39 protein-coding genes, 1 tRNA gene, 2 pseudogenes and 1 riboswitch are annotated in these 57,671 nt (G+C 70.3%); of the genes and pseudogenes, 11 read left to right on the top strand and 31 right to left on the bottom strand.

Features of this window, described 5'->3' with window-relative positions:
- Nucleotides 1-66: 66 nt before the first annotated feature.
- Together ACLQ3F_RS29665 and ACLQ3F_RS29660 are read left to right on the top strand one after the other, a co-directional pair.
- Nucleotides 67-552 carry a hypothetical protein gene (locus ACLQ3F_RS29665; protein WP_425852845.1) on the top strand — a complete coding sequence of 162 codons (486 nt, stop codon included), beginning with the start codon at nucleotides 67-69 and terminating at the stop codon, nucleotides 550-552.
- Nucleotides 549-3,407, top strand: a complete 2,859-nt coding sequence (locus tag ACLQ3F_RS29660; RefSeq protein ID WP_425852843.1) for a TIR domain-containing protein — start codon at nucleotides 549-551, stop codon at nucleotides 3,405-3,407. The genes ACLQ3F_RS29665 and ACLQ3F_RS29660 overlap by 4 nt, the downstream gene beginning before the upstream one ends.
- A gap of 13 nt (nucleotides 3,408-3,420) precedes the next feature.
- Here the strand turns inward: ACLQ3F_RS29660 and ACLQ3F_RS29655 are convergent, their stop codons facing one another.
- The 6 genes from ACLQ3F_RS29655 to ACLQ3F_RS29630 form a co-directional block, all read right to left on the bottom strand.
- Complete coding sequence (locus ACLQ3F_RS29655; RefSeq protein ID WP_357262844.1) at nucleotides 3,421-3,900, bottom strand: hypothetical protein; 480 nt, start codon at nucleotides 3,898-3,900, stop codon at nucleotides 3,421-3,423.
- Nucleotides 3,901-4,900: 1,000 nt separating this feature from the next.
- Nucleotides 4,901-6,535: a GTPase gene (locus ACLQ3F_RS29650; RefSeq protein ID WP_425852841.1), complete on the bottom strand. Its 1,635-nt coding sequence runs from the start codon at nucleotides 6,533-6,535 to the stop codon at nucleotides 4,901-4,903.
- Nucleotides 6,528-10,259 carry a GTPase gene (locus ACLQ3F_RS29645; protein ID WP_425852839.1) on the bottom strand — a complete coding sequence of 1,244 codons (3,732 nt, stop codon included), beginning with the start codon at nucleotides 10,257-10,259 and terminating at the stop codon, nucleotides 6,528-6,530. Before ACLQ3F_RS29645 ends, ACLQ3F_RS29650 begins: the two co-directional genes overlap by 8 nt.
- A gap of 150 nt (nucleotides 10,260-10,409) precedes the next feature.
- Nucleotides 10,410-12,440 carry an AAA family ATPase gene (locus ACLQ3F_RS29640; RefSeq protein ID WP_425852837.1) on the bottom strand — a complete coding sequence of 677 codons (2,031 nt, stop codon included), beginning with the start codon at nucleotides 12,438-12,440 and terminating at the stop codon, nucleotides 10,410-10,412.
- Nucleotides 12,437-15,820, bottom strand: coding sequence for a DEAD/DEAH box helicase (locus ACLQ3F_RS29635; protein ID WP_425852835.1), 3,384 nt, complete (start codon nucleotides 15,818-15,820; stop codon nucleotides 12,437-12,439). Before ACLQ3F_RS29635 ends, ACLQ3F_RS29640 begins: the two co-directional genes overlap by 4 nt.
- Before the next feature lie 781 nt (nucleotides 15,821-16,601).
- Nucleotides 16,602-16,784: a hypothetical protein gene (locus ACLQ3F_RS29630; RefSeq protein WP_425852833.1), complete on the bottom strand. Its 183-nt coding sequence runs from the start codon at nucleotides 16,782-16,784 to the stop codon at nucleotides 16,602-16,604.
- A 65-nt stretch (nucleotides 16,785-16,849) separates the two neighbouring features.
- Nucleotides 16,850-16,970: riboswitch (SAM riboswitch) on the top strand.
- 28 nt (nucleotides 16,971-16,998) lie between these two features.
- Between ACLQ3F_RS29630 and ACLQ3F_RS29625 the strand changes: the two genes are divergently transcribed.
- The 5 genes and pseudogenes from ACLQ3F_RS29625 (at nucleotide 16,999) to ACLQ3F_RS29605 (ending at nucleotide 22,821) form a co-directional block, all read left to right on the top strand.
- Nucleotides 16,999-17,601 carry a hypothetical protein gene (locus ACLQ3F_RS29625; RefSeq protein WP_425852831.1) on the top strand — a complete coding sequence of 201 codons (603 nt, stop codon included), beginning with the start codon at nucleotides 16,999-17,001 and terminating at the stop codon, nucleotides 17,599-17,601.
- Between the two features lie 161 nt (nucleotides 17,602-17,762).
- Nucleotides 17,763-18,215 carry a hypothetical protein gene (locus ACLQ3F_RS29620; protein ID WP_425852829.1) on the top strand — a complete coding sequence of 151 codons (453 nt, stop codon included), beginning with the start codon at nucleotides 17,763-17,765 and terminating at the stop codon, nucleotides 18,213-18,215.
- 578 nt (nucleotides 18,216-18,793) lie between these two features.
- Nucleotides 18,794-19,496 (top strand): annotated as a pseudogene (locus ACLQ3F_RS29615) (DUF6308 family protein).
- Between the two features lie 71 nt (nucleotides 19,497-19,567).
- A pseudogene (locus tag ACLQ3F_RS29610) lies at nucleotides 19,568-19,983 on the top strand (IS481 family transposase); the annotation flags it as partial.
- Nucleotides 19,984-20,301: 318 nt separating this feature from the next.
- Complete coding sequence (locus ACLQ3F_RS29605; RefSeq protein ID WP_425852827.1) at nucleotides 20,302-22,821, top strand: S8 family serine peptidase; 2,520 nt, start codon at nucleotides 20,302-20,304, stop codon at nucleotides 22,819-22,821.
- 415 nt (nucleotides 22,822-23,236) lie between these two features.
- Here the strand turns inward: ACLQ3F_RS29605 and ACLQ3F_RS29600 are convergent.
- From ACLQ3F_RS29600 to ald, 9 genes are all read right to left on the bottom strand, one after another.
- Nucleotides 23,237-23,310: transfer RNA gene (locus ACLQ3F_RS29600), tRNA-Pro, on the bottom strand.
- Nucleotides 23,311-23,522: 212 nt separating this feature from the next.
- A complete protein-coding gene (gene der, locus ACLQ3F_RS29595) occupies nucleotides 23,523-24,929 on the bottom strand; it encodes a ribosome biogenesis GTPase Der (protein WP_347664889.1) in 1,407 nt (468 codons plus the stop codon).
- Nucleotides 24,926-25,606, bottom strand: coding sequence for a (d)CMP kinase (cmk, locus tag ACLQ3F_RS29590; protein ID WP_425852825.1), 681 nt, complete (start codon nucleotides 25,604-25,606; stop codon nucleotides 24,926-24,928). The genes der and cmk overlap by 4 nt, the downstream gene beginning before the upstream one ends.
- Before the next feature lie 195 nt (nucleotides 25,607-25,801).
- Nucleotides 25,802-26,572, bottom strand: a complete 771-nt coding sequence (locus ACLQ3F_RS29585; RefSeq protein WP_238659881.1) for a pseudouridine synthase — start codon at nucleotides 26,570-26,572, stop codon at nucleotides 25,802-25,804.
- On the bottom strand, nucleotides 26,559-27,623 hold the full coding sequence (scpB, locus tag ACLQ3F_RS29580) for an SMC-Scp complex subunit ScpB (RefSeq protein ID WP_425852824.1): 1,065 nt from the start codon (nucleotides 27,621-27,623) through the stop codon (nucleotides 26,559-26,561). The genes ACLQ3F_RS29585 and scpB overlap by 14 nt, the downstream gene beginning before the upstream one ends.
- Nucleotides 27,616-28,704: a segregation and condensation protein A gene (locus ACLQ3F_RS29575; protein WP_425852822.1), complete on the bottom strand. Its 1,089-nt coding sequence runs from the start codon at nucleotides 28,702-28,704 to the stop codon at nucleotides 27,616-27,618. Before ACLQ3F_RS29575 ends, scpB begins: the two co-directional genes overlap by 8 nt.
- 41 nt (nucleotides 28,705-28,745) lie before the next feature.
- The gene (locus ACLQ3F_RS29570) at nucleotides 28,746-29,669 is read right to left on the bottom strand and encodes a ParA family protein (protein WP_030487987.1); all 924 of its coding nucleotides are present in this window, start codon (nucleotides 29,667-29,669) and stop codon (nucleotides 28,746-28,748) included.
- 180 nt (nucleotides 29,670-29,849) lie between these two features.
- Nucleotides 29,850-30,815: a site-specific tyrosine recombinase XerD gene (locus ACLQ3F_RS29565; protein ID WP_425852821.1), complete on the bottom strand. Its 966-nt coding sequence runs from the start codon at nucleotides 30,813-30,815 to the stop codon at nucleotides 29,850-29,852.
- Nucleotides 30,816-30,853: 38 nt separating this feature from the next.
- The gene (gene ald / locus ACLQ3F_RS29560) at nucleotides 30,854-31,969 is read right to left on the bottom strand and encodes an alanine dehydrogenase (protein ID WP_279519840.1); all 1,116 of its coding nucleotides are present in this window, start codon (nucleotides 31,967-31,969) and stop codon (nucleotides 30,854-30,856) included.
- A 229-nt stretch (nucleotides 31,970-32,198) separates the two neighbouring features.
- Here ald and ACLQ3F_RS29555 point away from each other — a divergent pair, with 229 nt between their 5' ends.
- Nucleotides 32,199-32,537, top strand: a complete 339-nt coding sequence (locus tag ACLQ3F_RS29555; RefSeq protein WP_396796716.1) for a TM2 domain-containing protein — start codon at nucleotides 32,199-32,201, stop codon at nucleotides 32,535-32,537.
- A gap of 84 nt (nucleotides 32,538-32,621) precedes the next feature.
- On the opposite strand, the gene ACLQ3F_RS29550 is transcribed toward ACLQ3F_RS29555, so the two are convergent.
- The 9 genes from ACLQ3F_RS29550 to recN form a co-directional block, all read right to left on the bottom strand.
- The gene (locus ACLQ3F_RS29550; protein WP_425852818.1) at nucleotides 32,622-33,227 is read right to left on the bottom strand and encodes an NUDIX domain-containing protein; all 606 of its coding nucleotides are present in this window, start codon (nucleotides 33,225-33,227) and stop codon (nucleotides 32,622-32,624) included.
- Nucleotides 33,224-34,975, bottom strand: a complete 1,752-nt coding sequence (locus ACLQ3F_RS29545; RefSeq protein WP_355008449.1) for a CTP synthase — start codon at nucleotides 34,973-34,975, stop codon at nucleotides 33,224-33,226. The genes ACLQ3F_RS29550 and ACLQ3F_RS29545 overlap by 4 nt, the downstream gene beginning before the upstream one ends.
- Before the next feature lie 163 nt (nucleotides 34,976-35,138).
- Nucleotides 35,139-37,553 carry a hypothetical protein gene (locus tag ACLQ3F_RS29540; protein WP_425852938.1) on the bottom strand — a complete coding sequence of 805 codons (2,415 nt, stop codon included), beginning with the start codon at nucleotides 37,551-37,553 and terminating at the stop codon, nucleotides 35,139-35,141.
- Complete coding sequence (locus tag ACLQ3F_RS29535; RefSeq protein ID WP_425852817.1) at nucleotides 37,553-38,722, bottom strand: glycosyltransferase family 4 protein; 1,170 nt, start codon at nucleotides 38,720-38,722, stop codon at nucleotides 37,553-37,555. Before ACLQ3F_RS29535 ends, ACLQ3F_RS29540 begins: the two co-directional genes overlap by 1 nt.
- Complete coding sequence (gene murJ, locus ACLQ3F_RS29530; RefSeq protein WP_425852815.1) at nucleotides 38,719-40,404, bottom strand: murein biosynthesis integral membrane protein MurJ; 1,686 nt, start codon at nucleotides 40,402-40,404, stop codon at nucleotides 38,719-38,721. Before murJ ends, ACLQ3F_RS29535 begins: the two co-directional genes overlap by 4 nt.
- A gap of 1 nt (nucleotide 40,405) precedes the next feature.
- Nucleotides 40,406-41,272, bottom strand: a complete 867-nt coding sequence (locus ACLQ3F_RS29525) for a hypothetical protein (protein WP_357262883.1) — start codon at nucleotides 41,270-41,272, stop codon at nucleotides 40,406-40,408.
- Between the two features lie 67 nt (nucleotides 41,273-41,339).
- The gene (locus ACLQ3F_RS29520; protein WP_357208588.1) at nucleotides 41,340-42,281 is read right to left on the bottom strand and encodes a copper transporter; all 942 of its coding nucleotides are present in this window, start codon (nucleotides 42,279-42,281) and stop codon (nucleotides 41,340-41,342) included.
- A 27-nt stretch (nucleotides 42,282-42,308) separates the two neighbouring features.
- The gene (gene steA, locus ACLQ3F_RS29515; protein ID WP_357262886.1) at nucleotides 42,309-43,487 is read right to left on the bottom strand and encodes a putative cytokinetic ring protein SteA; all 1,179 of its coding nucleotides are present in this window, start codon (nucleotides 43,485-43,487) and stop codon (nucleotides 42,309-42,311) included.
- Nucleotides 43,488-43,606: 119 nt separating this feature from the next.
- A complete protein-coding gene (gene recN / locus ACLQ3F_RS29510; RefSeq protein WP_425852936.1) occupies nucleotides 43,607-45,364 on the bottom strand; it encodes a DNA repair protein RecN in 1,758 nt (585 codons plus the stop codon).
- An 89-nt stretch (nucleotides 45,365-45,453) separates the two neighbouring features.
- Between recN and ACLQ3F_RS29505 the strand changes: the two genes are divergently transcribed.
- Nucleotides 45,454-46,473 carry a helix-turn-helix domain-containing protein gene (locus tag ACLQ3F_RS29505; RefSeq protein WP_425852813.1) on the top strand — a complete coding sequence of 340 codons (1,020 nt, stop codon included), beginning with the start codon at nucleotides 45,454-45,456 and terminating at the stop codon, nucleotides 46,471-46,473.
- A 79-nt stretch (nucleotides 46,474-46,552) separates the two neighbouring features.
- On the opposite strand, the gene ACLQ3F_RS29500 is transcribed toward ACLQ3F_RS29505, so the two are convergent.
- From ACLQ3F_RS29500 to ACLQ3F_RS29480, 5 genes are all read right to left on the bottom strand, one after another.
- Entirely contained in the window at nucleotides 46,553-50,272 is a 3,720-nt protein-coding gene (locus ACLQ3F_RS29500; RefSeq protein ID WP_425852811.1) for a S8 family serine peptidase, read from the bottom strand.
- A 158-nt stretch (nucleotides 50,273-50,430) separates the two neighbouring features.
- The gene (locus ACLQ3F_RS29495; RefSeq protein ID WP_357206865.1) at nucleotides 50,431-51,315 is read right to left on the bottom strand and encodes an NAD kinase; all 885 of its coding nucleotides are present in this window, start codon (nucleotides 51,313-51,315) and stop codon (nucleotides 50,431-50,433) included.
- Between the two features lie 109 nt (nucleotides 51,316-51,424).
- Nucleotides 51,425-52,285 carry a TlyA family RNA methyltransferase gene (locus ACLQ3F_RS29490; RefSeq protein WP_238687127.1) on the bottom strand — a complete coding sequence of 287 codons (861 nt, stop codon included), beginning with the start codon at nucleotides 52,283-52,285 and terminating at the stop codon, nucleotides 51,425-51,427.
- A 38-nt stretch (nucleotides 52,286-52,323) separates the two neighbouring features.
- Nucleotides 52,324-52,599 (bottom strand): hypothetical protein, encoded by a 276-nt coding sequence (locus ACLQ3F_RS29485; RefSeq protein ID WP_425852808.1) that lies wholly within the window; start codon nucleotides 52,597-52,599, stop codon nucleotides 52,324-52,326.
- Nucleotides 52,596-53,174, bottom strand: a complete 579-nt coding sequence (locus tag ACLQ3F_RS29480) for a phasin family protein (RefSeq protein ID WP_425852807.1) — start codon at nucleotides 53,172-53,174, stop codon at nucleotides 52,596-52,598. The genes ACLQ3F_RS29485 and ACLQ3F_RS29480 overlap by 4 nt, the downstream gene beginning before the upstream one ends.
- 111 nt (nucleotides 53,175-53,285) lie before the next feature.
- Here ACLQ3F_RS29480 and ACLQ3F_RS29475 point away from each other — a divergent pair, with 111 nt between their 5' ends.
- A complete protein-coding gene (locus tag ACLQ3F_RS29475) occupies nucleotides 53,286-53,624 on the top strand; it encodes an SCP2 sterol-binding domain-containing protein (protein WP_355008437.1) in 339 nt (112 codons plus the stop codon).
- Between the two features lie 12 nt (nucleotides 53,625-53,636).
- Here ACLQ3F_RS29475 and ACLQ3F_RS29470 read toward each other — a convergent pair whose 3' ends face one another.
- A complete protein-coding gene (locus ACLQ3F_RS29470) occupies nucleotides 53,637-54,668 on the bottom strand; it encodes an HAD-IIA family hydrolase (protein WP_425852806.1) in 1,032 nt (343 codons plus the stop codon).
- Complete coding sequence (locus ACLQ3F_RS29465) at nucleotides 54,665-55,651, bottom strand: tetratricopeptide repeat protein (RefSeq protein ID WP_425852804.1); 987 nt, start codon at nucleotides 55,649-55,651, stop codon at nucleotides 54,665-54,667. The genes ACLQ3F_RS29470 and ACLQ3F_RS29465 overlap by 4 nt, the downstream gene beginning before the upstream one ends.
- Here ACLQ3F_RS29465 and ACLQ3F_RS29460 point away from each other — a divergent pair.
- Nucleotides 55,640-57,184, top strand: coding sequence for a hypothetical protein (locus tag ACLQ3F_RS29460; protein ID WP_425852801.1), 1,545 nt, complete (start codon nucleotides 55,640-55,642; stop codon nucleotides 57,182-57,184). The genes ACLQ3F_RS29465 and ACLQ3F_RS29460 overlap by 12 nt on opposite strands.
- The last annotated feature ends 487 nt before the right edge of the window (nucleotides 57,185-57,671 follow it).

Raw genomic sequence — 57,671 nt, 5'->3', positions numbered from 1 at the left:
TCCACACCATCGGGAAGAGTCGCTCCCTAGCGGCGCCGTCGGCTATCCCTCGTTCCGGAGGTGGGCATGGGTGTCACATGGGCGCAACTGCTCCAACTCTTGCTCCCAGTCCTTGCTGGCGCGGTCATTGGCGTCTTCCCGACGCTACTGTTGGAGCGCATCAGGAACGCAGCCGCGCTGCGTACCCGCTGGGACCAGGAGCTGCAGAAGGTATGTGCCGAATTCGCCGCCTGCACCCGCCGCATCATTGATCTGGCCGAGGAGCCGACCGGCGACGAAGGTGCCCTCGAAGCCGAGCATCGCATGCTTCAGGTACACATGGCGGAGGTCCGTATCCTCGGCGGGCTCGATGTGCAGGCGGCAGCCCGCGGCGTCGTGGCATCCACGCACGGCCTGCGCATGACGGCGTCCACGAAGCCCGAGGACGCAGCTCGGCATCGCAGCCGGACCCTCGACGGCCTGTTCGCCTTCTACCGCGCCGTACGCCACCAGCTCAAAATTCCCGACGCGGACAAGCTCGCCCCAATGAACCCGGGGACGGCCATGCAATGAAAGCGTTCATCAGCTACTCGCATGAACCGGACGATCGGCGGTTCGCCTCCTGGCTCTACGACAAGCTCAAGGAGCCCGACTCAGTCCTCGATCCGCTCATCGACCGTAAGAACCTCGCGCTCGGACCGCCGTGGCGGGAAAGCCTGCCGGTACTCATCCGCGGCTGCGACATCCTGCTCTTCGTTCGGTCGCGATTCAGTCTCAGCTCGCCGTACTGCCGCTTCGAGGTCGAGGTAGCCGATCACAACGCCTTGTTGATCGCGGTCCTCGACATAGAGGCCGACACGCCGCCGTACGAGTACACCGATCGGTACAGCAGTATCGACTTCAGTCAGGGCCGCGAACTCGGCCTGGCCACGCTCCGCGAACGCGTCCGTCAGTGGCAGAGCCCCGAGGGGCAGGATCAGCTGAAGAGCTACCGCCTGCACCGGGCACAGGACCGAAAGCTGCGCGGACGGGGAGGGACGCCCGCGACGCCGGCGTGGCTCGCCGGCGAGACACGCGGCGATCCCTGGCCGATCCGGATGCATGGCCACGAACGGCCCCGCCAAGACCTGCGCGGCTTCCTCGCCCGCGAGGACGTCGGCATCATCGTCGTTTCGGGGCCCGAGGGCATCGGCAAGTCCGCGATCGTCCGCAGCGAATTGGCGGAGCTCGAAAGCGTGGATGGGCCAACGATCCATTACCGTGTGGCTAGGCCCGGCAAGATGCTCGGCGCGGCGATCTTGGAGTCCGTCATCACGGATCCGACCCGGGCCCGCGAGCAGGACGGCTCCGCCGGCGATTACCTGCCTACCGACATCGATGAGCTCCTCGGCCTGGCCAGCGACACGGACGCCGTTCTCGCGATCGATTCCTTCGAGAACCTCGTCGACCGACACGGCGCCGGTCTGCTCGACCTCGACCTCGACGAAGTTCTCGAGCGGATCTCCCGGCTGCGCAGCCATCGCCTCAAGGTCGTGGTGGTTACCCGCGACCTGCCGCGGCCGCGGCACCGCAGTAATTGGCTGCTCACCGCCCGGCACGTCCGCGTCGACAACGGCCTCGACCCGGAGAGCTTCGGCCGGCTGTTGCAGGACCTCGACCGCCGGTCAGATCTGGTGCCCCCCACCACGCCGGACACTCTCATCGCCGACGCGTGCCGGCTGTTGCACGGGCGCCCCCGGCTCGCTGAATTCGTCTACGCCCGTGCCTCCCGCGGCTTCGACACCATCCACGAAGTGGTGGCCGAACTCGAGATAATCGATCCAACTGGTACAGCGGAGTACGTCTTCGACGAGTTCATTGCCGCTCTTGACGGCCACGCCAGGATCGTCTTGGAGGCGCTGGCCGCGCTCGGGACACCGGTTGACGAGGCGACGATCCAGCACATGATCGTTGAAGCTGCGACGATCACGCTCGAGCCACGCCGACTGAGCAACATCCTGCGCTGGCTGGTCTCGCGCAACGCCGTCAGCACCGTGGCGGGCCTCTTCTACCTCCAGGACCCGGACCGGCAGCGCATCTTGCGATGGATGCCGCTTGAAGACGACGACACTCGAGACGTGCCGCGCCGGGGCCGCTTGACCCTGCTGACCACGGCTGCGGATGTGCTCTGGCGGCAGCGTCCAGCGCGCCCCCGCAGCGCCGACGAGTTCGACCACCCCATCGCCGCGATCAACGCGCTGATCACGGCCGAGGAGTACGAGGACGCTGCCAAGCGCATCGACGAAATCGACCGGCATCTCGTCCGTTGGAATCGCAGCTCTCTGCTGCTTCAGCAGCGCCTGCGGCTCCGCGGCCGACTCCCCCGGGATTTCCTGGAGTTCGTCAACGACACGGCCCTTGGCGAGATCTACCTCGAGAACGGCCTGTACCGCGAGGCCCTGATGATCCTGCTGCGGGCCAAGACTCTGGCGGCCTCGATTCCGTCTAAGGAGCTGACCTGGGCAACGCACGTCAACCTGGGCACGGCACTCATGCGAGTGGGGCGCACCAAAGACGCCCTCGCCAGGTACCGGCAGGCGCTGGCTGCCGCCGAAACGCGGCCTGACCCGGCAGAGCAGGTTCTCCCCCTGGAAGGAATCGCCAACTGTCACCGCCGGTGGGGCGAGCTCGACTCCGCGTTCGATCACCTACACCGAGCCCTAGCGCACGCCGGCGCCGACACGCGGTTCCGGCTGAACCTGCGCCTGGCGCGTTGGTATGCAATGGACGGCGACCCGCGGGCCCAGGACCATCTAGCAGCCGCGGCAGAGGAGAAGACCGATGACCGGGCTCGCGCGGCGTACCTCGATCAGCTCGGGGAGCAACTGCTCGCCGAAGGGGACATCGAGGCTGCGGTGGCTCACGCGACGGAAGCGGAAGGCATTGCCCGGCGAGTTGGTAACGGGATCGCGCTCCAGCGCGCACGAACCACGCTCGCATTCGCCTCACTGCAAGCCGGCGCGCCAAAGGAAGCCCGACGCTGGGCGGTGCTGGCGGCCCGGGAACGTCCGGGCGGGCGCAACCTACTGATCGTGGCCCTGCGCGCGCTGACCGCCCTGCACGAAAGTGATCGCTTCTCGGCACGTGAGGACTTCAGCCTGCTACGGGACGAAGCCGCAGATCGTATCCGGCAAGATCCGCGCGACTTCGCCGCCGAGGGTTTCCTGGGCCTCGCACTCTGCGGCAGGCACGTCTGCGCCGACGAACCGCTCGAGCACGCAGTTCGCTCACTGAGCCGGTACGCGCACCCTGCGTGCGAGAACGACGAGGCAGCACCGCGGCGAATCCCAGCCCAACTCACCGGCCGCTTACGGACCCTGCTCACCTGCCTCGCAGAATGTGCGCGACCGGGAACGCTCGACCGAGCACTGCAGGCGCTCGAACCCTAGCAACGCACCCGGACTATTCACGGCCGTCGGCGGCTAACCAGCCGAGCATCTGGGCACGAATCAACGCCTCGGTACGCGTCTTGACCTCGATTTGAGCGTAGAGGCGCTGGAGCATGCGGTACATCGCGCGTTCCGAATAGCCCTCCAGCTCAGCGAGCCGGGTAACTGTGCCGCCGGCCGCGAGCGTGCGTAGCCACGAGAGCTGTCGTGGGGTCGGTCGGCGGGGAGGAGCGCTCGACGTCGCAGTGGTCCGCAACTCGCGGACCACGTTGATCGGAAGCTGAGCCAGCCCGGCGGCCGCAGCTTCGATGATCCTCTGCAACCCGTCTGGCGGCGCATCCCGTCCGAGCACGGAATGGGCGCCGGCCCGCACCGCCTGCGAGCCCAAGACGCCGTCCTGCTCCGGAAGCAGCGCCACGATGAAAGCGTCGCCGCCGATCCCAGCGATGTCCGAGAGCAGCAGCCAGTCCGGTCCAGCGGCCAACGTGATCACGACGATGCACCCTGCGCGAGTCCGTACCCAACCGACGAGGTCTGAGGGCGCCTCTACCTGGTGGCCCTCCGCAGTCAGGGTGGCCGCCACTCCCGCCATGAACAGCGGCAGGGGATCCGCGACGGCTATCCAGACCACGTCGCGTCAGAACCCCTTCACGTGCTTGTCACTCGCTTGTCGAACCAGGGTCTCACAGCACCCTGTCCGCTTTATGCGACGCGGCGGCGATCCACTGAAACAGCCGTGGGAACGAGATGATCCGGCCGCTTGCCGGTCAGGTCTCCGCTCGCATTCACGTCGTGGACCTGCCAACGGAGCCACGCCTAGCGTCGAATGAGACGACCACAGGGGGCGGCCATGGTCTTTGACGATGAACGCGGAGACGACCCGTATCGGCGGCTCTGGTTCGATGACGAAGCACGACTCGACCCACGAAGGGCCGGCTCGGATCCTCCGCTGGAGCCCGCCGAGGACGTTCGAAAACGGATCCTAGAGGTATACCGGGAGGACCCGAACAGGCCGCCTCAAGACATAAGTCGGGCGGTCATGCGCCGATACGGCCTGAAAGTCACGACCCAGCAGGTAGAGGCTCTCCTGGGTAGTCACCTCCCGTGATGTGGACCGCTCGTCGCAGACCCATGCCGAGCTTCAGCGCTAGCCCACAGCGGCCTTCCCCATCGAGCCGACGAAGTCCCGCCTGGTGACCGTCCTCTGCTTCACCGTGAGCGATGGACACCGCGCCTAGGACGACCTCGCTGCGCCGGACCAGCGCATGAGAATGCTTTTTTCGAGTCCTTGCCTTCGGTCCAGCCGCGCCGCTCCACCTCAATCGCGAGGCGGGCGTGCAGGGCTAATAACGGGCGTGTGGGGTGGTAGTGATGACGCCGGGGGATCAGCGCCGCAGCCTGCGCAGCGACCACAGGCTCGACGGCAAGCGGCTGACGGCCGGTGTCCTCAGGTGTATCCGGCTTGAGCGTCCAAGCCGGCCCCAGAGTGACGGTCACGAGCGCTCTCCCACACTCGCCCGCCGGTCGGAGGGATCCACCGCGTTGGAGGCTTTCCGGCAGGTCGCTCGAGACAGACCCTCGCCTTCCACGATAACTTCGTGCAGTTGCCTGACCAGTTGGCGCAGGCTCGCGTCGAGGTCGACCTGATCTTTTGTCTGGGCGGTGATCTCGTCGCGTACGTCGTCGACGAACGGCTGCCAGGTTTCGCGGGCGAGCCGCGTACATTCGGCGACGACCTGTTGACGCATCTCGGCCGCCGCCTTGCCCTGGTTCAGGCGCGTGCGACTCGCGAGGCGCTGGTCGACCAATGTCGTCAGGTAGACGGTGAGAGGGAGCGCGGCTTCGACGGTGCCGACGTACGGCTTCACCTTCTCGGCGATCTTCACCGCCTTGGTCTTTCTGCCGGTGGTCTCTCCGAGGTCCTCGGTCATGGTCTTCAGCACGCCGAGCAGCATGCTGCCGATGGTGTTGGTGTGTCGCGAGATCTGGCCGGACCCGTCGGCGGCGGTGGCGGTGTTCTCCTCGCCGGACTTGAGCGTCCCGACCAGCGATGCGAAGCCGGCCCAGGTGGGTAGGGCGCGGTCTCGATCCCTGCCCTTGCGGATCGACTGCCGCAGCCGATCGAGGTGGCTCTCGTGTTTGGTGAACCACTCGCTGACCGTGCGCTGCAGCTCGTCGGCGGCGGAGCCGGAATCCCACGACCGCCGCAGCACCTCGTCGACGAGACCTTCGAGGCCGGCCTGGGCGGCCCGGTCGAGGTTGCCCAGTTGCCTCTCCCATTGGTCGCGGCGATCGACGCCGTGGGCCGCCACCCTGGCTTGTTCCGCGTAGTCCGCCAGTTGGCCGCGCAGTTCGGACAAGGTCTCGTCCAGCACCACCGACCAGTAGCGTTGCCCGGCCGCGTGCCGCCATCCGGGCAGAGCTGACGGGGACACCGCCCCGAGAGCGTTCGCGAGGTCCTGCATGCCGTCCCAGTCCCGGAACTCGTCCCAGGTGACGCGGTCGAGATCGGTGACCGGTCCGGCGGTCTGGAACGGGTCCTGCGAGACGACGAAGACCGGCACCTGGTCGTCCAGGCCGAACAGGTTCCGCAGCTCGCGGACCTTGCGGGCACCGAGGTCCCGGTATGCCGCGAGGTTGTACTCGGGGTTCCCGCCGGCCTCGTCGAACCGGGAGATGACGAACCACATCGTCCCGGCCGGCCAGCCTTGCGTGAGCAGCTCTCGCAGCACGTCGCGTTCGGCGGTCACCAGCTGCGGGGTCAGCACCGCGATGCCGACGTCGGTGAGCTCGACCGCGGCCATCGCGCGGGAGTTGTTCTGTTCGCGGGCACCCAATGCCCCGACTTCGAATCCGGGCGTGTCGCGGACGATACACGTACCGAGGTCGACGTCGTTGACCTCGAAGGTCTCGTGGAGTGCGCTGATCGTCAGCCAGTCGGGAACGTCACGGCCCGAGTCGACGAGCAGGCGGCGGAGCAGGGAGCTCTTGCCGGTGTCGTAGGACCCGAAGAGGGTCACGACCGGTCGGTCCTGTTTCTGGAAGGCGTCCCAGTCGTCGGCGTGCCGCCCGGGCGATCCACCGGGAAGCCGCCCCAGCCAGTCGCGCACCGCATCGATGTCAACCACCACTTTGATCCGTTCCTCCCATTTTTTCTGCGGACACGATCAGGGCGTCGGCCGCCTCGACCCGGACCTTCGCCGAGTCGATTTCGTCGGCGATCGACGATTCCCGGGCGAGGCGTACGTCGAGCAGCTCTTCGAGGTCCACGGTCCGCTGCTCGAGGTAGGCGACGTGACGGCCCCATTGCTCGTCGCACATGATCAGGTCGACGATTCCCGCAGCCGTCTCGTCGATCTTCTGGAACGCCGATTCCTGCTGCTCCCGGTGCTGGCCAGCCTTCTGGGCGTCGGTGGCCATCCCCGCGATGTCGACGACGGAGGCGATGGCCCCGAGGACGAGCCCGACGCGGGCGACCTTGGCGCCGCCCTTGACCGCGCCCCACGGCTTGAACTTGTAGTTGAACTGCTTCAGGACCGTGTAGTACGCGTCCCGGTTGCCCAGGGCTTGCACGAGCGGCGCCACCGCTCCCGCGAGGGTGCCCGCACCCGCTGCCACCTCCTCGTACCAGGCGGTTCCCTGGGCCTGGAACTCTGCCGCGAGCTCGGGTGCCACCTGGATCTCGGCAGCGCGCATCTCGCGTCCGATCGTGGGGAGATGCTCGCCATGCCACTCGGCCAGCCGGCGTGCCGCGTCGTCGCGGTAGCGTTCGAGATCAGCTTCGAACTGTGGGGTCTTCCACCAGGACTCGACGATGTCTTTCAGCGTCTGAGCATCCTCGCGGTCGAGGTCCGCCACTGCGGATTTCGCCGGCACCGCGTGCCGGTCGACCATGCGGCGGGCGTCCTCGCGCAGTGAACCCTCGACGACCACGGCGTCGCGTATCGCAGCCCGCAGGCCGGCGATCAGGGGTTCCAGGCTGCTCAGCGCCTTCTCGCCGTCGATTAGCACCTGGTGCAGCGCGGCCCGGTGACGCTTGAGGGCGGTGACCGCCGCGTCGAGGGCGGCCATGGACGCCGCGTCGGCCAGCTGTTCGTCGGAGAGACCGAACAGGGCGTTCGTCAGTGCGGCCACGCCGTCCCACAGGCGATGCTCGTCGAAGTCTGCCGGCTCCGCCGTCGCGACCCCACCGACCAGGCCGAACGGGTCCCCGGACAGGCAGTGGATCCGGTCGAGCGTCACGTCTGCGCCGAAATCGGCGAGGGCCGAGCGCAGTGCCTCACGTCTGCGGGTCTGCAGATTGAGGAACTGATCGGGTGCCGTCAGCGGATCTGCGCCCAGTTCGTCGCACCGATTGATGAGGAACACGATCCGACCGCCCTTGGCGGCGGTCAGCTCCGTGCCGCGCAACAGTTCCTCGAGCATCGAGGTGTTCCCGACCAAAAGGTTGACGTTGACGACGACGAGCACGAGAGCGGCCTCGGTGACCGCCTCGAGCGCGGTGGCGTCGTGCTCGTCGTGTCCGCTCTGAAGGCCGGGTGTGTCCATGAGGTCGAACCCGGGGAACCGGTAGCGGCTCGCGGCCGTGGTCGCCGGCAGCGCCCGGGTGTCGAACGCGGTGTCTGGCCGCCGACCACCGTCCACCATGATCCGGTGGACCAGCGACGACTTCCCCGAGTTGTAGTCACCCAGCACGGCGAAGACCGGCCGCGCGCCACCGACGCGCCAGAAGGCTCCCACGACGTCAGCCAGGGCCGGGTCACGCCGGGCCGCGTCCTCGAGGTCGTGACGCCAGGAGTGGATCTGGGCCGGTGTCGATGACCGCCACGCCGCCGTCACGGCGCGCGCCAGCCGTGTGCGGTCCGCCTCCTGGAGCCTTGCGTGCGTCTCGCGCACCGCCTCGCTGATCCGCACCGGCTGATGGTCGACACCGGACTCCAGCCAGTCCTCGCCCAGCAACAGCCGGGTCACCTCGGCCGGACTCTCCCCAATCCGGCGCTGTGCCCGTCGCAGGACGTCGGTCACTGCGGGTGCCGGCCGGACCGCGTCGGTGTAGGTCCGCAGGCTGTCGAGCAGCCGAGTGATCCGGGCGCGCGCGAGCCGAAACTCGATCGCGGCTCTCAGCGCCTCGCCGGCCGCCGGCCCCAGTGACGTCCACATGGCTCTGCGGCTGTCCTGGACCAGTGCGTCTTCGGAGGCGACGAACGTCCGATCCACCGCTCGATGGCCTTCAGCGATGGCGTCGGCCATCGCCTTGCGGGTCTGCTCCTCCCCCTGCTGGCTCGCCTTCTTGCCGAAGTACTGCCCGGCGTGGTTGACGATGCCGATGCCGGCGAGGGTGGTGGCGAGCACCCATCCTGCGGGGTTCCAGATGAGCGGCAGCGCAAGAGCGCCGAGTCCCAGCGCAATGCTCGTGCCCTGGGCGGCGTTACCCAGCAGGGTGCCGCCCTCGTCGCCGGCGATCGTCACGGCGTGCACGGCGGCCGGCCCGCTCACGGCGGACGCGTGATCCACCGCGATCTTCAGCTCACGCCGCAGGAACGCCTGACGGTCCGCCCACACGGCCTGCGCCGCGGCGGTCATGGCTTCTTCGTCGTACGTGGCCGCCCGGAACTCAGGCTCGCCGAACGCCTTGCGCTCGGCGAAGGCCCGCTGGATGGCATCGTCCACGTTGGCCTTCGCCTGCCGGTGGCAGCCGGCCAGGTACGACGTGGCGAGGTGCCGGACGTAACGGTCCAGCGACCCCTTCGGCGGTGAGGTGTAGGGGCCACCCCGCGCCTGCTCGGACAGATCGACCAGATCCCCGCTGAGCGCTGTGTCGTGCAGCCACTCGGCACGCTCGGCGTCCTCCGGATAGCCCAGCACGGCGAACATCGATTCGACCCGGCGCTCCAGGGCCTGCGCCTCCCGCCCGAACTCGGACGCCAGGTTTTCGAGCTCACCGACCCCGCGGCGGCAGCGTGACCGGATCTCCTCGCGCAGCGCGGTCAGCCGCAGATCGGCACCGCCCTCCGCGATCGAGGCGGTGATGAGGCGCTCCAGCGTGGGAAAGTTCGACCAGCGATCGAGGTAGTCCGTAGCGAATCTGTCGCGTTCGTTCTGGAAGTCCCCGGGGTGCGGTCCGCGAAACGGGATCGCGGCGCGCGCGTACAGGGCCCGCTGGCCCTGGATCGCGACGACCGGGACGCCGAACAACCCGATCTGGGCGAGCTGGGTCCGGATGTTGTCGGCATGCTGGCGAACCGTCTCGGACAGATGCCGGCGGCCGGACTCCCGAACCAGGGCCGGGTGGCGCCAGCGCCGGTTTCGGCAGTTGAGGACGGCCACCACCGGCTTTCCCCGGTCGAGGACCCAGGCTGCGATCTTCTCGAACTCCATCGCCTGCTGGGACTGGCTGTCGAAACACAGGAGCACGATGTCGGCGATCTCCACCGCCGCACGGGCCCTGGCTTCGAGGACGTCACGACTCTCGGAGGCGCCCCAACCGTTGATCCCGGGGGTGTCGAAAAGCCGGCAGTCCCGCCACCTGACATGGCGCACCTCGGTGGTGAAATCGTTGTCACCGGGCGAGACGTAGGCCCCGTCGAGCCGGCCGAACACCGACAGCAGCGTGCTCTTCCCGGCACCGGTCCGTCCGAAGAACGCGATATTGAACGTGCCGAGCGACTCCCGCTCACGGTCCAGGTGACGCCGCAGCTCCGCCGGAAATCCCTGGATGAAGTCTTCCAGCCGAGCGATCGAGCCCGGGCCCTGCCCCTGGCTGAAGGCGGCGACCAGGTCGTCCGTGATGTCGTCCAGGTGCATCACTTCCGCGCGTCCCTGCTCGACGGCCGACCGAACCGCCTCTTCCAATGAGCGCACCTCAATCGTCAACTCATCATCACTTTCGCTGCTTGACGGGTCACGGCTCGAATGCGCCGGCAACTTGCTGGGGCGTGGCCCCCGGTTCGGCTGACGTAGTCAGCATGTAGCTACAGCGGCTCGGCGTGCGGGTGCAGGGGGCTACTTTCTCCTCCGTAGCCGCTCGGGCAGGGGCTTGGCATGAACGACTACCAACTCGCGGTTCGGCCGAGTGAGTGCGGTGTAGAGCGGTCCCTGCCGGCCGAGATTCTGCGGAAAATCAGCGGGCTCAACCACGACGACAGCGTCGAACTCAAGGCCACGGGCGGTATCCGGATGGGCCACCACCACGTCGCGACCCGAGTACTGCCAGGTGAAGCGGTCGCTCACCGACTTCACCCACCCCGCCAACCGCAGCATGGTCTCCACAGCCTTCGGCTCGGCGGTGATGACGGCCGCAGTGCCCTCGGGATAGGCGGCGTGCAGGCGGGCGAGCTCGCGCACCAGTGAAGCAGCTACATCCGAGGACTTGCACTTCTCGACGGTCGGCTCCGGTCCTTCCTCTTGGAAGGCCAGAACCGCACGCTCCGCGGCGGGAAGAAGCCGGTTAGCGTACTGAAGGATCGGCCGGGTGGACCTGTATCCACGGTCCAGCCGACGGATCGGAGGATCGCCGTACGGGATGGCCAGCAGATCGAGGATCTGTCGCCAGGACGCCAACGTGTGATCGGAGCGACGCTGGTTGAGGTCACCGACGATGGTCCATGCGTGAGCCTCGTTCATCGACGCCAGGAGGTCCCATTCCAGCGGCGTCACGTCCTGCGCCTCATCGACGATGATGTGCTCGATGCCGACGAGGTCGGCTGGCTTGGCGACCTCCCATTGGATGGTCGCGAGCATTGGGATGTGCGCGCGCATGGTCAGCGCGTCCCGGGCTGGGGGAAGCCTACGCAGGTAGGCGGCCCACTCCGGATCTTCTGTCACCGGCTGCAAGCTGCTGCCGTTGCGGCGTAAAAAATCATAGACGTCGTCACATGTCGGCCGGGTTCCTGCGGTCTTCAGTCGCGTAACCGTAGCGCGCACGAACATGGCCAGCTGTTGATCGACATCCTGCCAAGACCGGGAGATGCTTCCCCGGGGTTCGCTTCGCTCACCGAGGATGTGAAGCATGACCTCAGGCAGTGAGAGGACACGGACCCGTGGTGATCCGCCGGTCAGCCGATCGATCGCCGCTTGGACGTGCCGCGAATATCCGCGGGTCGGTCCAACGATCAGGACGTCCCCGTCGAGGGTGTTCTCCTCGGGAGTGTCGTCGTTGATCAGGTAGGCGGCCCGGTGCGAGGCGATGATGGTTTTGCCGGTGCCGGGTTGACCCTCGATGATCATGCTGTCCATTGCTGGCGCACTGACGAGGTCGTACTGGTCCGGTTGAAGCGTGGCGAGTACGGGAGCGAGGCTCTTCGTACGGGGCGCGGCGAGGCGTGCACGCAGCAGGGCCGATGCACGTACAGGCGTGGCGGCAGGGCGGCCGGTCTGTGCGGGCACGCTCGGGGCATGAGCCTGTGGGCGTACGGTCGGAGAAGCCTGGCCGCCGGGCTGCGACTCAGGGGCGGCAGCGCTTCCGGCGGAGGACAAGCTGCGGGACGATCTGGGCTCGTGGACTGCCGGCGGCATCGTTGGTGGCGCTTCGCGGGGCCGCGCGGGTGGGCGAAGCGTACGGCTCGGCGCGGCGGGAACGGTGAGTGTGCGCTTGCGAAAAGGTTGCTCTGGTCCGTCCTCGCACACGCGCTCGTCGTCGAAGTCGAGGATGTCGTCGCCCCGGTGCTCGAAGGCGCGGATGACGGCGACCTCGTCGCAGAACTCGTGGTGACGCGACCCGCGGAAGAACGTGCAGGCGACCGGTGCTGCCCAGCTGAAAACGTATACGCCGTCGAGGTTGGCGTAGGCTTCGCCGATGTAGAAGTCGCACTGCCCGTTGAGAAGCTCCTCGTCAGGCTTGCGCAGGGCGACGCGACCGACGAGAGCACCGAACGGCATGACGCGACTTTGCGGCAATCCGTTACCAGTCCAGAAATTGTTGCGCGATCCCGCATGCGTGATGGGCCTGCTGGCCAGGGCCTGAACCTTGCGGCGATAGCGCTTCTGGGCGGTCCGTTCGTCCTCAAGATCGAGCTGTTTCCTTCCCAGGCTCATTCCGCCTCCGTCGGGCCGACAATCTGAACAACACATGCGGCGAGCGGTTCCAGCCTGATCTCGGGCTGGCCGGCCGTACGGATCTCTTCGATCAATGCGGTGAACTTCTCCTTTGCGCGGCGTTCTTGGCCGCGGAACCCCGCGACGGCGCGGAGCGCGCGACCCCGAGATAGTGCAGTCTCGATCCGCTTGCGGATTGTCGCCAGCTTGCGCTGGTGCTGTGCGGTGATCGTGGCGATCCGCGCCTCCTGCAGCGCGTCGAACTCGCGGTCGCGCCGAGCCTGCTCCTCCAAGTGCCGAAGGTGCAGATGATTCGTCGCGCGCTCGGCGAGCCTGGGAAGCCGGTCGATGGCCGGGAGCGGTGCATCGGCAAGCCTCCCCTCCGCAAGCGCTGCCAGTAGCGCGTTCGCGGGTCCTTCGCCGGCATTGCGTCCGGTGTCGGTGACGGCGGCACCCCAGATCTCGTCGCCACGTCGCGACGCCGTCGCCGCCGTCGCGAGGACAACGACGTAGGTGCCGAGTGAGACCTCAGTCGGGTCTGCGGAGATTCGCAACGATGCGAAACGTGCCTGACGGTGGTCGGGGATGGAGGCAGCGGCCATCGTGAGCGGGCTTGTTGCGGTGAGCAGGGTGCCGCCGTTAGCGCGGGCGTGTTCCTGGTCGAGCACGAGCGTGAGCGGCAGTTCGTTGCGCAACTGCGAAGAGATCGAACGAGTCTCGGCACGGGAGCGCTGTGAGGACTTGGCGAGGTCGTCAACGCGGGCCGCCATGGCGGCGTTGCCACGTAGCTCCAGGGTCAGGCCATCTGAGGAGATCCTCACTCCGGTCGACGCATCGGTGCGTGCCCAGTCGTCGAGCAGCAGCGCGAGCTCGCGCTGCCCGATGTAGCGGCCGGTCCGCACCAGGTCGTCTTCAAGCCCTGCGACATCGACGTCGTTGCTCACCAGCAGGGCGCTAGACGCGTCCGAGACGTCTCGCAAGCCGGCGCGCTGCTCCTCAATCGCGGTCAACGCCTCGTGGACCTTCTGCGCCCGCTGCGCCTCGGTGAGTGCGAAGTCGAATCCCGCCTGCAGCGCCCGCGGCGCCTGAGCGGAGATGATGGGCTCCAAAGCACCGATAGATGATTCAAAAATATCGATGCGATCCAGTAGGCGGGCAAGGATTCTCTCGTCAATGGTCTCCTCGTTGACAAAGTTGACAACGAGGATGGTCTCCTCCTTCTGCCCAATCCGGTCAATGCGGCCAATGCGCTGCTCGATCTCCATGGGGTTCCACGGCAGGTCATAGTTGATCACCGCTGAGCAGAACTCGAAGTCCAGACCTTCGCTCGCTACACGGTTGGCCAGCACAAGGTCATAGGCACCAGCACGAAAGTCGCGCATGATGTGACGCCGGGCTTCGCGGCTGACACCACCGTGCATGACAGCGACCTTGAGCTCAGCGCCGAGACGATCGGCAAGGTAGGCCAGGGTGGGGCGGGAGTGCGTAAAAAGCAGAGCCCGGCGCTGTTGCCGGTGCAGCCCTTGCAGCACCTTGCGAAGGGCGTCGAACTTGGTGTCGACGTCGTCGGGGAGACGCTGCGCGGCCGCAATGAGGTCGGCGTGCGGCTCGAGCCGGTAGGCGGCCGCATCCGAGTCGGCGTCGGTGATCTCCCCGAAGTCGCCTGGGTCGAGGACCGCCTGACGCGCCATGGGCAGGCATGCGCTTGCCAGGCGTAGGGGCATCTGCATCGCGAAATAGAGGCTGCTGTCCATCGCCGCTGCGCGGTTCGCGCACCATTGGACGTACTCCGAGTAGAAGGCTGACTCGGCATTGGTCCACTCAACCGGTTGCCGATCTTCGGTGCGCTTGGCCTTCTGATCGTCGACCTCGACCTTTTTCGTGCGCGTGATGACGGTGGAGAGAGTGTTCAGCCCCGCCAGGTAACGTTTGGCGTCGACGATGTCGCGGGGCGTCAGCTCGTCCTTGGTCAGTACGTCCCGCAAGAGCCCGAAGTCGGGTCGTCGCATAAGCGGAGCGCCGAGTGACGTGGTCCTGAGCTCATCGAGTTGGCGCTTTAGCTGCCGACCGCGGGCTCCCTTCTCGCCGAGCCTGGCAGTGACGGCGTTGATGATCCGATTGGGCTCCAGTCGTAGCTGCAGGTCCAGGCTGCTCCCGTAGTCCTCGGGCACGAGAAGTTCAAGGAGGTTGAGCAGGTCCTGCTCGTGGAGGTTGATCGGCGTCGCGGTGAGAAAGACCAGGTTCGCAGCCCAATCCGCGAGCTCCGTGCCGAGCGCGTAGCTCTTGGTGTCCTGGTTGCGCATGGCGTGCGCCTCATCGACGATCACCAGGTCGAACTCGGGCGGCACGGCCTGCAAGTCCTCCAGTCCGCCCCAGGTACGCAGGCGTTCGAGACTGCAGATGTAGGCCTGGCGAGTAGGCAGCCGGTTTTGCTGGTGGCGTTCGAGGAAGGACTTGAGGGCCCCGCTGTCGAGCTCCGTGAGCTCGAACTCGAAGCGGTCCTCCATCTCCTCCTTCCACTTGCCGAGGAGACTCGACGGGCAGACGATCAGGACTCGGTCTGCCTCTCCGCGAGCCTCAAGCTCGGTCCAGATGAGACCTGCCTCGATGGTCTTGCCGAGGCCCACCTCGTCGGCGATGAGCAACCTCGCTTTGCCGGTTTGCAGGAGCTTGAGCACCGGTTTGAACTGGTAGGGCCGGAACGTCGTGCGTGTGGCGCGGAAAGAAAAGAGCGTGTTGGCGAACTTGCCCAGCAGCTTCGCGCGCGTGAGCGTGGCACCGAACCTGCTCGCCGGCGTTGGCTCACGGGTCACCCACGTAGGTGGGGCTTCGACCTGCGGACGCGGCCGCAGCCGGGGCTCCACCACGTCCTGCTGCCGACCTTCGACCATCACGGTGTACGTCCAGTGCTCGCGGAGAAACTTGCGGTCGCGCACTACCACGTCCGCGCCCCCGGGATGAGTCAGGGCGGCATCATTTACCGTGAATAGCGGCGCGGGGACCGTCACAGCCTTGTGCCACAACTCCTCCGCCCAGGCCCAGGCGGCGAGCAGAGGATGCTCAGGCTCAAGGCCGTACGGGGACACCACAATCCCGCCGCCTGGCGCGGCACCGGCTGCGACCTGCAGGACGATCGGGCCACCGTCAACCGCTTGGAACCAGTAGATGCCCTCGGGAAGTTCCACTTCCGGCTGCCACAACAACCGGCACTCGCTCACCTGGTCGGCAAGCGACCGAACGGGTGTGTCCAGGACGAGCGCACGTGTAAAGCGACCTCGATCGAGCGCGACATCGATTCGCTCGTGATCCGGGAAATAGCCGAACGTGGCGTCATCAGTTGAAGAGGTGGTCATCGCCGAGGCGACCCTTTGCTTGGCCACGTGTCGATTTGAGGCTGGCGACCGGTCGGGACGGCATCCCCGGAGAGCCAAGCCGCCGTCCCGAAATGACCTCTTGTGCTCTGCTCGATCAGGGCGCGGACTTCACAGGCGGTCGGCGTGGCGTGCAGCGCCCAGGTGGGTTCCCGGTCGCGGAGAAACTCAAGTGGCTCTGACACGTTCTTCCCCTCTAGAACTCGGCAGGCAGCCGTAGAGCGACTATGCAAGTGAGCGGCCATCAGCACAAGGTGAGCAGCGGTCACCACCAATTGGGTGCCTGGTCGGCCGAACCAAGGCTGCCAAGGTCGTCCGCACCGTCGCCCGATTGGAGGAACCACTAATCGAGGTTGCTGTGCCACGCGTTAACCGGATCCGGTGTTGTTCACCCGAGAGGCCCATCATGGAATCGCGTCACAGGAGCGGCGAGATGTTGGTGCCGGGCTGCTGGAGTCGGTGCAGCAGCATAGCTACATCTCCGTGCCAGCCACGAAGTTCAGCGACCGTTGGTGCCAGTCCGTACGTGTGGTGATGCCTGGCCCGGCACAAGCCGTGCCATACGGTGCACGCCCTCGAAGTTGCCCCGGCGCCGGCGTAGACGGGCAGGACCAGTAGTTGGTGGCGCATGGGCCGGCCGGCGACGCACGGCGCGATCCGCTTCCAGTAGTCCTGCAGCCGCTGTTCAAGAGCGAGACGGGTCAGGTTCCGCTCGTGGCAGGTGTACTCAAGGGCGTCGCGGATGAGGTTGCAGACCACCGGGCGGCGGACCTAGTCGTCCACACCCCCGTCACGAGCGATGGCCGTACAGATGGATCGGTCGATCAAGAAGTAGATCGGCGAGGGCGTAGACGAGGTTCAACCGCTGCACGACGACCTGTGCGGCGTCTACGGCCCAGATCATGAGCTGACCCGGGAACTCGCCGATCTGCTTGCCCGGCTCCGACTCGCCGCCGACGGATAGTTCCGCCACCACCGTTGGCTCAGGTCTCCCCCGCGGGATTGCTCCCGGCCTCGATGATCTCTATGCTTCCTGGGCGTCAAGAGTGGTCAGCGTCAAGCCTCCCGGCTTGCTGACCCGGCAACCGCGCCACCCGCGCACGGTGCCTCCGGGAGAAGACCAGGTCGACCGCCAGCTGCGGTACGGCAAGAGCGGGTGCCTCGTGGCACCGGAGAGCGAGTTCATCGTGCCATTCGAAGAGCTGGACCTGACTGCTTTCGCGGTCTGCCTGACCTGCGGGCACCTCCGCGACGGCGCTCCGCGCGAGCAGTGGTGCCGCTGCCAGCCACGTACCCCGGAGTGGGAGCAGCAGTGGCAGGGCCAGGACCTCGCCGGTGACCTCGACCTGTGTGTGTTGTGCGTCCGGGACACGGTGACCACCCGGACCCGGTGGTCGTGGCTGGCCTGCGGGACCTGCCGACACGTCTCGCAGGTCGTCGGAGAACGGTACGGCCACCGCGCCGCACTGCCGCTGGGCCGACACTCGATCATGAACGGCGACGTGATCCAGCCGCAGACGGCTGCGACCACTGTGGTCGCCGCCTCGCTGGTGGCTTTCGCGCGGCGTGGTAATACGCTGCGCGAGTGGCAGCAGGTGGAGTTCGCCCGGCTCGCCGAGCCACTACGCCTGACTGCTTCGAGCGTGCCGCTGGCCGAGTGGCAGCGGCACTCGCCGCCGTCGCTTGGAGCGAGCGTTGACGCCTTCGACCGCTACGGCGTCATGCCCGTACCCAGCGATCTCAGCGGCCTCCGACAGGCGCAGACCGAATTCCTGTTCACCGCTCGTTGACCGCCAGTCCAGCCGGCTGCTGTTATCGCAAACAGCAGCCGGTTGGTCATCTTCCCTCGACGGTCGGGAGATGACGGGCAGCTCGATACTCGCGGCGTTCGACAGCATCCGGCCATGATGGACAGTGGCCGGCAGCGACGTCGGCGCCTGGTGGTCGAAGCATGACCATCGTTAGTGGTTGGCCGGCGCTGACCGTGGCATTGAGCAACAGAGCCTCGCCAGCGAGGTTGTTCATTCAGGGGCGGTTCGGCCGCTGGCAGGACCTTCAGGCACGGTATCGGGAATCCGTGGGCTCCCTTGTCGTGCCGGGGATCCAGGCGAACCCTGGCACCATCGGCTCGGCTTTCGACTGGATGGTGCGCTTCATGGTACATCCCCGTCCGGATCTGCGCTTGGCACTGCTCGGCGCGCGCATTCCCCCACTCCGGCACGCGGTCCACGAACTGACGCGCACGCTGGGTTACTCCCAAAGCGGCGACAGCGTGGGGATCTCCCGGTTCACCGGGCCGGCCGCAGGCAGCGAAGCCAACCATCAACTCGTTGCCCGGGCCTGCTGGGCAGTTGACGGAGTCGGACAGTGCCACGATGTCCCGGGTAATCCTGACGCACCGTGACTAGCACGCCTCACCAGGCTTCCTGCAACTATTCTGTTCTCTGCTTCACGCAGCTGGACATCACTGCGTGGACATGTCAGTGCTTCGATGCAGGCCTCATGGCAGGGCGTCCATCGTGATCAAGCTGAAGGACCCCGGGCTCATGCCGTCCAGTCTGTAAGACCGGACATTGCATGGCACGCGATCCGCAGCAGATCATTGCGGTGCTAGGAGACGTCAGATCGCTGTCTCTACTCCGATCGCTCCTCTGCACCATAGGCCTCCCGAAGACGGTCAGTCACATCGACTGCGTTATCAAGGCCAACGCGGACCTGACTCAGGGATACCCGATGGCCGGCGACCCAGGAGCTCGTTCGGGCAGCTGCCCTGACCTGGTCTACCGGCACCTCGACAGCCTGCTCGATGTCGTAGGTGACGCTACTCAAGGTAACAAACACGCAAGCATCGAAGCTCCAGCTCCGAAACGGTGAGAAGACGTGGGTACGCCGGCTGCCGGGCTCAATGACGCGGCACTTGATCTGCAACAACGTGCCGTCAGCCGCGCGAACGTCCCAGCTCTTCTCCGACTGCGGCGGCGGATGCGACTGAGCGCCAGTGCTCAGTATTATCTGCCAGTGCCGGATAGATTGATTGACATCGTTCGTCGTGAAGGCGTGGGCCATCGTGGGGCCTACTTCACGCCCGGGGCGTACACCGGGCAGTGGTTCGAGTCCTTCGCGGGTGGCGGCGATCGTGTCGAGACCCGCGACAGGATCACCGTCGATGATCTCTATGCGGTGGAGGCGCTCAACGTCCAAGTTCCGTTCGCCGTCGGCAGGGAGCTGCTTGACGGCCAGCTCGGCTGGGATATCAGCGCACGCTTGCAGAAGATTCCCCATGATGGAGCTGGGCGCCCCCGACGCCGACGAGCTCATCGTCGACGGTGGGCACGCCGATCGGGCATGGCAGTTGCTGAATGATCGGAACAAGAAGACGGGTATCGGCTGGGTGATTGCCGGCAAGTTGCTGGCTCGCAAGCGGCCCGAGCTCATCCCCGCCTACGACTCGATCGTCAGCCAATTCGGAGCGCCGACGCACGTGTGGCTGAAGCTGCACGACCGGCTCACCGAGAACGGCGGTGACCTGCGCGCCGCCCTCGGTGACGTTCGCACGACCTTAGGCCTAGGCAACGAAGTGAGCATCCTGCGGGTCCTGGATATCGTCCTGTGGAGGCGACACTTTAAAGAACACCGGCGGAACAAGCCAACGACGTGTCCGCAACGTGGGTCGGTGGAGCTCTGATCGGCGGCTCAGGGCACATGTCCTGATAAGCCACCCAGCCACTACGTCATCCCGCCTAGCAAGCTGAACGCGGCAACCTCACCGTCTGCGGACAAAAGTTCTGGCTCAGCCCGAACCGAGCCGGACTGCCGGTCACCCTGTGGGCCGACACCACCGTCGTTCACCTGCTCCTCGACGGCGTCCGACGCAAGACCGTCCCGTCCCGGCTCACCCCCACCCACCTGCGCCAGCTCCTCGCCGACGACGGCCGACCCGCCGGGCCGCCACCGATCACCACCGGCCCCGTCCAGGCCGGCGTCCCGATCGAGACCGAACGGCTCGTCAACGCCACCGGCCTGATCAGCCTCGCCGGCGGCAACACCCCGTCGGCTATCACCTCGCCGGCAGACGCCTCACCGTCCGACTCGACCGCGGACTCATGCAGATCACCGCCCACGGCGTCCTGCTCCGCAGCCTGTCCAACCCCCTGACGACAGCCGAGATCGCCGGCTCGCACACCACCTCCACGGAGTCAACCCGTGACCCGATGCATGGCAGTTAGTCGTATCGACATAGATCGTCGCTTAACTGTTCCCGGCGGGCCGATGTCGACCCCTTGACGATGGGCTTCTGCCGCAGTCTAATTTGGTGTCCATAAAGGGGAGGTCGACTTGCGGGAGAGTTCCAGTTCGCCGTTCCGACGTCCATGCGTCGGCTCGCGCGGCTGTCGGGATCCCGAACAAAGCCAACGACATTCGCTGCCCGATAAAGGCGGCAGGACTGCGCCCCCGCCCACTGGAGATCGATCCTTCGGAAGGAATCGGAGATGAGTATGAGTTTCTTGAGTCGGCGGGATTTACTGCGTCGAGTGGGAGGCACCTTCATTGCCGGCGCAGGCATCGCCTTGTTTCCGGCCGGGTTCGCCTCGGCATCGCCCAAGACCGGCCTGACATCAACCCCCGGCAGCACAGCCGGCGGACCGGCGTATCCGGGAGACCCCGGCTTTGTCGCCAGGACGCCGGGGGAACTGGGTGCCGCTAAAGCCAGTTGGGAAACGCCGGAGTATGGCTACTACACCGGCCACAATCCCGCCAACCCTGGCACAGCGATCGACTACCCCTGGCAGCTCGTCGCGGTAAACGCGTCCACCGCCTACGCCCTTGGGTACCGCGGGCAGGACGTCGCGCTGGGCATGATGGATTCGGGCTACCGGCCTACCCACGAAGGATTCCAGACCAGGCTGATCGTTCCGGTGAGAGCGGAGGGGCTCTACGGAACGTCCGGCTTCGGGTACCGGAACTCGGTAACCCCGTCGAACCCGTTTACCGCGGGCCAGCGGTTCACTGTGGCCGGCGACCAGGCGCGAACGAGTGACTACAGTCACGGGACCGGCATGCTTGGCGTCACCTCTGGCATTCGCGATGGCAAAGAGCAGCACGGCATCGCCTTTGGCTCGACGATGTATGTCGCCATGACCGGCGGTTCCGATACCCAGTCCCACGGCCCCTTCCACGATTACGTGTACTGGCGTACGGCCAATAAGGCCCTGGTTGACGCAGGCGCCCAGGTCATCAACAGCAGTTGGGGCTCTTATGTCCAGACTCTTGACAGGAGCCGCTTCGACGGCCTGGGTAACGACCTTGGGGTCAATGGCAACCTCGCCAACGCCTACCAACTGCGCGGCAAGGACAGCGCCAACGCCACGGCGATGGCGATCATCATCCCCAACGAGCATTTGAAGGACCTGGAGTACCAGTACTTCCTCTTCAAGAAGAGCTATTCGGAAGACGGTATTCAATACAACCCGAGCTACCCCGGTCGCTCCTTCATGGATGCCATCTGGGACGCTATCAAGGATAGCGGTACCGTCAACGTGAGGTCGGCCGGCAACAACGACTGGAGCAACCCGTACTTCCGCCCGGCGTACCCCTTCTTCAATCCTGCGGCGGAGGCGCAGTGGGTATGCGTCGGCGGGGTGCAGCCTCCCACTGCGACCAACCCCGAATACACGAAACAATTCGGGTACAACGAGGCAGGGCTCGCCAAATGGTGGACCGTGTCCACTCCGTCGAACAGTGTTCGGACCACGAACAGCGGTGGCGACACCAACTATTCGAACTCGAGCGGAACGTCTCCGGCGACGCCCGTTGCGACAGCAGTGATGGGGGTTCTGCTCTCCCGCTATCCGAACATGGACGCCAAGCAGGTCCGTGATCTGATGTTCACCACGGCGAACAACAAGATGTCCGACGGTGTGAGGTTCCTCGGCACGGGTCAGACCTCCCCCTCCGGGGCATCCATCGCCTGGACCGCTCCCGACGGGGTTCCGGATGCACGCTGGGGCTGGGGCATCCCCGATCTGGACAAGGGCATGTATGGCCCCGGCCAGTTCCTGGGCCCCATGACCTACAACATGGACAAGTCGCCCCTGGACGTCTGGTCGAACGACATCAGCCAGATCGCGATCAAGGAAAGGGAGCGGGAGGATCGGGAGTGGCTGGCGGCCTACAAGAGACAGGGCATCGCCTTCGCCGGTGAATTCAGCCCCAACGTACTGACCCCGGACGGCAAGCTCAGCGAAAACGCCTTCATGCTTCAGGGCATTCTGGCTGATCCTTACGTTCAAGCCATCACCAACGGCCACCCGGAACTGTACGACAAGATCAGCTATGAGGACGCCACCAAGTGGCGTAAGGACTGGATGGACGCGCGCACGGCCTTCATTCAGAACAACATCGACAACAACCGCTACACGGCGTCTTTGACCAAGCAGGGCTCCGGGATGCTGGTCATGTCGGGCCACGCGACCTACGAGGGCGGCACGACGGTGGAAGGCGGCAAGCTTTCGATCGCCGGCTCGCACGCAAGCTCGGTCGCCGTCAAGGGCGGCACGCTCGGCGGCAGCGGTCTCGTGGGAGGCAGCGTCCGCGTCAACAGCGGCGTGTTGCAGCCCGGCCTGTCGGCCGCGGAAGCGGCGTCCGCATTGTCCGTCAGTCTCACCGACGTTCCGCAGGGCAACGTCCTGAAGGTCGGCGGTGACGTGACCATCAGCCGAGCGGGTCGCCTCGCCATCACCATTTCCGGCGACCGCGACTACACGAGCGTGCGGGCCACGGGTGCCCTGGTGCTGGACGGCGAACTCACCCTGGACGTCCGCGCGCCCATCACCCCGGGCACGGTACTGACGATCATGAGCGGGGCCTCGATCAAGGGCCACTTCCACTCCATGCCGGAACGGCGGGTCCTGAACGTCCGCGGCCACATGTTCCGGGTGTCCTACAAGGGCGGCGCCATGACGCTGACCGCCGAGCGGACGCTGCCGGGGGCAGGGTCCGGCAACGCCTAGCCACAGGTGGCCTGGTCAGCAAGGCTCAGGTTCGCCTCAGCCTGGCTGACCAGGCCCTTGCCCGAGCAGAAATTACGACCCTGGTGGACGCCCCTCGCCGACATCCTCGCCTGGTTGATCCGACGCCGGCACCACGAACACGCCAAGTTCCGCCTCTACGCACGGCAAGCGGATGGGTTGCCACGTACTAGATCGCCAAACCCGCCCAAGCCCCCGACGTCTCAGGACATCCTCGAGCGACTCGGCGCCGACCGCAGGCGACGCCCCACACCCGCATTGCCCCCCAACGACGCGCAGGGATGACGAACCTGGTTGCCGACTCCGGTAAATGAGGGGTTTTCGGGGGCGGTTCAAAACCCCATAGGCAAACTTGAAGCCCCGACCAGCGTTTCCGCTGGCCAGGGCTTTTTGTCTGTCGGGACGGCCGGATTCGAACCGACGACCCCTTGACCCCCAGTCAAGTGCGCTACCAAGCTGCGCCACGTCCCGCCCCCGCGCGGTTTCCCCCGCGGCAGCCGGTACAGCTTAGCGCAGGAGCTCCGAGTCGTCCGCACAGGCCCCACCGACGTCGCGACCTAGCCGAACCAGCGCACAGCGAACCGCCGCACACACCCTAGAGCGTCCTAGGAGGGTGGGGTTGGATAGGCAAATGCCGGATGGGCAGGATCGCCCATCCGGCATTTTGGAGAGCTACAACTGCGTCAGCCGTGCGCCTTGCCTCGGCCGCCGGGGCCGAGCTTCTTACGCGGGCGGACCGAGATCTCGATGGGGCTGCCCTCGTACCCGAATTCCTCGCGGAGCTTGCGCTCGACGAAACGCTGGTAGCCGGCGTCGAGCGGGCCGGTGGTGAAGAGCACGAACCGTGGCGGCGCCACACCGGCCTGCGTCGCGAACAGGATCCGCGGCGCCCGCCCACCACGTACCGGGTGAGGGGTGGCCTGCACCAGCGCGGTGAGCCACTGGTTGAGGTGCGCGGTCGGCACGCGGGTTTCCCAGCTGGCCAGCGCCTTGTTCAGGGCCGGGGCCAGCTTGTCCACTGCCCGGCCGGTCATCGCCGACAGGTTCAGCCGGATCGCCCAGGGGATGCGGCGCAACTCCCGGTCGATCTCCTTGTCCAGGTAGTACCGACGGTCGGCGTCGACCAGGTCCCACTTGTTGAACGCGATGACCAGCGCCCGACCCGACTCGGTCACCATCGACAGGATCCGCTGGTCCTGCTCGCTGATCGGTTCGCTGGAGTCCAGCAGCACCACTGCCACCTCGGCGGCCTCGATCGCGCCGGCGGTCCGCAGGCTGGCGTAGTACTCGGTGCCGCTGGCCTTGCCGACCCGCTTGCGCAGCCCGGCCGTGTCGACCAGTTGCCAGGTCTGACCGCCGATCTCGACCAGGCTGTCCACCGGGTCCACAGTGGTGCCCGCGACCGAGTCGACGACCGCCCGCTCCTCACCGGAGAACCGGTTCAGCAGGCTGGACTTGCCGACGTTCGGCCGTCCGACCAGCGCCACCCGGCGTGGCCCACGTGGACGGTTCTCCACGATCGCCGGTGCCTCCGGCAGCGCGGCGAGGATGGCGTCCAGCAGGTCGCCGGAGCCGCGCCCGTGCAGCGCGGACACCGGGAACGGCTCACCGAGACCGAGCGACCACAGCGAGGTGGCCTCCATCTCGATGGAGTTGTTGTCCGCCTTGTTCGCCACCAGGATCACCGGCTTGGCGCTGCGCCGCAGCATCTTCACCGCGGCCTCGTCCACGTCGGTGGAGCCCACCATCGCGTCGACCACGAAGAGCACCACGTCGGCGGTGACGACCGCCGTCTCGGCCTGCGCCGCGATGGCCGCGGCCCGGTCCTTCGCGTCCGGTTCCCAACCGCCGGTGTCCACCACTGTGAACGCCCGGCCGTTCCACTGCGCGTCGTACGGGACCCGGTCGCGGGTCACGCCGGGGACGTCCTCGACGACCGCCTGCCGGCGGCCGATGATCCGGTTGACCAGCGTCGACTTGCCCACGTTGGGGCGGCCGACCACGGCCACCACCGGCTGCGGGCCGCTCGGCTCCTCGACGGCGACGTCGGGCTCCCGCAACTCGACCCACCCACCACCATCGCTACTCATGCCACGCCCCGCTCGGTGAGCATGTCGCGCAGCCGCGCCACGACCTCGTCGATGCCCAGCTCGGTGGTGTCCAGCACCACCGCGTCGGGCGCCTGGGTCAGCGGGTTGACCTTGCGGGTCGAGTCGAGACGGTCCCGCCGGGCCAGATCGGCGGCCGTGGCCGCCACGTCGGCGGCGTCCTCGGCGCTGCGCCGGGCGGCACGGGCCGCCTCGGAGGCGGTCAGGAAGACCTTCAGGTCGGCGTCCGGCGCCACGACCGAGCCGATGTCGCGACCCTCGACCACCATCCGACCAGCGTTGGCGATCATCTCGCGCTGCCGGTTGACGAGCAGCTCACGGACGGCCGGCACGGCGGCGACGGCGGAAACCGCGCCGGTCACTTCGGGGCCACGGATGTCGGCATCCACGCCGACCCCGTCGATGGTCACGGCGTACCCCTGCGGGTGGGTGCCGATGCGCAGGTTGACCTCGCCGGCGACCTTGGCCACCGACGCGGTGTCGGTGAGATCCACGCCGGAGCGCAGCACGGCCCACGTGATCGCCCGGTACATCGCCCCGGTGTCCAGGTAGCGCGCACCGATGCTCGCGGCGAGGCGCCGCGACACGGTGGACTTACCCGACCCGGACGGCCCGTCCACAGCGACCACACATCGCCCGGCCCGTACGTTTTCCTCCACCGTGTCCTCCTCAGCCCGTACCTCGCGGATCGCCCGGTGATCTGGCGCCGCAAGCGGTTGTCAATCGTCATCAATCATGCCCGGGTCCATTGGCGGACCTGCGCGCGACGCCGCCGGAGGCGACCCACGCCACCCGGGCGGCCGCGTCCCGGCCATCGGTGGAGCCTACCGGCTGCCGTACCCCGAACTCGGGGGTCAGTCACCCACCGCGTTGAACAGGGCGGCGACCTCGGCGTTGGTCAACCGCCGGATCCGTCCGGTCCGCAGTTCACCCAGCCGGATAGGACCGATCGAGGTACGCACCAGCCGGGTGACAGGGTGCCCGACCTCCTCCATCAGCCGTCGGACGATGTGCTTGCGGCCCTCGTGCAGGCTCAGCTCCACCTGGGCGGATTTACCCAGAGTGTCCACCACCTTGAACGAGTCGACCTTGACCGGCCCATCCTCCAGCTCGACGCCGGCCAGCAGCCGCTTGCTCAGGTTGCGCGGGATCGGCCCGACCACCTCGGCCAGATAGGTCTTCAGCACCTCGTACGAGGGGTGCATGAGCTTGTGCGCGAGGGTGCCGTCGTTGGTGAGCAGCAGCAGGCCCTCACTGTCCGCGTCGAGCCGCCCCACGTGGTAGACCCGCTGCTCGACCCGGTTGCCGATGAACTCGGCCAGCTCGTTGCGCCCCTTGTCGTCCGCCATGGAGGTGACCACCCCGCGCGGCTTGTTCATCGCCACGTAGACCAGGCGAATGTCGACCTGGAGGCGCTCGCCGTCCACGTGGATCACGGAGGTGGCCGGGTCGACCTTGTCGCCGAGCTTGGCGACCCGCCCGTCCACGGTGACCCGGCGGCGGAAGATCAGGTCCTCACAGGCGCGCCGGGAACCCACGCCGGCGGCGGCGAGCACCTTCTGCAGGCGCTCAGCCCCCTCGTAGACGGGCGCGTCGGGTTTCGGGGAACGGTTATCGGGTCGCATCAGCAAGCTCTTCTACGTCGTCGGGCAGGAAGGGTGCGAGGGGCGGCAGCTCGTCGACGGTGTTCAGCCCGAGCTTCTCCAGGAACAACGTGGTGGTCCGGTAGAGGAACGCCCCACTGTCCGTTTCGGTGCCGCACTCCTCGATGAGGCCACGGGTGACCAGCGTACGGATGACCCCGTCGCAGTTCACACCCCGGATGGCTGAGATTCGCGAACGGGTCACCGGCTGCTTGTACGCAACCACAGCGAGCGTCTCCAGCGCCGCCTGGGTCAGCCGCACGGACTGCCCGTCCAACACGAACCGCTCAACGTACGTAGCGTATTCCGGCCGGGTGTACAGCCGCCACCCGCCCGCCGCCCGCCGCAGCTCGAACCCGTGCCCGGCCGCCGTGTAACCGGCGGCGATCTCGTCGAGCATCGGCCCGACCCGCTCGGCGGGCTGCTCCAGCACCTGGGCCAGCACCAGCTCGCTGACCGGCTCGTCGACGACCAGCAGAATCGCCTCCAACGCGCCGCGCAGCTCACTGTCGGACAGCTCGGGCGCGGGCTCCGGCACGACCGTCGCCCGCCGCCGTCCCGCCAGCTGCCGCCGGGGTACGCCCGCAGCGTCACCCGACTCCCCTACCGTGCCGTCCGTCACCTCGCCGAGGTCCGGGCGCGCCGAGCCCACGTCGTCCGCAGCCGCCTCACCGCGATCCGGCTCACCCGGGCCGCGATCTGGCTCACCCTGGCCCACCTCGTCGGAGGCCACCTCAAGGAGATCGGGCACACCCGCGGCAACCTCGACAGGTCGTGGCTCACCCGGGCTCACGTCGTCTGGGCCCCGCCCATCCGGGTCAACGTGCGCAGAGCCCGGCGCGTCCAGGTCCGGCTCGGCGGCTTCTGGCTCCGGTCGGGGCGTTGCCGCTGCGGGCTCGTCGGTCTCCGGTGATGCGGCGGACCCGTCCGGCTCCGTGGGAGTGTCGGCGGCGGGCGGGCGGGGACGGTCCCACGGGGGCACCCAGGCGGCGGCCTGGTCGGCCAGCGAGTCCCGACGTTGCTCGTCACTCATCCCGCGCACCCTCCGTCGTTCCCGTCCCGTCCGGCCCGCCGGCCTCCCCCGTCGGCACAAGGTCAGCCCCTGCCGGGTCACGCTCAGCCCTAGCCGGGTCCAGCTCTGCCCCCGCCGGCTCAGGCGGACTCCCCGCAAGCCCAGGCCCCGCCGGGTCAAGCTCAGCCCCCGCCGGCTCAGGACCCGCCCCCGCCAGTTCAGGCCCCGGTGACTCCGGGTCGGGCGGGCTGCCGGCGTACTCGTCGACGTGCAGCTCGGTGTCGCCGTCGGTCGGACCGGTCCACCGCACGGTCAGCTCCTCCAGTGCCTGCTCCTGCACGAACGACACCAAGCCCTCCCGGTACAGCTCCAGCAGCGCGAGGAACCGGGCCACGACCTCCAGGGTGGCCTCGCAGTCCGCGCAGAGCAGCGAGAACGTGGCGGTGCCGGCCCGGCGCAGCCGTGCGGCGAGGATCGCGGCGTGTTCCCGGACACTGACCCGGACCATGTGCACGTGGGCGATGGAGACCTCCGGCACCGGCTTCGGGGTCATCGCCTTCACGGCCAGCTTCAGCAGCCGTTGGGGGCCGATGCCGAGCACCAGGTCGGGCAGCGCCTCGGCGTAGCGGGCCTCCAGGCTGACGGCGCGCGGGTAGCGTCGGCCGCCGACGGCCTCCAGCTCGGCGATGTGCGCCGCCGCCTCCTTGTACGCCTTGTACTGCAACAGCCGGGCGAAGAGCAGGTCCCGTGCCTCCAGCAGGGCGAGGTCGGCTTCGTCCTCCACCTCGGCGGCGGGCAGCAGCCGGGCTGCCTTCAGGTCGAGCAGGGTGGCGGCGATGAGCAGGAACTCGCTGGCCTCGTCCAGGTCCCAGTTGTCGCCCATGGCCCTGATGTAGGCGATGAACTCGTCGGTGACCGTGTGCAGGGCCACTTCGGTGACGTCGAGTTTGTGCTTGCCGATCAGTTGCAGCAGCAGGTCGAACGGGCCGGTGAAGTTGGCCAGCCGCACCGTGAAGCCGGTGGCAGCGGGGTCGACGGGCGGCACACCGTCGACCACGGCCGCGTCGGCGGTCTCGGGTGGGTCGAGGGGTGGCGCGGTCACCGGACGACCGTAGTCCACGAGGCGGGCACGGGACGTTCCGGCTACCGCTCCGACTGGGCGGCGATCACCTCGCGGGCCAGCTGACGGTAGTTGCGTGCCCCGGAGGAGGCCGGGTCCATCGTCGTGATGGGGGCACCGGCCACGGTGGACTCGGGGAACTTCACCGTCTTGGTGATGACCGTCTGGTAGACCTTGTCGCCGAACGCCTCGACCACCCGCTGGAGGACCTGGCGGCAGTGGGTGGTGCGGCTGTCGTACATGGTGGCGAGGATGCCTTCGAGCTCCAGGTCGAAGTTGAGTCGCTCGCGCACCTTGTCGATGGTGTCCAGCAGCAGTGCCACACCGCGCAGGCTGAAGAACTCGCATTCGAGGGGAATGAGCACGCCGTGCGCGACGGTCAACGCGTTGATCGCCAGCAGGCCGAGTGACGGCTGGCAGTCGATCAGGATGTAGTCGTACTCCTTGCGGACCGTGCGCAGGACCCGGGCCAGGGCCATCTCCCGCGCGACCTCGTTGACGAGCTGGATCTCGGCGGCGGAGAGGTCGATGTTGGCCGGCAACAGGTGCAGCCCCGCGACGTCGGTCTTGATGACGACGTCCTCGGCGATGATGTCGTCCTGCATGAGCAGGTTGTAGATGGACAGGTCGAGGTTGTGCGGGTTGACGCCCAGGCCCACCGAGAGCGCGCCCTGCGGGTCGAAGTCGACGAGCAGCACCTTGCGGCCGTATTCGGCGAGGGCGGCGCCCAGGTTGATGGTGGTGGTCGTCTTACCGACGCCACCCTTCTGGTTGGCCATCGCGATGATGCGCGCGGGGCCGTGCCGGTCGGTGGGCATCGGCTCGGGAATGGGCTTGCGCATCGTGTAGGCAGCCGGGTCCGCAGGACCCAGGTCCGCGCCGAGCGTGGCCTGCTGCTCGCGGAGCTCCGACGTCCAGGTCTCGGCACGGTCACCGTTGCCAGCCATGTGCTCGTTGCCCCCTCCCGACGACCCACCCGGCGTCGGAGCCGTCCGACGTCCTTCGCGGCGCCGCTGCGCACCCCGGTCGTGTTGCTCCAGGAGGTCCGCGCCGATGCCGACTGTACGCCACCGACCAGCAGGGGGTTCGGCACCGGCCCGGCGTGTCGGCGTCGACCGCTACCCGGTTCAGCCCTGGGCGCGGGGATGGGCGGTGGCGTACACCTCGCGCAGCCGCTCCACGGTGACCAACGTGTAGACCTGGGTGGTGGTCACCGAGGCGTGGCCGAGCAGCTCCTGGACCACCCGGACGTCGGCGCCACCGTCGAGCAGGTGGGTGGCGTAGGAGTGGCGCAGGGTGTGCGGGGAGACCGCGGCCGGCCCGTCGACGGGCAGCCCGGCCCGGTCGGCGGCGCGGCGCAGGATGCCCCAGGCGCCCTGGCGGGACAGCGCGCCACCGCGGGCGTTGAGGAACACCGCCGGCGTGCCCCTACCGGCGGCGGCCAGCCCGGGACGGGCCCGGACCAGGTAGGCGCTGACGGCGTCGACGGCGTACCCGCCGATGGGCACCAGCCGCACCCGGCCGCCCTTGCCGCGCAGCAGCACCGTGCCGTCGTCGGTGTCGAGGTCGTCCACGGCGGCGCCGACCGCTTCGGAGATGCGCGCGCCGGTGCCGTACAGGAACTCCAGCAGCGCCCGGTCGCGCAGCGCGAGAGGCGCGTCGTCGCCGGTCGCGGTGATCGGGCCGGCGGTCTCCAGCAGCCGGACCACGTCGTCGACCGGTAGCGCCCGGGGCAGCCGCCGGGGCGGGGTGGGCGGGCGGACGTCGCGGCTCGGATCGGCGCCGGTGAGGCCCTCGCGCAGCGCGAAGCGGTGCAGGCCGCGTACCGCGCTGGCCGCGCGGGCGGCGGAGGAGACAGCGAGGGGCGGGTGCGCGTCGTCGCCGGCGCGCAGCCGCGCCAGGTGCGACTCGACGAGGCCGGCGCCGACCGACGCGAGGTCGGTGACGCCGGCGTCGGTCAGGGTGGCGAGATAGCGGTCCAGATCCCGGCGGTACGAGGCGAGCGTGTTCGCGGAGAGGCCACGTTCGACGGTCAGGTGGTCGAGGTAGCCGCGAACGGCACGGCGCAGCGCCGGCGTGGGTGGTGTGCCCACGCCGGCGGAGTCCGTGTCGCCGGTCAGCCCGCCACCGTTCAGGCCAGCACGTCGGCCAGCGGGAGCACGTCCATGCCGTGCGCCTCGGCGACCGGGCCGTAGGTGACCTGACCGGCGTGGGTGTTGAGGCCCAGCGCCAGCGCCGGGTCGTTGCGCAGCGCCTCGCGCCAGCCCTGGTTGGCCAGTTCCAGGGCGTACGGCAGGGTGACGTTGGTCAGCGCGTAGGTGCTGGTGTTCGGCACCGCGCCGGGCATGTTCGCCACGCAGTAGAAGATCGACTCGTGGACCTTGTAGACCGGGTCGGCGTGCGTGGTGGGGCGCGAGTCCTCGAAGCAGCCGCCCTGGTCGATGGCGATGTCGACGAGCACGCTGCCCGGCTTCATCCGGGAGACCAGCTCGTTGGAGATCAACGTCGGGGCCTTCGCGCCGGGCACCAGCACCGCGCCGATGACCAGGTCGGCGTCGAGCACGGCGCGCTCGACCTCGTACGCGTTGGAGGCGACGGTCTGCAGGTGGCCCCGGTAGATCGCGTCGGCCTGCCGCAGCCGGGCCACGTTCTTGTCCAGCAGCAGCACCTCGGACTGCAGACCCAGCGCGATCGCGGCGGCGTTCATGCCGGAGACACCGGCGCCGATGACCACGGTCTTGGCCGCGTACACGCCGGAGACACCGCCGGGCAGCACACCGCGCCCACCACCGGTACGCATCATGTAGAAGGCGCCCACCTGCGGGGCGAGCCGGCCGGCGACCTCGGACATCGGGGCGAGCAGCGGCAGCGACCGGTCGGGCAGCTCGACGGTCTCGTACGCGATGCCGGTGACCCGGCGGTCGATCAGCGCGTCGGTGCACTCCTTGGAGGCGGCCAGGTGCAGGTAGGTGAAGAGCACCTGCCCCTCGCGCATCCGGTGGTACTCCTCGGCGATCGGCTCCTTGACCTTGAGGACCAGCTCGGCGGTCTCCCACACCTCGTCGGCGGTGGCGAGGATCTTCGCGCCGGCGGCGGCGAACTCCTCGTCGGTGATGCTGGAGCCAACCCCGGCGCCGGACTCGACGAAGACCTGGTGGCCGCTGCGGGTGAACTCGTTGACACCCGCTGGCGTGATCGCCACGCGGTACTCGTGGTTCTTGACCTCGCGTGGGATTCCGACCTTCACGATGCAGACACCTCTCTTCGGGGCTGCTCTCCCCCGACTGCTCGGTGCCACGACGGCCCCTTTGCCGCCGCGGTACACCGGTCCTGCGGCGGCAGTCTAGGCGCGCCCGGTGCCGCCGCGAGCCAGCACAGTGACACCCGGTGCCCGGGTGTCCTGACGATGTGTCAGGGCACCGCCGAGATTCGGCGGTCGAGCGTCACCTCAGCCAACAGGACAATGTTTCACCACTATCGTCCCATCTGCCGGGCGGCGGTGCGGACAGCCGGCGAGTGGATCACTAATGTGTCCGCCCATGACCACTCCTCCTTACCAGCCCGGTTACCCCGAGCCGGGGTACCCGCAGGGCGTCTCCGACAAGAGCAAGATCGTCGCGGGCGTCCTCGGCATCCTGCTCGGCACCTTCGGTGCCGGTCGGTTCTACACCGGACACACCAAGATCGCCGTTCTCCAGCTCGTCGTGAGCGTGGTGACCTGCGGCCTCGGCGCTTTCTGGGGCCTCATCGACGGCATCCTCATCCTGGTCAACGGCGGCACGGACGCGCAGGGCCGTCCGCTGCGCGACTCCTAGACCAGCAAGCGAAAGGGGCCCCGCGGTTGACCGCGGGGCCCCTTTGGCGCGTACTCCCCCGACCGGCTGGACCGGCGGCGACGCTCAGCGCGGCAGCGGCGCGTCCGCCCGACGCAGAGACGCGAAGCCGGTGTCCCGGGCCCGGGCCGCGGCCAGCAGCCCGGCCACCGCGGACGCGTTGGTGATCTCACCGGCCGCGACCATGGCGACCGCCTCGTCCAGATCGATCCGGACGACCTGGAGGTCGGCCTCCTCGTCGTGGCGCTCGTGCCGCTCGTCGGCCGGCACGTCGGCGAGGTCGCGGGCCAGGAACACCCGGACGATCTCGTTGGTGAACCCCGGCGAGCTGTGCAGGTCCACCAGCACGTCGACCCGCCCAGCGGTGAGATCGGCCTCCTCGGCCAGCTCCCGCAGCGCGGCCACCGGCAACTCCTCGCCGGAGACGTCCATCAGACCGGCCGGCAGCTCCCACAGGTGCCGCCCGACCGGGTGCCGGTACTGCCGGATCAGCACCACCTGGCCGGCGTCGTCGAGCGCCACCACGGCCACCGCCCCGACGTGCCGGACGAGGTCACGCAGCCCGGTCCCACCGCCCGGCATGCTCACCTCCTCGGTGACCACGTCGAAGATCCGCCCCCGGTACCGCTCTTGCCGGGAACGCACCTCGTAGCGGTGCTCCAGGTTGCTCACGACGCCGACGACGCCTTCGTCGCGGCACCGTTGCGGGCGGCCTTGCGCGTCGTCGGGGCCTCCGCCGCCGCGTCCAGGTCGACAGGCAACTGGTCGGCCTGCGAGTACGTCACCGCGGCCTTGACGAACGAGGCGAACAGCGGGTGCGGGCGGGTCGGACGGCTCTTCAACTCGGGGTGCGCCTGGGTGGCCACGAAGAACGGGTGCAGGCTCCGGTCCAGTTCGATGAACTCGACCAGCCGGCCGTCCGGCGAGGTGCCGGAGATGTGCAGACCCGCCTTGGTCAGCGCGTCCCGGTAGGCGTTGTTCACCTCGTACCGGTGCCGGTGCCGCTCGCTGATCTCGGTGCTGCCGTACGCCTCGGCGACGATCGAGCCCTCGGTCAACGTCGCCGGGTACGCGCCCAGCCGCATCGTGCCGCCCAGGTCACCCCGACCGGCGACGATGTCCTCCTGGTCAGCCATCGTGGCGATGACCGGGTGGGCCGCCTGCTCGTCGAACTCCACCGAGTTCGCGCCGTCCAGGTCCGCCAGGTGCCGGGCCACCTCGATGGTCATGCACTGCAGGCCGAGGCAGAGGCCGAGCAGCGGGATGCCGGCCTCCCGGGCGTACCGGGCAGTGCCGATCTTGCCCTCGATGCCGCGCACGCCGAAGCCGCCGGGGATGAGGATGCCGTCCACGCCGGCCAACGCCGCGGCGGCGCCGGCCGGGGTGACGCACTCGTCGCTGGGCACCCACTTGAGCTGCACCCGGGCCCGGTGGCCGAAGCCCGCCGCCCGGATCGCCTCACTCACCGACAGGTACGCGTCGGGCAGGTCGACGTACTTGCCGACCACGGCGACGGTGACGGTGTGCCGGGGGCGGTGCACCCGCTCCAGCAGGTCGTCCCAGCTGGCCCAGTCCACGTCCCGGAAGGAGAGGCCGAGCCGGCGCACCACGTACGCGTCGAGCCCCTCCCGGTGCAGCACCTTCGGAATGTCGTAGATGCTCGGGGCGTCCGGGGCGGCGACGACCGCCTCGGCGTCCACGTCGCAGTAGAGCGACAGCTTCTCCTTGAGCTTCACCGGGATCTCCCGGTCGCAGCGGAGCACGATCGCGTCCGGCTGGATACCGATGTTGCGCAGCTGCGCCACCGAGTGCTGCGTCGGCTTGGTCTTCAGCTCACCCGATGGCGCCAGGTACGGCACCAGCGAGACGTGCAGGTAGAAGCAGTTGTCGCGGCCCAGGTCGTGGCGGACCTGACGGATCGCCTCCAGGAACGGCAGCGACTCGATGTCACCGACCGTGCCACCGACCTCGGTGATCACCACGTCGGGAAGCTGGCCGTCCTCGTCCGGATCGGCCATCGCCAGGATCCGCGACTTGATCTCGTTGGTGATGTGCGGGATGACCTGGACGGTGTCACCCAGGTACTCGCCGCGCCGCTCCTTGGCGATCACGTCGGAGTAGATCTGACCGGTGGTGACGTTCGCCTTACCGGACAACGCCCGGTCGAGAAACCGCTCGTAGTGCCCGACGTCGAGGTCGGTCTCGGCGCCGTCCTCGGTGACGAACACCTCACCGTGCTGGAACGGGTTCATCGTCCCCGGGTCCACGTTCAGGTAGGGGTCAAGCTTCTGCATCACCACGCGCAACCCGCGCGCGGTCAGCAGGTTGCCGAGGCTGGAGGCGGTGAGGCCCTTACCCAGCGAGGAGGCGACGCCCCCGGTGACGAAAATGTGCCTGGTCGTCCGTGCTGATGGGGCCAAGGCCTGCTCCCGTGTCGTCTGTCGCGGTCATGCAGACCGCCGTGCTTGATCAGCAAAGTGATCACGCGATCCACGGGATTCGACGGTAACACCTCCCGGGCGGGTACCCGCAGGCCGCACCCCGGCCGCGACACCTCCGGGCCATCCGGACGAGGCCCGGCGCTCAGGACGCGGCAACCTCCGTCGATGACCGGGAGACCTGCCGGGGCGGCACGGGCACCGTCGGCGCGGCGTCCGGCGTCGACCCGCTCGCCGTCGGCTCGGCCGGTTCGTCGGCGTCCCCCCGGCGCTCGCCCGCAGCGTCCGACACCGGTTGGGCGAGGGTCGCCGGTGCGCCCGGGGGCGGGCCGGCGATCGGACGGGGATGCACCGCACCCAGCGGCCCCCCGCCGCCGGTCGGACCGTCACCGCCACCGGCCGGGCCGACCCCGCCGGACCCCGAGTCGTCGTCGGCGCCGTTGGCGCGGGAACGGGCCGCTACCGGGCGGGTCCGGTCCGCGGCGTGCCCGAGCACCCGTAGCGACGCCAGGGCCGCCATCGGCACCACCAGGGCGGCCGCAGCACCCATCACGTCCAGGGCCGCGCCGTCGAGCACACCACCGAGCACCGCGGCGACCACGGTGCCGGCCAGCGCGGCCCGGACCGCCGGGTAGATGCCGAACAACCGCATCAGCCCACCCCACGGCTGCAACAGGGCGAACCACACCAGCAACCCGGCGGCCAGCGCCAGCACCGTCAGCGGGCTGTTGACCAACGTCTCGAAGTTCTCCGTGCTGGAGCGGTGCACGGCGAACCCGCCGGTGCCGTCACCGAGCGCGGAGAGGAACCGGCCCAGGCTGCCCCGCTCCGCGGCCGGACGCCGCAGGTCCACCACTGCGAACCCGATACCGACCGCCAGCGCGGCCATGGTGGCCCAGGCCAGCCGGCTGACCGTCAACCAGCCACCGGCGCTGATCACGGCGGCGACGCTCACCCCGGCGGTGAGCGCGATCGCGCCGACCGGGTCGGCGCCCAGATACGGGCTGCCGACCACCACCACGGCGAGGCCACCCACCGCCACCATCACCGCCGGCCGCCAGCCCCGGTGCACCCGCTGCGCGAACCAGCCGCCGGTGACCAGCGCACCGGCGAGGAACACTCCCAGCCCCACAGTGCTCAGCCCGGCGTACCGGCCGCCCTGCAACGCGGAGTAGCCGACCACGCCGTTGAGCTGCAGGCGGGCCCCGGTGAGCACGTCCAGCCCGACCACGAGCGTGGTGAGGCCGGCCACCGCTCCCAGCGGCCCGAGGGTGTTCGCGTACCCGGGGGCGAACCGCACCGCCGCGGTGCCGGCGGCCACCAGCAGCGCGGTCACCCCGGCGAAGATCCACCCCGGGTGCTCACCGCGCCACCAGGGCACCGCGTCGGTCAGCAGCGCCGCCGGCACCGTCAACGCCGCAGCGACCAGCAGCAGCTCCATCACCGCCACGATCCGCCCGGAGACGGGCGTCGGACCGGCCGGGCCGGCGTGCGGACGGGCCCGACGCAGCAGCGGCAGGATCGCGACGGCCAGCAGCACCTGCACCCCGGCGAGCAGCGTGAAGAACACCCCGGAGACGGAACGCTGCGCGGCCGCCTCACGGTCGGCGTTCGCCGGCGCGTTGATGGCCTCGGTCAGATCGGCGGGACGACCGCCGGTGCTGATCGCCGGACGGCCGAGGAAGAGCCGCTCCGGCATGGGCCGGCCCAACGCGGCGAGGGCGGTCGGCGCGAGGTCGACGAGTTGCAGGTACCCGTCCCGGCCGGTGCTGGCCGAGGTGAGCCACCCCCGCTCCCAGCCCGGCCCGTCGGCGACCGCCACGTGCAGCCGCGCCGGCTGGGTGGTGTCGGAGATCCCCGCGACCAGCACCAACGACCGGGGGGGTCGCGCCGCCAGCACCCGGGCCAACTCGGCGTCCGCCGCGCGGGCCTCCTCGGCGCGGGTGGCCGGGTCGGCCCCCTTGACCGTGCCGAGGTCGACGATGCTCAGCACACACGAGCCGAGCAGCGGCCGCGGGTCGGCCGGCAGCCCCGAGGCGTACCGGTCGACGCGGCCGAACGGTCGGGCGGCGGCCACTGCCGCGCCCGGCCCCACGGCGACGGAACACCGCACCGACTCGGACAACGAGCCGGGCAGGGCGCCCCAGGGCAGCCGCTGCTGGTTGTACTGGACCACGCTCTCCTGGTCGGGCAGGTTCGCGCCGATGCCGTCGGGCTGTTCCACGGTCACCGCCGCCGACGGACAACCGTCGACCGACCGGCTGCCGTTCCACGCGGCGAAGCTGCCCGCGCCCAGGGTCAGCCAGCCGTCCACCGGGCAGGTGGGCCGGTGCGCGGAACGCACCGACAGGGAGCCGATCGAGCCGTCCTGGGCCATCCGCCACAGCGTCGGGGTGCTCTGCGGATCCACGTCGTCCCAGCGCAGCCCGGCGATCCCGGCGAGCACCACGAAGTCAGCGGTGCGTTGCGGGGCGCCCTGGGGTGGGCGGGCGGCGAGCGCGGTGACGCCCAGCGCCACCACGAGCACTGTCAACAGGGCGGGGGCGATTCGGCGCAACATCACCGGTGTCCCGTTCTCGGGGCGTCGGAGCCCGGGGCGGCCGCCGCACCGCCGGGGTTCCCGGCCAGCTCGGCGTAGAGGGCGGCAAGCGTGGCGACGGTGTCGGCCTCGGTCGGCCACGTCGCCGCCCGTTCGGTCCCGCGCCGGCCCAACTCCGCCCGCGCCGCCGGGTCGTCCAGCAACGCGCGTACGGCCGCGTCGAGGGCGTCCACGTCACCGGCGGGAACCAGCGTGGCGGCGTCGCCGACCAGATCCGGGAGCCCGCCGACAGCGGTGGCCACCAGTGGCACACCGGCGCGCAACGCCTCCTGGGCGAAGAGTTGCCGCGCCTCCCAGTCGCTGGTCACCACCGCCAGGTCGGCGCCGGCGAGCAGGTCGGCCACGTCGGTGCGGTGCCCCAGCAGGGTCACCGGGGCGCGGGCGGCGGAGGTCCGCGCGGCGAGCGGCAGATACGCCGGCCCGCTGCCCGCGATCACCACGACCGGCGGCGGGGTACGCGTACGCCAGCGGGCCGCCGCGTCGATCAGCACGTCGTAGCGCTTCTGCGGGTGCAACCGACCGACTGAGACGATCAACGGCTGGTCCGGGCGGACGCCGAACTCGGCGCGTACCGCCGCCGGGCGTCGTCGCGGCGCGGGCAGCGTCGGTGCGGCGACCGGGGCGAGCCGGGCGTCGGCGGCACCCACCTCGGCGGCCCGCCGCACCAGGTCCGCGGAGGCACCGAGCGCCACCCGGACGCCCCGGGCGACCACCCGTTCGACGAGCCGGGACACCCCGCCCCGCAGTCCCCCGGCGAGCACCGCGTTGTGCCAGGTGACGATCAGCGGGACGGCCGGACGGGCCAGCACGGCGACCAGCCCGGCCCGCAGGCCGTGCGCGTGCACCACGTCGACGGTGGCGGCGGCGAGCGCCCGGCGCAGCGTGAGCACCGCCCGCGCGTCGGCCGGAGTCGGGCTGGCCGGGATCTCCACTGCCTCGAACCGGGCACCGACACCGGTGAAGTCGAACTGCTCCTGGGTGGCGGCGGGCCCGCAGACCAGGACTGTGGTGCCGCCCGCGACGAGGCCACGGGCCACCGAACGGACGTGCTGGCCGACCCCGCCGGTGCTGGACGCGAGCACCAACGCGACGGTGCCCGACCAGCCGGCGGGCAGAGGTGGCTCAGTCATCGCGTCGCCGTCTCCTTCCCGTCGCCCCGCTGCGCGGAGCCCGCGCCCGGTGTCGGCGCACCGCCGGACGGCCCCCGCCGGCCCAGACGCCGCAGCACCCCGGCGAGCAGTGGCTGTACGTCCCGCCGGTCGACGAACCAGACCACGGCGAGGAACACAACCCCAACCAGAACCCCGGACAGCATGCCCTGACCGAACGCCACCGCCGTCGTCGGGGTGCCGCCGTCCGACTGGTCGAGCCAACGGCTGAGGCCCAGCCCGGCGAGCCCGGCGAGCACACCGGCGAGGCCACCGGCCGCTGCGGCCCGTGCCGCTCCCGCGAGGGCGGGACGGCCGGCGCTGCGCCGCACCGCCAGGAGCAGCAGGGCGCCCAGCACCAGCATCCCCACCGAGTTCGCGGCCGTCACCGCGAGCACCCGGTCGGCGGTGGGGAGCAGCACCGTCAACGGCAGCGCCACAGCCGGAACGACCAGCCAGCCGAGGGTGATCGCCACCGTCGCCGAGCGGGTGTCGCCGCGTGCGTACAGCGCGCGGGACAGCACTGCGAACAAGCCGTAGCCGAGCAGTCCCGGCGCGAACCCGCTGATGGCCGCCGCGGTGGACGCCGGATTGTCCGGGTAGAAGAGGGCTGCGATCGGCTGCGCCGTACCGATCAACGCGGCGACGCCCAGGCAGCTGAAGAGCAGCACACCCCGCACCGTGCCGGAGAGGGTGCGCCGATAACCGTCCTCGTCACCGGCCGCGCTGGCGGTGGCCAGCGTGGGATAGGACGCCACCGCCAACGGCACGGCGAGGACCGCCCACGGCAGCAGGTAGATCGCCTGGGCCAGGTTGAACACCTGTGGTGAGCCGGTAGGACCCCCGGAGACCCGGTTCAGGACCACCAGGAGCGCGATCTGCTGCGCGGCCACCGTCACCGCCCCGGCCGTGGCGAGCCCGCCGATCCGCGCCCGCGCGTCTTCGGTGAAGGCGTACCCGAAGCGGGGCCGGAGCCGCAACCGCCGCAGCGGGATCAGCAGCGACAGCGACAGCACGACCACGCCCAGGGTGGTGCCGCCGGAGAGGAGCAGTTCGCCGCTGCGGCCGACCTGGGCCACGGACACGCCCCGCCCCTGCGCGGCGCCGAAGGCCACGTAGACGACGACCACGGTGAGGCTGGACAGCAGCGGCGCGATGACCGGCCAGGCGAAACGTCGGTGTGCCTGGAGGACGCCGGTGAGTACGATGCCGATCCCGTAAAGCGGCAACTGCGGGGCGAACACGCGCAGCATCCGGGCGCCGGCGGCGAGTTCCGCCGCCGATCGTCCCTCGCTGATCAGAGAGATGATCGGGTCGGCGAACAGGACGACGAGCACGGCGAGGGGAACCAGCAGGCTCACCGTCCAGGTGAGCAGAGCGCCGGTGGTCGCCGCCACCGTCCGCCGGTCCTCGGCCGCGACCGCCCCGGCCAGCAGTGGCACGACCAGGCTGGCCAACGCCCCGCCCGCGACGATCTCGAAGACGATGTTCGGCACCGTGTTGGCGATGACGTACATGCCGCCGAGGTCGCTCTGCTCGACCACCCAGGTGAACACGGCGGTACGGCCGAAGCCGGCGAGTCGGCTGGCCACGGTGAGGACGGCGATGAGCGCGGCTGCCCCGGCCAGCCGGCCGGCGCCGGCGAGGGGTGCCGGTCTGTCCACGTCAGTCGGCGCGTCGGCCCAGTGCGTCGAGCTCGCGCAGCCCCGGGGTCCGCTGGATCACCGCGGTGAAGCTGACCTTCTCGCTGGCGGCGGTGAGCCCGGCCAGGACCGCGAGCAGACCGGCCCGGCCGAGCGGGCCGGTCCGGGCGGCGAGCGCGACGCCGAGCACCGCCCCGAGCGCGTTCGCGCCGCTGTCGCCCAGCATCACGTCCTCGGCCAGGTCGTCACGGAGCAGACCGGCGGCGGCGCCAGCCGCGCCCGCCGCGATACCGCCCTGCGGGCCGCCGGTCAGCGGCGCCGCGAGCAGCAGCCCGGACTTGAGGGCGCGGCCCGGCCGCAGGTCGAGCAGGTTGAGCAGGTTGGCCGTGCCGGCGATCACACCGGCACCGAGCAGCACGTCGACGCCCCGGCCGAACGCACCGTGCCGCTGCCGGCGCGGGTGCGCGGCGACCCGGGAGTCGGCGGCGAGCAGCGCGGCGGCGCCCAGCCCGACGGCGCCCACCCCGACGACCTTGACCAGACCGGCGGTGACCCGCCCCTCGCGCAGCGCGGCGAGGTGCCCGGCGAAACCCTTGGCCGCCTTCTGCTCCGGCCGCGCGCCGACCACGTCGTCATACAGGCCGACACCACCCGCGCCGAGACCGGCGACCAGGGCGGCCCCACCGGCGGCACCGCCGGTGGCACCGAACGCGCCGGCGGCGGCAGCGCCGGCGGCGAGCGCCGGGCCGGCGGCCAGGCTCACCGTGCGGCCACGGAAGTTGGTGCGCTCCAACGCGGGCCCGGCCGGCGAGGTGCGCGCCTCACGCAGCGCGTAGCGGGCCGCCGCGGCGCCCGCACCGGCGATCAACAGCCGACCCAGGGCGCTCACGCCGCCACCTCGCCAGCTCGGTCACGCGTCACCTGGTCGGATCCGGACACGGGGGTACGTCGTTCGCTCACTGGGGCAGTCTAGGCAGCAGCGACGCGGCGTTGTCGCCGACGCCGTACTGCCCGGCCTTCTTCTCGGTGAGTTGCTGCACCAGGGCGAGGCTGGTGACCACCTGGCCCTGCACGGTGTTGGCGTTGTCGACCGTGGAGATGGTCTGGGCGAGCACCGGGTCGCCGCGCACCACGCCGACCAGGTTGCCGCCGACCGAACCGTTGCCGGCCACCACGATCGAACCGGTGCGGTCGAACTGCTCCGCGACCTTGACCACCGACTCGTCCCGCTTGTCGGAGTCCTTGTCGACGTACGGCTGGCCGCTGACCACGACGACAGCCTCCGCCGAGGCGGTCACCTTGTTGCTGTCAGTGGTCAGATAACCGGCGTTGTTGTAAGCGGCGAGCACCGCCCGCCGGTCGGCGTCGCTGACCGGCGCGACCCCCTGCGGCCGGTCCAGCAGGACGCTGGCGAGCAACGCGCTCGAGGTCTCCACGCCGTGCCCGTTGCCCGGCAGGCCGGTGGTCTGCGCGGTGGGGCGGGCGGCGGTGACGGCCAACTCCAGCAGGTTGGAGTTGTTGTCCGGGTTGATGAACTTGTCCTGCAGGTCGACCTGGCCGGTGATGGTCGCCCCGCCGAGCTGGAGCTTCTTGAGCACGCCCTCGGTGTGGTCGCGCCCGTTGGGCAGGCTGAGCACCACGACCCGACGCCCGGTGAGGGTGCCGGGCAGGAGAATCTGAGCGGTCTCCTCGGCGAACTCCTCTTCCAACGCGAGTTGCTTCTCCATGTTGCTGACCGTCTGACGCCAGTGTTGGTTGTCCTTGCGCAGCCCGGTGACCTGCCCCTCGAGCGAGTCGGCGACCGGGCCGTTGAGGGCGGCTGTGCCGACCACCAGCCCGATCGCCAGAGCCAGGAAGACCGCGGTGAGGGACACCACGTGGTAGCGGAAGTTGATCACGCTTGCAGCCTCTTGATCGGTCGGGAACTAGAAGAGCCGGTACAGCTGGAACACGAAATTGTCCCACCACTCGGCGACCACGCCCAGGTACGCCTTCCCGACTGTCGACACGGCCACCGCGGACGCCATCGCCGCGATCGCCGACAGCACCAGCAGCAGCAGCGACGAGCCGGAGATGCTCTGCCGGTAGAGCCGGCTCACACCCTTGGCGTCGACCAGCTTGCCGCCGACCTTCAGCCGGGTCAGGAACGTCGAGGCCATCCCGCCGCGACCCTTGTCGAGGAACTCGACGAGGGTGGCGTGGGTGCCGACCGCCACCAACAGCGAGGCGCCCTTCTCGTCGGCCAGCAGCATGGCCAGGTCCTCGCTGGTCGCCGCGGCCGGGAACGTGATGGCCGGCACACCGAGGCCGTTGACCCGGGGCAGGCCCGGCGCGCGCCCGTCCGGGTACGCGTGCACGATCACCTCGGCGCCGCAGCGCAGCACGTCGTCGGTGACCGAATCCATGTCCCCGATGATCATGTCGGGGGTGTAGCCGGCCTCGACCAGCGCGTCCGCGCCGCCGTCGACGCCGATGAGGACCGGCTTGAACTCCCGGATGTACGGGCGCAGCACGTCCAGGTCGGCCTTGTAGTCGTAGCCGCGCACCACGATCAGGCAGTGCCGACCCTGCATCTGGGTCTCGATGTCCGGCACACCGACACCGTCGAGCAGCAGGTCGCGTTCCTGACGCAGGTAGTCCATCGTGTTGGCGGCGAACGCCTCCAACTGCACCGACAGACCCTCCCGGGCGTCCGCCATCGCCTTGCCGACCGACTCGGCGTCCTGAAGGCTGCCGTGGGCCACCGGCTCGTCACCGGCGAAGACCGTGTTGCCCTCGATGCGCACCTGGTCGCCCTCGCGGATGCGCTCGAAGACGCCCTCCCCCAGGTCGTCGAGGAGCGGAATGCCGGCGGCGATCAGCACCTCCGGGCCCAGGTTCGGGTAACGGCCGGAGACCGAGGGCTTGGCGTTGAGCACCGCCGCGACCCCGACGGCGACGAGCGAGTCGGCCGCCACCCGGTCCAGGTCGACGTGGTCGATGACCGCGATGTCACCGGGGCGCAGCCGACCGACCAGGCGTTTCGTCCGGCGATCAAGGCGCGCGGTGCCGAGGACTCTGCCCGGTTCGGCGTTCCGGTTCCGGCGCAACGTGGGTAGACGCATCGTGACCATCCTGGCATGTGAGGCAGGCTTTTCTGTCGCGACATGCCTGAGCAGGGCCGCCTACCCAGGGAAGCACACACCGGCACAAGCCGGTGTGCTTGCGCTCACAATACGCGGCGTCACAACCGCCTTTCCTTGGCGGCCACTGCCAGAAGCTCCTCGGCATGGGCGATACCCAGATCCGAATCGGGCAAACCCGCCAGCATGCGCGCCAACTCCCGCGCCCGCTCGGTGTCCTCCACCACGCGCACCCCGCTGGTCGTCACCGCACCGCCGGTGTCCTTCGCCACCACCAGGTGCCGGTCGGCGAACGCGGCCACCTGCGGCAGGTGCGTGACCACCAGCACCTGATGGCTGCGGGCCAACCGCGCCAACCGGCGGCCGATCTCCACCGCCGCCTGCCCGCCGACCCCCGCGTCGACCTCGTCGAAGACCAACGTGGGCGGGCCACCAGAGCCGGCGAACACCACCTCGATGGCGAGCATCACCCGGGACAACTCGCCGCCGGAGGCCCCACGCTGCAACGGCAACGACGGCGCCCCAGGGTGGGCCAGCAACCGCAGCTCCACCTCGTCACCGCCGTCCGGCGTGACACCCACCTCGACGCCGTTGACCGCAAGCGTCGGCTCGGCACGCCCGGCCGGACGGGGCAGCACCGCCACCTCGATCCGCGCGTGCGGCATGGCCAGCCCGGCCAGCTCGACGGTGACCTGGTCGGCGAAGCGGACCGCCGCCTCCTGCCGGGAGGTGGACACCCGCCCGGCCAGGTCGGCCACCTCCACGGCGAGCCGCTGGCCCTCCCGCTCCAACTCGTCGAGCACGTCGTCGGACATGTCCAGATCGGACAGTCGGGTGCGCGCCCGATCGGCCCAGGCGATCACCCCGTCGACGTCGTCGGCGTACTTGCGGGTCAACGCGCGCAGCGCCGCCCGCCGCTCATAGACGTGCTGCAACCGGGCCGGGTCCGCGTCCAGCGTCGCCAGGTACGCCGACAGCTCCGCGGACACGTCGGTGACCAGGGTGGCCGCCTCCTCCAGACGGGCCGCCAGCTCACCGAGCGCCGGATCGGTGCCGGACTGCGCCTCCAGGGTCCGCCGGGCGGTGCCGAGCAACGCCGTCGCGTCCGGGGTCTCCTCGGCCGCCTCCGCGCCACCGGCCACACACTGCTGGGCGATCTGCGCGGCCGTCCGCAGACCCTCGGCGTGCTCCAGCCGCTGCGCCTCGGTCTTCAGCTCGTCGTCCTCACCGGCCTGCGGATCGACCCGGGTGATCTCGTCGAGGCCCAACCGCAGCAGGTCGGCCTCCTGGTTGCGCTCGCGGGCGTTGCGCCGACGGTCAGCCAGGTCGTCGACGACCCGACGCCACCCCGTGTACGCCTCGCGCAGCGCGTCGAGCAGCTTCTCGTGCGCCGGGCCGGCGAACCGGTCCAGTGCGGCCCGCTGCTCGGCCGGGCGCAGCAACCGCAACTGGTCGGACTGGCCGTGCACGGCCACCGCCTGCTCGCCGACCTCACCGAGCATCGACACCGGCATGCTCCGGCCACCGACGTGGGCGCGCGAGCGCCCCTCCACCGTCACCGTGCGGCTCAGCAGCACCGAGCCGTCCTCGTCCGGGTCGCCGCCGGCCTCGACGATCCGCGCGTGCACGGCGTCGGCGACCCGCCCGTGCAGCCGCAGCCGCCCCTCCACCACCGCACGACCGGGTTGGGCGCGGACCCGCCCGGCGTCGGCCCGGCCGCCGAAGAGCAGGCCGAGGCCGGTGACCACCATCGTCTTACCCGCACCGGTCTCGCCGGTGATGACGTTCATGCCGCCGGTCAACGGCAGCGTGGTGTCCTCGATGACGCCCAGTCCGGTGATGCGCAGCTCTTCCAGCACAGCCACCGACAGTAGACGCGAGGCCCGACACTTGACCAGCCGACGGGCCCGGGTCAGGCCCGTACCCGGCCGACGTACAGTTCTGCCCCGTGTTGGATGTGATCGGCCTGACCTCGGCTGAGGAGGAGCTCTACCGCTGCCTGCTCCAGCTCACCACGGCCCGCATCGACGAGTTGGCCCGTCGCCTGCACCGACCCCGGGAGCAGGTCGCCGCCCAGGTCGAGGCACTGCGCGGCAAGGGCCTCGTGCAGCGCAGCGACACCGACCCGGACGCCCCGCTGCGCCCGACCGCCCCGGACGTCGCCCTCGGCGCGACGCTGCTGCGGCGTCAGGAGGACCTGGAGTCGGCCCGCCGACTCGTCACCCAACTGGCCGAGGAGTACCGCTCCGGGCTGCGCCGTCACCACGTCGACCATCTGGTCGAGGTGATCACCGGCGCCCGGGTTCTCCGGGACCGTCTGCGCGACCTGCAGAACTCGGCGCGTACCGAGGTGCTCTGGTTCTGCCGGGCCAACCCCCTCGCCATGGCCGGCCCGGAGAACGTCGAGGAGTTCGACGCGCTGGCCCGTGGGGTGAGCTACCGGGCCATCTACGAGCGTGACCTGCTGCTGGAACCGGGCGCGTTGGCCGACCTGGCCAAGGGGGTCGCCGCCGGGGAGCAGGCCCGCGTCCTGGACCGGCTGCCGGTTCGACTGGCCATCGTGGACGCCCGCACCGCCATCTGTCCGTTGGTGCCCGACCGCGACGGCGGCGAACCGAGCGCCGCCGTGATCGGCCGCAGTCAACTGCTCGACGCGCTGCTCGCCCTCTTCGAGAGCCACTGGCGGGTCGCCACCCGGCTGCGCCTCGACGACCCCCTCGCCGTCGCGGCCCCCGAGCCTCGACGGCCGGAGCCCGCGGACCAGCCGGGCGACGGTTACCAACCCGACGCCGACGAGGCCCGGCTGCTGTCGCTGTTCGTGGCGGGCGTACCGGACAAGTCCATCGCCTCCCAGCTCGGGGTGAGCCGGCGGACAGTGCAACGGCGCATCGCCGACCTGATGGCCGCCGCCGGTGTGGACACCCGGCCCGGGTTGGCGTTCCAGGTGGCCCGACGCGGCTGGCTCTGACGCGAAAGGGTCCGCCGTCGACCGACGGCGGACCCTCGACCGGAGGGGCGGGACGGCCAGGCCGCCCCGCCCCTCCGGATCACCGCAGCCCGTACGCCTGGAGCACCGTCTGGTCGACGGTGTTCCCGGCCCGGTCGGCGGCACGCACCCGCAGCGACACCGTTCCGCGCCCCGCCGGCACGGTAGCGGTGTACCGGGTGCCCGACCCCGTGGTCGGCGCGTTGCGCCAGGTGACGCCCCCGTCGAAGGAGACCTGCACCCGGACGCTGGCACCGGTCGGCCTCGGCGCCCCGGCCGGCTGCCGCAGGGTCAGCCCGAGCTGGTGCGGTCGGTTGCCGCGGACCGTGCCGCGCAGGTCCGCCGGCACCCGGTAGTCCACCTGGAGCAGCGACAACAGCGTGGCGGCGTCGCCCGCCGGTCGGGCCGAGGTGAACTCCCAGGCCGTGTCGGTCCGCGTGCCGTAACGCCACTCGGCCGAGGACCGCTGGGTGGTCACGTCCAGGCGGTACCGGGCAGCCCCGGCGGTCGTGGGCACCGACGCCCAACCCTCGGAGAGGTCCGCGATCTGCTGCCCGTTGCGGCTGACCCGGGCCGTGACGACGTCCGACTCCTCACTCTCGCCGGCCACGCTGTAGTGCCCCTCGGCGTCGACGAACTCGGGCACCCGCAACTCCAGGTTGTCACCGGTGCGGGTGGGCACCGGTGCACCACGGGCCGGCACGGCCGGGCGGAGCACCGGCGCGTGCCACGTCTCGGTCACCCGGTCGGCGGCGGCGTAACGGCGCGGCTGCTGGGTCAGACCACCGGTCAGCTGCCCGCCCTGCATGAACATGATCTTGTGCAGCACCCGTTGCTGCCACCAGTTGTCCCCGGAGCTGACGAACTCCCGTCGAGTGGTGCCGGTACGGACCAGCCGCTGGTTGTCGTTCCACGCGGTGTCCTGCCACGGACGCCACCCGAACCGCTGCTCGCTGGCCCAGTCCCCGCCGACGTTCCCGTAGTGGGCGGTCACCTCGGCGGTGTTGCGGTCGGTGACCTTGTGCAGGATCCGCTCCGGGACCCGGCCCTTCGAGACCTGCCACACGTCGTACAGGTACGGACTCTCCACCGTCAACGTCAGGTCCAGCGTCGTGTGACGCTTCCGGACCGCCGCGATGATCTTCTGCCCGTCGTCGTACGCCACCGCCATCGACGGGATCGGCAGCCGGTCACCCAACGGGGTCCACGACGTCCACGCGCTCTGGTCGGCCGGGCGGACGATCAGCGCCACCTTCGCGCCAGCGGCAGCCGCCGCCGCGATCTGCTCCTCCTCCGAAGCGTCCGGGGTGCTGGTGAGCAGCGCCGCGGCACCACGTACCCGGGCCAGCTCGGCGGGGGTACCGGTGCCGGCCCAGACCAGCGGCAGCTTGCGCCGCTCGGCCGTCGCCGGCGAGTAGCCCATCAGGTTGATGTCCAACGGACCGGACACCCCGCTGATCGTCGCGTCCACCATCGGCGCGACCAACTGCCAGCGCGACGCGAACTCGAACTCGCCCTGGCGTACCGCACGGGTCGGGGTGACGTTGACCTGCTGGATGGTGCTGAAGGTCATCACACCGTGGTCGACCTGCCGGCCGTTGCCGAAGACCCGGTGCTCGTAGAAACTGATCGTCGAGCGCTGCTCGGAGGGCTTCGGCGTCTCGATCCGCACCGGGGTGCCCTTGCGCGGGTCGAGGACCACTGTGAGGTCCCGGTCGACGAGCAGCTCCGGGTCGGTGACCAGGGTGATCTGCTCGTCCAGCGGGGCACCGTGCTCGATCAACGCCTGGACCAGGTAGGGGCCTTCCTCGACCTGGAGTTGCACCTCGCCGCCGACCCACCCGAGCCAGTCGGATTCGGGCTGCTCACCGAAGAGGGTGAGCACCGACGCGAGACCCGGCTGACCCTGCATGTCCAGCGCCCGCACGGTCACGGTGTGCAGCGGGCCGCTGAGGGTGAGCGCGACAGCGGTGCGCACCGCGACGCCGTCCGCGCCGGTGGCCACCAGCCACCCGCTGTGCACACCCCGGTCCAGCTTCGCCGGGTCCGCCCGCAACGGCACGGCGACGCTGCCGCCGGCCGGCACCGTCACCTCGACGCCGCCGACCGTGACCCCGTCGGTCTCGGCCGCACGGGTGTCCAGGTTACGCAGCTCCAGGGCCAGCCGCAGGGTCTGCGGGGCCGTGCCACCGTTGGTGTACGTCACGGTCCGCTCGACCGGCACGCCACCGGTGCTGAGCCGGCCGAAGTCAGCGGTGCCGGACCCATACACCCGCTGGCCGAGCGCGCGGGCCACGTCGACCCGACCGGCGCCCTGCTCGAAAACGGTCAACGCAGGGTTCGCCTTCGTGGTGCTGACCAGCGCGTCCTTGAGCTTCGCGGCGGACCAGTCGGGGTGTTCCTGGGCGAGGATCGCCGCCGCCCCGGCCACGTGCGGAGTGGCCATCGAGGTGCCGGACGCGGTCGTGTACGCGTCGTCCACCGGCGTACCCATGGCGGTGCCGGCGGCCCGGGCGGCGACGATGCCCACGCCCGGCGCGGTGATCTCAGGCTTCAGGCCGTTGTCGCCGAGGCGCGGACCCCGGCTGGAGAACTCCGCCAGCTCGTCGGCACGGTCCACAGCGCCGACGGTCAGCGCCGCCGCGGCCGCGCCGGGCGCACCGACGGTCCGCGCGGCACCCGAGTTCCCGGCGGCGACCACGAACAGCGCGCCGGTCTCAGCGGTCAGGTCGTTCACCGCCTGGCTCATCGGGTCGGTGCCGTCGGTCGGGTCGCCACCGAGGCTCATGCTGACCACCTTCGCGCCGGAGTGGGCGGCCCACTCCATACCCGCGATGATGGACGAGCTGTAGCCGGAGCCATCGTCGTCGAGCACCTTGCCGACCAGCAACCGCGCACCCGGGGCCACGCCCTTGCGCAACCCGTCGGACGCCGCCCCGCTGCCCGCGATGGTGGCGGCCACGTGGGTGCCGTGGCCGTGCCCGTCGCGGGCGCTGCCGCTGCCGGAGAAGTCCTGCGCCTCGGCGACCCGACCGGCCAGGTCGGGGTGGGTGGCGTCGACGCCGGTGTCGAGCACCGCCACCTTCACGCCGGCACCGTCGCGGCCGGCGGCCCAGGCGATCGGAGCGCCGATCTGCGGCACGCTGTGCTCCAGCGTCGGGCGGACCTTTCCGTCCAGCCAGATCCGCGCGACACCGGCCCCGAGCCGGGCCGGCGAACCGGCTGTCACCCGCTGCCCGGGCGCGCCGCGCAGCGACGTCCACAAGCCACCCAGGTCACCCTTGCCGACCCGCAGCGCCGCGCCGTTGATGCTCTCCAGCGGACGCGCGTCGGTCGCGCCGGCCAGCGGCCGGACCCGTCCGGCGGCCGGCTCCTGATAGCGGACGATCAGCGGCAACGCGCCCTGCGCGGCATCGCCGTACCCGTCGGCCGCCAACTCCTGCACGTCGAACAGGTCGGGGTCGAGCACCCCCGCGGAGAGGTACGGCATCACGTCGCTGGGCAGCACCCGCAACCCGCCGTCGGCCTCGACAGTCTGGAAGGCGATCCGGTCGCGCCCCGGGCCGGGGTGGACGGTGGCGGCGACCCGACCGGGTGCCGCCTGCACCAGGTCGACCTGGTCGCCGGTGATCAGAGTGATGCGGACGGGTGCGTGCTGGGCGGGCGTGCCCGACGTCGGGCCGGTGGGCCGGGCGGGCGGGTCGGCGGACGCCGGTGCGGCGACGCCGACCACCAACGCGCCGACCGCGCCGACGGCGAGCCAGCGTGGGGACCAGTGCATGCGATGGGCTCCTCTACTCCTCCAGGCCCGCCATCCGTAGATGAGGGCCGATCGGAGTCTGCGTCGGAGCGTGTCACCAGGTCACTAGTCGCCGGCCGCCGCAGCGGCGACATGTCGTCAGGTGGACAGCTGACATCCACCGACCGTGTGCGCCACCGTCACCGGCGGCTGCCACGCCAACCGTGCACGGGCAGACCGAACTTGGCCACCAGCCGGTCGGTGAACGGACGGGGGCGCAGCCGCACGATGCGCACCGGCAGGGCACCACGACGCACCGTCACCCGCGCGCCGGGCGGCAGGTCGTAGACCCGACGCCCGTCGCAGGAGAGCACGGCGAGGGTCGTGAACGGGTCGACCGTGATCACGAAGGTGGACGTCGGAGCCGTCACCAGCGGGCGGCTGAACAACGCGTGCGCGCTGATCGGCACCAGCAGCAACGCCTCCACCTCCGGCCAGACCACCGGGCCGCCACCGGAGAACGCGTACGCGGTGGAACCGGTGGGGGTGGCGCAGACGACACCGTCGCAGCCGTACCGCGACAGCGGCCGACCGTCCACGTCGACGAGCAGCTCCAGCATCTGGGCCCGCTCGCCCTTCTCGATGCTGATCTCGTTCAGCGCCCAGGACTCGATGGTCGGCCCACCGTCGAACTCGGCCGTGACGTCCAGGGTCAGCCGCTCGTCGACCGTGTAGTTGCGGCCGACGACGTCCCGGACAGCGGTGTCCAGATCGTCGATCTCCGCCTCCGCCAGGAAGCCCACCTTGCCGAGGTTGATGCCGAGCAGCGGCGCCTTCGCGGGTCGGGCCAGCTCGGCGGCGCGCAGGAAGGTGCCGTCCCCACCGAGCGCGAAGACGATCTCGGCGCCCTCGGCGGCCTGCGGGCCGCCGACCGGCACCACGCCCGGCAGGTCGAGGTCCTCGGCCTCGTCGGCGACCACCCGTACCTCGAAACCGGCATCGATCAGGTCGGCGGCGACCGACCGGGCGTGCTCCGTGCTACGCCGACGACCGGTGTGGGTCACCAGCAGCGCGGTCCGGCTCATCGGGCCACCAGCCCACGCCGAACCGGGCCGCGTCGTGTCACCGGCGCCGACACCTCGGCCCGGCCGCGTGTCACTGCCCGGCCCACTGCGGCGCCCTCACTGCGCGCGTTCACCCTGCGACCTCCTCCGCCGCCACGTCCGGCACCGCGCCGGCCGTCGTCGAGCCGTCCGGCCCGGCCGCCACCACGGCCCGCACCCGCTCCGGGTCGGCCGCTGGTGCGCCCCGGCGCAACCATACGAAGAACTCCACGTTGCCGCTGGGCCCGGGCAGCGGGCTGGCCGCCACGTCGGCCAGCCCGAGGCCGAGCCGTGCGGCCGCCGCAGCCACGTCCAGCACCGCTTCGGCGCGCAGCTCCGGATCGCGGACCACACCGCCGGCGCCGACCCGGTCCTTGCCGACCTCGAACTGCGGCTTGACCATCAGTGCCAGGTCACCGTCGTCACGGGTGCAGCCGGCCAGCGCCGGCAGCACCAGTCGCAGCGAGATGAACGACAGGTCGGCCACCGTGAGATCGACCTGGCCGCCGATCGCGTCCGCATCGAGGGTACGGACATTCGTGCGCTCCAGGACGCGGACCCGCTCGTTCGTCCGCAGCGGCCAGGCGAGCTGCCCGTAGCCGACGTCCACGGCCACCACCTCGGCCGCGTCGGCGCGCAGCAGCACATCGGTGAACCCCCCGGTCGACGCTCCCGCGTCCAGGCAACGCCGCCCGGCCACGTGCAGCCCACCGGGGGCGAACGCGGCCAGCGCGCCGGCAAGCTTGTGCCCGCCTCGCGAGACGTACTCCTCGGCCGGGTCCGCACCGGTGACCAGGAGCGGGTCGGCGGGGTCGACCATCGCGGCCGCCTTGCGGGCGACCACGCCCCGCAGCTGGACCCGGCCGGCCTCCACCAACGCGGCGGCCTGCTCACGCGAGCGGGCCAGACCGCGGCGGACGAGTTCGGCGTCCAGCCGGTTACGACGTGCCATGGGTGGTTCTCCGGTCTGCTCAGGCCTGGTCGTCCCGCTCAGGTCTGGTCGATGGTGGCGAGGGTTTCCCGCAGCGTCTCGTAGGCCGCCTCGTACTGGGCGATCTGGTCGGCGGGAGCGAGCGTCGCCGCGTTGGCGATGGCCCGCACGGCGGCGTCCACCGCCGGATGCCGTGCCTCGTCGTCCCCGAGATCCAGCGGCGGTCCGGGGCGGGCACCCACCGGCGGGCCCGGGCGGGCCGAAAACGACCCGCCAGCCGGCGGACCGGGCCGGGCCGGGAACGACCCGCCAGGCGGCGGTCCGGGCCGGGTCATTCTGCGTCGTCCGGCCGCTGCCTGCGAATCGCCGCCTTCTTGGCGGGCATCACAGCCGGCGTCGGGATGTCCTCGTCGGCCGTCCGGCTGATCGTCGCCGGCGCCTTCTTCGCGATGGCCTTCTTGGCTACCGCCTTCTTCGCGACGGCCTTCTTCGCCACCGGCGCGGAGACCGGGGCGCCGGACGGCACGAGGCCGGTGCCGGGCTTCGCGGCGACGGTCGGGTCGGGTTGTGGCGTGGGGCCGGCGGTCGGCGCTTCGGCCGGCTCGGTGGACCGCGCCTCCCGTAGCTGCCGCTCCAGATCGTGCACCCGCCGGGTCAGCTCGGCCACCTCGTCGGCGGTGGCCAGACCGACCGCGCCGAGGGCCCGGTCGACCTCGAAGCGGACCAGCTTGGTCAACGCCTCCCGGTTGGCGGCGCCGGTGGTGACCAGTTCCTCGCCCAGGGCCTGGAGTTGGGCGGCGGTCGCGCCGCCGGAGCCGACGAGGCGACGTGCCACGTCCTGGGCCTTCTTCCGGGGCGCCTCAGTAAGGCCCATGGCCAGCTCGAGGTAGGCGCGCCACGCGTCCTGCATGCCTGAGTCCTTCCACGGGGCGGGGTGTGCAGGTGTCACGCTACCGGGCACCCCCGACCGACCCGTGCGGTACGGTGCCGAGGACGGCGTGGCGATCACCGAGGGGGAGATGTGGCCAGCGTGGACGAGTGCCGGCAGGCGTTGCAGGAGCTGGCCGCCCGGTTGGATCGCAACGCCGAGACCGTGCGCGAACGGATCGACCTGGACCGGACGCTGGCCTGCCGGATCACCGACCTGGACACCGCGTTCCACGGCCGGATCACCGGCGGCCGACTGGTCGAGCTGACCGACGGCGACGACCCCAAGGCCAAGATCGCGCTGAGCACGTCCAGCGACGACCTGCTCGCCCTGGTCCGTGGCGACCTGGACGTCACCGGCGCGGTGACCTCCCGCCGGGTGTCGATCAAAGCCAACCCGTTCGACCTGCTCAAGCTGCGCAAGCTGCTCTGACGACCGCCCGGCTCACGCCGCCGCGGTCAGACCGAAACTCTCCACCGCATGGGCCGCGTCCGAGCCCACCGGACGGATCTTCGGCAGCGCCGGCACCGACGCCGACCAGGCCACCGCGCAGAGCGCCGCGAGGGCGTCCAGCGGCCGACCGGCCCCGGCCAGCTCCAGCGTGCCGTCCCGGTCGGTCACCGACCAGCCGCCGGCGTCCGCCGGGCCCGGAACCCGCACGGCGGCAGCCGGGTCGAAGAGCCCCGCCAGGTCTTTCGCGACGTACGTGGGACGTCGCCGCGGCTCGGCGGCCAGCAGCTCCGGTACGCCGTGCACGCCCGTGAGCACGAGCAGGCTGTCCAGCCCGGCCCGGCGGGCACCCTCGATGTCGGTGTCCAGCCGGTCACCCACGACCAGGCTCCGCCCACCGCCACTGCGCCGGGCAGCGGTCTCGAACAGCGCCGGCTCCGGCTTCCCGACCACCACGTCGGGGTCTCGCTCCAGTGCGGTACGCAGCACGGCGACCAGCGACCCGTTGCCGGGCAGCGGTCCCCGCCCACTGGGCAGGGTCCGATCGGTGTTGGTGGCGATCCAGATCGCACCCGCCCGCACCGCCACTGACGCTTCGGCCAGCTCGGCCCAACCGACCTGCGGGCCGTACCCCTGCACCACCGCCGCCGGCTTCTCATCGGCCTGGGTGACCGGGTTCAGGCCGACCGCGCGCAGCTCCGCGCGCAGCGCCTCCGCGCCGACCACCAGCACCGACGCGCCGGCGGGCAGCCGGTCACGCAGCAACTCGGCCGAGGCGGCAGCGGAGGTGAGGACCTCCTCCGGTCGGGCCGACACGCCCATCCCGGTCAGCAGGTCCGCGACCTCGCTGGACCGGCGCGACGCGTTGTTGGTGGCGTACGCCACCGCCCGTCCCTCGGCGTGCAGCCGGGCCACCGCGTCGACGGCGCCGGGGATCGGCCGGTCGATCAGGTAGATCACGCCGTCCAGGTCGAAGACGACCAGGGTGTACCCGTCGACCAGCCGCTCCCCCACGCCCGCGCTCACCGCTGCGTCGACCCCGACTCGTCGTCCCGGGCCGGCACGGTCCCGTCGGCGTTCGCCGCGTCGCCGTTCGCCGCGTCCCGGTCCGTCACGCCGCTGTCGCCAGTGGTGGCCGCGTCGGCGTTGCCGCTCCCGGTGGGGTGACGGTCCTCGTCCTCGTCGTCGAAGCCTTCGTCGTCAGCGGGGCGGCCGACAGCGTCGTCATCCTCGTCGTCGTCGAAGTCCTCGTCGTCGTCATCATCGTCGTCGTCATCGTCGTCGTCGTCGTCATCTTCATCGTCGTCGTCGTCGTCATCTTCATCGTCGTCGTTCGTGTCGCCGGCCAGGTCGGCGTCGGGTCGGGCCGGCACCGCACCGGGAGCGCCCGGGCCTGCGGCGATCTCCTCGGCGGCCTCGTCCTCTTCGTCACCCTCGATGACCACGCCGTCGAGTTCGAGCAGCCGCTCGGCGGCGTCGGTCTCGCCCTCGGTGTCCACGTCGGCAGCGCGGGAGAACCATTCGCGGGCCTCCTCGCGCCGACCCACCGCGAGCAGCGCGTCGGCGTAGGCGTACCGCAGTCGGGCCGTCCACGGCACGGTGGCCTCGTTGGTGAGGTCCGGAACCTGGAGCATCGCGACCGCGGCGTCCTTCTGCCCGAGGTCACCACGCGCGCCGGCGGCGACGATCAGCAGTTCGATCGCCACGGCCTGGTCCAGCTTCTCCCGGTCCGCGCCACGGAACAGGTCAATGGCCCGCTCCGGCCGGCCGAGAGCCCGCTCGCAGTCCGCGAGCACGGCCAGGTGGCTCTGCAGTCCGCTCATCCGGTGGTACGTGCGCAGCTCGGCGATCGCCGACTGCCACTCTCCCGCCCGGTACGCGGCCAGACCGACCGCCTCACGGACAGCGGAGATGCGCGACGCGAGCCGCCGGGCGGCCAGCGCGTGCGCCAACGCCTCGGCCGGGTTCTCGTCGATCAGCTGCCCAGTGGCGACCAGGTGCCGGGCCACCGTCTCGGCGACCGGCTTGTTCAGCGAGAGCAGCTCAGCGCGGACGTCCTTGTCGAGGTCGGTCGCGACAATGTCGTCCGGCAGTGCCGGGGCCGAGCTACGCCCGCCCTCGGACGACTCGGAGCCACCCGCGCGGTCATCGCGACGGAACTCCCCCTCGCGACGCGGCCGCTCATCGGACCGGAAACCCCCGGTACGCTCGCCGCCCCGGTAGCCACCCTCGCGGTCGCCGCCCCGGAAACCACCATCACGCGGGGGGCCCGAGCGCGAACCGTCCCGGTCCCCGCCCCGGAAGCCACCTTCGCGACGGTCACCACCACGGAAGCCACCCTCACGGGGAGCATCCGAGCGCGAACCGTCACGGTCGCCGCCCCGGAAGCCGCCCTCACGGCGGTCGCCGCCCCGGAAGCCACCGTCCCGGTCGCCGCCACGGAAGCCACCTTCGCGCGGCGGGCCGGAGCGAGTGCGGTCACCACCCTGGTAACCGCCCTCACGGCGGTCACCACCACGGAAGCCACCGTCGCGGTCACCACCGCGGAAACCGCCTTCACGCGGAGCGCTGGAACGCGAACTGTCACGGTCGCCGCCCCGGAAACCGCCCTCACGGCGGTCGCCGCCACGGAAACCACCGTCGCGGTCGCCGCCCCGGAAGCCGCCCTCACGGGGAGCGCTGGAACGCGAGCCGTCGCGGTCGCCGCCCCGGAAGCCGCCCTCACGGGGAGCGCTGGAACGCGAGCCGTCACGGTCGCCGCCTCGGAAACCGCCCTCACGGCGGTCTCCGCCCCGGAAGCCACCGTCGCGGTCACCACCACGGAAACCACCCTCACGCGGCGGGCCCGAGCGCGAACCGTCACGGTCGCCGCCACGGAAACCGCCCTCACGACGGTCACCGCCACGGAAACCACCGTCACGGTCACCGCCCCGGAAACCACCCTCACGGGGGGCACTGGAACGCGAACTGTCCCGGTCACCGCCACGGAAACCGCCGTCGCGGTCACCACCACGGAAGCCGCCTTCGCGACGGTCACCGCCACGGAAGCCACCCTCGCGGTCACCACCACGGAAACCACCCTCACGCGGCGGGCCCGAGCGCGAACCGTCACGGTCGCCGCCACGGAAGCCACCTTCGCGACGGTCACCGCCACGGAAGCCACCCTCACGGTCACCGCCACGGAAGCCACCCTCACGCGGCGGGCCGGAGCGAGTGCGGTCGCCGCCCTGGTAACCGCCCTCACGACGGTCACCCCCACGGAAACCACCCTCACGCGGAGCGCTGGACCGCGAGCCATCACGGTCGCCGCCACGGAAGCCACCCTCACGCGGAGCACCCGAGCGCGAACCGTCGCGGTCGCCACCACGGAAACCACCCTCACGGCGGTCACCGCCCCGGAAACCACCGTCGCGGTCGCCGCCTCGGTAGCCGCCTTCGCGCGGAGCGCCCGAACGCGAGCCGTCCCGGTCGCCGCCACGGAAGCCACCCTCGCGGGGAGCGCCGGACCGGAAGCCGCCCTCACGCGGAGCCCCCGAGCGTGACCCATCACGGTCGCCACCACGGTAGCCACCTTCGCGCGGAGCGCTGGAGCGCGAGCCGTCGCGGTCGCCGCCGCGGAAACCACCCTCGCGGCGGTCACCGCCTCGGTAGCCGCCCTCACGGGGGGCGCTGGAGCGCGAGCTGTCCCGGTCACCACCACGGGAGCCGGAGTCGCGGCCGCCGGCGTATCCGCCTCGTGCGCCGCCGCTGTCGCGGTCTCCCCGGTACGGGGGCCGGCCTTGGTCGTCGCGGCGTGGGCCGCGGTCGCGTCCGCCCGCACCGTCAGTACGGTCTTCGTAACGACGGGGACGGTCTCCGCCCTGCGGTCCTGAACTCACAGGTACATCCTTCCTGATTGCGCCACCAATGGCGCTACGCAGTCGAGGGCCGACCCTGATGGGGCGGCCCTCGACTGGAAGATTGTCCGGCGGCGTCCTACTCTCCCACACCCTCACGAGTGCAGTACCATCGGCGCTGGAGGGCTTAGCT

The organism is Micromonospora sp. DT15 (genome assembly GCF_049841475.1).
GTDB lineage: Bacteria > Actinomycetota > Actinomycetes > Mycobacteriales > Micromonosporaceae > Micromonospora.
The sequence above is the reverse complement of the archived record's forward strand: the minus strand, read 5'-3'. Positions and strand labels throughout refer to the sequence as shown.

Excerpts from the sequence above, each read along its gene's own strand:
- ACLQ3F_RS29535 (WP_425852817.1), bottom strand. The coding sequence starts at position 38,722 with ATGACTGAGCCACCTCTGCCCGCCGGCTGGTCGGGCACCGTCGCGTTG.
- ACLQ3F_RS29500 (WP_425852811.1), bottom strand. The coding sequence starts at position 50,272 with ATGCACTGGTCCCCACGCTGGCTCGCCGTCGGCGCGGTCGGCGCGTTG.
- ACLQ3F_RS29570 (WP_030487987.1), bottom strand. The coding sequence starts at position 29,669 with ATGGCTGGCAACGGTGACCGTGCCGAGACCTGGACGTCGGAGCTCCGC.
- ACLQ3F_RS29490 (WP_238687127.1), bottom strand. The coding sequence starts at position 52,285 with ATGGCACGTCGTAACCGGCTGGACGCCGAACTCGTCCGCCGCGGTCTG.
- ACLQ3F_RS29495 (WP_357206865.1), bottom strand. The coding sequence starts at position 51,315 with ATGAGCCGGACCGCGCTGCTGGTGACCCACACCGGTCGTCGGCGTAGC.
- der (WP_347664889.1), bottom strand. The coding sequence starts at position 24,929 with ATGAGTAGCGATGGTGGTGGGTGGGTCGAGTTGCGGGAGCCCGACGTC.
- ACLQ3F_RS29605 (WP_425852827.1), top strand. The coding sequence starts at position 20,302 with ATGAGTATGAGTTTCTTGAGTCGGCGGGATTTACTGCGTCGAGTGGGA.
- ACLQ3F_RS29480 (WP_425852807.1), bottom strand. The coding sequence starts at position 53,174 with ATGCAGGACGCGTGGCGCGCCTACCTCGAGCTGGCCATGGGCCTTACT.
- ACLQ3F_RS29660 (WP_425852843.1), top strand. The coding sequence starts at position 549 with ATGAAAGCGTTCATCAGCTACTCGCATGAACCGGACGATCGGCGGTTC.
- ACLQ3F_RS29665 (WP_425852845.1), top strand. The coding sequence starts at position 67 with ATGGGTGTCACATGGGCGCAACTGCTCCAACTCTTGCTCCCAGTCCTT.
- ACLQ3F_RS29585 (WP_238659881.1), bottom strand. The coding sequence starts at position 26,572 with ATGCGACCCGATAACCGTTCCCCGAAACCCGACGCGCCCGTCTACGAG.
- ACLQ3F_RS29620 (WP_425852829.1), top strand. The coding sequence starts at position 17,763 with ATGACCATCGTTAGTGGTTGGCCGGCGCTGACCGTGGCATTGAGCAAC.
- ACLQ3F_RS29540 (WP_425852938.1), bottom strand. The coding sequence starts at position 37,553 with ATGTTGCGCCGAATCGCCCCCGCCCTGTTGACAGTGCTCGTGGTGGCG.
- ACLQ3F_RS29640 (WP_425852837.1), bottom strand. The coding sequence starts at position 12,440 with ATGAGCCTGGGAAGGAAACAGCTCGATCTTGAGGACGAACGGACCGCC.
- scpB (WP_425852824.1), bottom strand. The coding sequence starts at position 27,623 with ATGAGTGACGAGCAACGTCGGGACTCGCTGGCCGACCAGGCCGCCGCC.
- steA (WP_357262886.1), bottom strand. The coding sequence starts at position 43,487 with ATGCGTCTACCCACGTTGCGCCGGAACCGGAACGCCGAACCGGGCAGA.
- ACLQ3F_RS29485 (WP_425852808.1), bottom strand. The coding sequence starts at position 52,599 with ATGACCCGGCCCGGACCGCCGCCTGGCGGGTCGTTCCCGGCCCGGCCC.